Raw genomic sequence first — 57,671 nt, forward strand, 5'->3', positions numbered from 1 at the left:
TGCTGATCTCGTTCCTGTAGGGGAGGACCAGAAGCAGCATTTGGAGCTCACGCGTGATCTCGCTGGTCGCTTCAACCACCGTTATGGAGAGTATTTCACCATTCCAGACCCGTACATTCCGCAAGTGGGTGCGCGTGTGATGTCATTGGATGATGCTTCTTCAAAGATGAGTAAAAGTAATCCGAATGCAGGCAGCTATATCGCATTGCTGGACACACCGGCAGAGATTCGTAAGAAAATCAGCCGTGCCACAACAGATTCAGGCCGTGAAGTTGTGTATGATCCAGCGAACAAACCGGAAGTTAGTAACCTCATGAGCATCTATGCGGAATGTGCAGGTATGACTCTGCAACAGGTTGCAGATCAGTATGAAGGTCAGATGTATGGTCCATTCAAAAAAGGCTTGGCAGAAGCAGTCGTTTCCGTCATTGAGCCATTGCAACAACGGTATCATGAGATCCGCGAATCTGGTGAATTGGCTGATATTTTGGATACTTCGGCTCGTCGTGCGGAAGAAGTGGCTTCCAAAACACTTAATGATGTGAAGGAACGTATGGGCTTTGTACCAAGACGTACACGATAGTAAGTCGTATTTGAATTCAATTATATAGAGCAATGAGTTTTAGATATAGCAAGAAGAGGAGCCATAGGCTCCTCTTTTGTTGTTTGGCTAGTGTAGAAGCGTCGCTTCAGAACACAGAATTAAGAAGCTGAACCCGTAGATGTTTGAAGTTCGCGACGCTCTTTTTTGGCACGAATGACAAACCCCCAACCGATGTTACCAATCGACAAAATGAATCCTAATGCAGCTAGCCAGCCAGAGTATGACATTGTAATGGCTGTAACCGTTAACAAAACAATGGAAGAGAATGCAAACCATAAGGATAGACCTTTGCTCATTGGAAAAAACCTCCATCATAAATTTAATGAATCTCCGTATAACCTGAAGCGTGCGAGACATAATAATCTTGCAAGCTTGCATTACATTACAGACACAGATTGAAAGGAGATTTAAAATATGGCTCAAGGATCTCGTTCTTCTAACAACTTGGTGGTACCTCAAGCAACTGCAGCATTGCAACAATTGAAAATGGAAGCTGCACAGGAACTGGGTGTAACTATTCCACAAGACGGTTACTATGGTAACTACACTTCCCGTGAGACAGGATCTCTGGGTGGATATATTACCAAACGTCTGGTACAAATCGCTGAGCAGTCTCTGGCTGGGTCTGGCAAATAATTTATTATAACCAAACGGCAACAACACAGAAGGCCCGGAGCGGAATGCTCCGGGCTTTCGCGCGGTTTAGTTCCTATGTTGATTGTGCCCTTCTTGGCACACTTTCGTCAAGAGCGTGCCGTCAAAAGTTTTTTATCCATTTTTTCGTCACTTAACCAGCCCACATACGTGTCGATCGTTTCGAAATTTCGATCCATGACAACGACAGCAACAAATGGATATTGTTTGCGGTGTCGATAACGGACATCCGCCCAGCGGACTTTATATCCAACAGGCAATTCCTCGACCTCAGCTACAGCATATGACGTAAAGTATAGGAAAGCCTGCACCTCAGGTGACTGACGAGAAGCTGCTACCGCTGCATGAGTAGAGGAGGAAGCTTGCAAATTCCAAGTCAGGTCGGAACCATCTAATTTTCCAATCTCATACCGATCATCTGCATAACGCTTCACTACATGCCATCGATTCCAGGATATCGTGGGAATAACGACATAACGAATGGCATCTGTGCTGTAATCCATTCGTTTCACCTTAGCAACAGCCTGAGCATGAGCAATAATTCGCCAGATGTAATACAAGCCGATGATGATATACAGCGTGACGAACAATGGAGCAGGTGCTACAACATCAAAAGCCCAGAGTAGGATTGCCGCAGCATGGGAACTGAATAGAAACGGATCAAAAATATGAATGATATTCCACGCGATCCACTTATCCGTAAATGGTCTTGCCGCTTGAGTGCCATACGTATTGAATAGATCCGTAAATACGTGTACACACACCGCAACAGCCGTCCATATAGCAACATGTGCAATAGCGACACCAGGGAAGATCAATGCGATTACACCTGTAATGAGCAATGTCCATAACAGGAGAAATGGCAGGGAATGGGACATCCCTCGATGATTTCGAATATACAGGGAATTACTCTTGAGACGCAGCGCAGTATCGATATCAGGAGCTTGTGAGCCAGCGATCGTACCGACCATTACCGCTGCCGCAAGCATAGGGCTTGAGGCTACAACAGGATCAACATAAGCTAGCCCAGCCAAACCAATGCCCATGACAAAATGTGTAGAAGTATCCATAGAAGTCTCCTTTGTTGTGTAGATCGTTCTCATCATACTAAACCTCTAATCATTCTCTATCTAGGTGATACCCATCTATAGTGTATATTATCCGTCTGACTAGAAGCAAAACAGGTCACCAGCCCAACAAAGCTTAGATCAGTCCCATTTTTTGTTCGATATTTGTACAAGCATTGTTCCACTATTTTGGGATTTTCTGTGATAAACTTTATATCGGATATAAAGGGGACTGGCTTTACCGTTTCAAACGGCATGTTCAAAAAGTTTCGTAGGCATGATGCTGAAGAACAGGTACAATAGTAGAGTACTCTGCAATAGATGAATCTTCTCGTCATACATAATTTAGCAATAAGACCGTCATTTATGATCGTGATTATTTGTGGGGGTAGGCAAAAACTAAGCTTTTAGGTTTTTCATCGTATGTATGCGTATTCATTGTAATGACATGGGAGAAAGGAAGAGGATTAATGCTCAAAAAGTATATGTGGACATGGATATTGCTCGCACTAGCCCTTGCTATGGCTGTATATCTCATGTGGGGAAATGTATTTGCTAGCAAGGAGAAATTACCCGAAATCCGGGAGATCCAATCCTTTTCGATGGAAAATGTAGATGGGAATACCGTGTCGCTTGAGGATACTCAAGGCAAAGTCCGTTTATTCTACTTTTATTTCACCAGTTGTCCAGATGTATGCCCTATAACGACATTCACACTTTCTCAAGTGCAGGATCTGTTGAAAGAGGATGACACATTTGGCAATGATGCTTCGTTTGTATCGATTTCCTTTGATCCAGAGGTGGACACGAAGGAGAAGATTAAGGAATTTGCCGATCGTTTCCATGCTGATTATAATGGGTGGTATTTCCTTCGCGGGGATATGGAAGAGACGAAGAAATTTGCCAGAGAATCCTTCCAGATTCTGATTGAGGGTGAGACTAAAGATGATTTTGCCCATATGAACCTGATTGGTTTGGTGGATCGCAACAATCAACTGCGTAAGATATACAGTGCAGGCGCTACAAATGATGTTGATCCAGCAGTAATCGCAGAAGATATTCGCAACCTGATTAAGGAGTAAACAACGAAATGGTGGGGTACGGAGCGTATCTCGTGATCCGTATAACAGTAATGTATAACAATCAAAGGCACCGCCCAGATCGGACAAAGATCTGAGTCGGTGCCTCTTTGTATTGGGCATATTTAAAATGACGGCTGTTCCGGATATTGAATATATGCCTCTAATCCTGCTTTTTCTAACTGGGCAATGATGTATTCATCCGGTGTTCCTTCTACCCCCGCATAACCACGTCTCGTGTACATCTGCTCCGCATCCGGAAAAGCATCGCGCAGAACGCCTCTAATTTTCTTACCAGAGCTGTCATTATCCATAAATAGATAGACCTCATCATAACCAACCTGCTTTTTCAGCGTCTCAAGTTTCAAGGAATTCAGTGTTCCAAACGTACACAAAATGTTGATCTCAGGCCCAACCAGTCGTTTGAGTTTGCTACGATCATTTTTACCTTCCACGATGACATGAATAGGCATCATATTCACCTCTTGTTCGAGAGCTTGTGTCGACATTCCCCGGGAAATGTTGTCGCGGAAATCGACGGATCATATATAGTGTAGCTGTAAATAGGGGAATGATGCAAAGGACTAGCAAAAAAAACAAACTCTTGCAGGGATTGAGGCACAAGGAACGTCTATTATCATATTAACCCAGAATACTTTTGGGGTCAGAAGCTGACAATGAAGCTTCTTGTCTGGAATTAAAATATGGAAGCAGAAGAATACCAACCATCAGTAAGATGAATCCGATAAAATAAGGAGAGACTCCCACACGAATCTGTCCGGCTGCGATTGGGCCAATGAAGGAGCCGATGGATGTCGCGATGGATTGTAGGGAGAAAATCCGACCCAGCTTGTTGCCACCGCTTAGCCTGATAAATAAGGTTGCCATTGCAGGAAATGTGATGCCCTTGGACATCCCGAGTACAAACAGGACAGTAGGCAAAGGCAACTGAGGAATCGCTGCTAAGGCGAAGAAGCAAAGGGACATCAATAATACACCTGCGGTTAAACGTAGCTTAGGTGAATATCGATTAAGGAATAGCATACTCAATGTAAATAAGGCTCCAATACTAATGATGGAAAATAGAAGGCCCGTAGACATGATGGAGGAATGACCTCCACCTCGAAGAGGTAGTTCAAAGAAAAGAATGCCTTGGGCACAGGCTATGACAAGTGGCAGCGCGAAATAACGCCAGGATACGGGCAGGAACACCTTTTTGCTTTCAGGTAGAGGGCTTGGCTGGGCAGGCTCAGTGACCTTTTCATGCTGTGGCTCGATTAATCCCTTAGGCATGGAGAAGAAGGCAATAACACCTGTCAGAATGAGCAAGTAACCAAGGCTCGCAAAGGTTGCCGAAAATCCTAAACTACCTACGATGAGTGCTCCTGCCGCAGGAGATACAACGGATGCGAGTGTATGAACTACACCATGACCAGACATATACTTGCCCTGGGTAACGGGATCACGGGACAACTGAGCTAGCAGGGCTAGACAGGCAGGAGATAGAAAGGCGAGCACAAACCCGCTAATGGAGCGAAGTGCGAGCAGCTGCCATGGGGTGTGGATCTGGGCTTGGATGAGCAGGATGATGCCCGCACCTAACAGGCTGAACACAATGTAGCGGCGGCTACCGTGTCTGTCGATTTGCGTACCAGCAATGAGATTACCAGGTAAATGAGTCAAGGAGTAGATACCCATCATCCAACCAATGAATGTTGGAGCCGCCCCAAGCGAAATAGCGAATGGCGTCAGTATTGGATACTGGGCATGCAGATCAAAAACAGCAAGAAACAAAAATAAATAGAGCCATATGGCCGTTTTCACAAAAGCCCCTCCTTGTTAAACGATGCATGTTCATCGGTGGTGTATCGGGTATACGTGTTTATCACGCAGAACCTCATGGTACTACTTGTACGCCCGGAGGGACGAACTTAGACCCTTTATTTTTGCACTTATAGGCTTAGCTGACAGCAGGTTCGGAAATCATGTATAATATTCGGGAAGTGTGTACTCAACTCTAATTCGGAAGGTGTAGTCATGGACATAGAAGTAATTAAAGAGTTTGTGATGCAGAACTGGCTTGTGATCGTTGTTGCCTTGATCATTTTGTTCTTCGTTCTGAATGTCGTCAAAACGGTATTGAAATGGGCGATTGCCATCATCATTATTGCGGCTCTACTGATATACAGTGGTATCTCCATTGACCAGATCAAACAGACGGTAACGGATGTTCAAAGCAGTACAATGGACACATTGAAAAAGGAAGCAACGAATCTTATGGTGAACGAAGCGTCTAAGGCGACCTATGCCAAAGGACAAAATGGAGAGTTCACTATTACAAGCCCCAATGTAGAGATTAAAGGCACGGCAGGCGCGGACAAAGTCAATGTCACGCTTCGTGGGATCTCGCTAGGTGAATGGAATTTGGATAACGAAACGATACGTGCCTTTGTTGATACGGCAAAAGGAAACGTAACAGCACCAGCTTCTTAGAGGTTGTTCAAAAAGTCCGATGTTGATTACGAGGGATGCCTTGCGGCATCTCAGCGTCGAATATGGAATTCAGCCGAAATGTCCGTTGCTCACGTAGCTTGATCTACGCTCCGCTACTCCATTTCTAGCTTTATTCCATCTTCTTGGTACTGAACACCGTCCTTTTTGAATACCAGCTTCTTAGTAAAGGGGGAATGAATTCGTGCTGCAAAGTTGGCTGGACAGCCTGAAGGAATTCAACGGTATCACCATTGTGCTGTTGTTAATTGTGGCAGCTTCATTGCTGCAAGGGTGGTCTAGAGGAGCATCGCGTTCTGCAGGCAGACTGTTTGGCTTCCTAATGGATGGTATTATGGTGGTCATTAGTATTCTGCTGTCTGTCGGCCTGACGTTATGGCTGGCGCCATATGTTCAACAATGGCTGTCTACGTATGCCGGGACGATCCCTAATCGAGATTTGAATCGCTGGGAGCAGATGTATTATACATTAGTTACAGCTATTGCTGATTTTCCGTTGATGCGGTTCGCTGTGTTATTTGTCATTAGCTATGGGTTCATCCGGTTGATTCTCGGATTCCTATCGTCCTTTTTCTATAAAAGGAATGATTCAGCGGATCAGGAGAGCTGGCCTAAAGGCTTCTTTAGCCGTTTAACCGGAGCAATCATAGGTGCAATTATCGGCTCTGCGCGTGGAATGATTGTGATTGCCATTTTATTCATGATCGTAAGTCTCTATCCAGGCAGCATGTTCAGTCGTTACGTGGAGGCTTCACCCATCTACATGCAAGGAGCCAAATCCGTGATTGAGCCATTGTCGGGTAATCTGATCAAGGACAAGCTCCCTGTGTTTACCCAGGCTGTGCAGAAAGAACTGGGCGGTATTCTACAGCGGAAGTATGATGTTATTGATCATAATATCCCGGCTGATATCGAGTCTGCGGCACAGGAAATTGTGCAGGGTAAGTCCACGGAGGAAGAAAAGGCGCGGGCGCTCTATGATTGGGTAGGTTCACGAATTGAGTATGATTACGGCAAAGTAGACGATTATGAACAAAAAGGCATTTGGCATGAGCAAACGCCGCAAAATACATTTGATACGCGTAAGGGTGTGTGTATCGACTATGCTCGCCTATATGCGGTGATGGCTCGATCACAAGGGCTTGAGGTTAAGGTTGTAACAGGTCTTGGCTACAATGGGCAGGGCGGTTATGGTCCGCATGCATGGAACGAGATTTATTTGAGTGATTCCCAGAGCTGGATTCCACTGGACCCGACATGGGCAGTGAGTGGCGACTGGTTCAATCCTCCGAATTTTGCCGATACCCATCTGAAAGATCAGACAACATAACAATACACCGGGCATGGGTCCGGATATGACGACGTTGCCATGTTATCATGCCGTGAATGAATAATATTTAAGCGGTATGCACCAAGTCATGAAAGAGGTAGGATGAATGAACAATCATTCAAAAGAGAAGGATGAATTTACGGATAAACGGCGCTTCAGTTACCGTATTAACGTATTTTTCTTCGTTTCCTTTGTTATTTTTAGTGTTATTATTGTACGTTTGGCGTTTTTGCAATTTGTTGAGGGGCCAGAGCTAAGTCAGGAAGAGGCCAGCAACATTACGAAGGATGTTCCGCTTGCTCCGGTGAGAGGTACGATCTACGATTCCACAGGTGAGGTGAAGCTGGCTTATTCCAAGCCCATTCAATCCCTTTACCTGACGCTTTATAAAAACTATGGCGATGTAGGTGGAAAACCGAGTCCGTATATGCCAGAAGCGGAAGATATCGCTACTCGGCTTCATGATGTGTTTGAGAAATACAAATTAAAAGACTCTGAATCACTTACCGTGGAAAATATCATCGAAGAGATGGATTTGAATTCGCGCAAAGCCAATGGTTTCATGCCACGTCTGATTAAGAGTGATCTGTCCGAAGAGGAAGTCGCTTATTTTCTCCAGCATAAGGATGAGTTCAAGGGTATCCAGATTGTGGAGGAAAGTGTACGGTACTATGACCCAGATACCGTAGCTGTTCAGACCATTGGTTATTTGAAGAAATTCAAAAGTTCCAAATCCCTCGACAAATATCAAGCGATTGACGAGGCGAATAAAACACAGAAGGATCCAGGTCTTGTATACACAGAGAATGAGTTTGTCGGCTTCGATGGATTGGAGTTTCAGTACCAGGACGCTCTGCGTGGTAAGAGTGGATATAACTCGGTGGACGTAGACTTGCGGAATTTGCCAGAAGGTGTAGCGGGGACGACCCCTCCTGAGAAGGGCTATGATCTGATTGCCAGCATTAACAAAAACGTGCAAGTGAAGACAGAGCAGGCGATCATGGATCAGCTCAATTGGCTTCATCGGAATCCAGTATCAGGTAAATTGCATCCTAATGCAAAAACAGGTTTTGCGGTTGCGATGGAAGTAGACACGGGGAAAGTTGTTGCTGCCGCCAGTATGCCGGATTACGATACCAACGTATGGAGAACCGGAAGTATTACAAACGAGCAGTACGATAGTATTAAGTATATCTATCTAAATGGTACGATTCGGGGATTCGCGCCTGATGACTCCAGAAAGCGTGCGGAATCCGTTGTATTGCTCGGTTCCACGATTAAACCACTCAGTGTGCTGATCGGTTTGAAAGAGGGATTTATTACAACAAACACAGTCTACCCGGACAGAGGTTCAACGACGTTTGGTGGAGATAATCGTAGAGTGCAGAACTCAGGCGGTCACGTGTATGGTCTGTTGCGTCCTCGTGATGCCATTCGTCATTCCTCTAACACATTTATGATTGATGAGATCGGTAAAAACTTATATAGCCGTTATGGCGCTAAAGGTATTGATGTGTGGAATGGGTACATGGAACAATTCGGACTAGGCGTAAAAACGGGCGTTGACTTACCGAGCGAATATGCCGGTCTTAAGGATTACAACAATGATGCCGAAAGTTCGCTTACTCGACTTGTATATGCTTCCTTTGGACAACAGGGTAAATATACAGCCATGCAGCTTGCTCAATATACAACGATGCTAGCTAACAAAGGAAAACGGATGGAGCCTCAATTAGTGAGCGAAATCCGGGATTCCGAAGGTAACATTGTAGAGAAGATCAAGCCGAAAGTGTTGAGTACTGTAGATTTCAATGATGCATATTGGAATGAAGTGCAGCGTGGTATGGCAACAGAGGTTTCGGCCTTTAGCAGCTTCCCATATGATTTTGCGAGAAAAACAGGGACATCTACACAGGTCGTCGGCGGTAAAAATGTCGATAATGGGGTATTTATTGCCTATGCTCCTCGCAACAATCCGAAGCTTGCGGTAGCCGTAGTCATTCCTGAAGGTGGCTTCGGTTCAAGCAGTGCGGCACCTGTTGCGCGTGCAATCTTCGATGCGTATGATGAGGAGTTTGGACTGGACGGAGTTCCGAAGAAAAATCAAAATGATGAAACGAATACGCAGCAATAACGTATCAGTTAGTATATAAGGGGTTCCCTCTGGGGAACCTCTTTTATTTTGACATGGTTCATGTTGTTAGTTATTTGGTGTATTACCATTTATAATGATCTATTTACCTATGACGAAAATGTAACCAATATTTGGGGGACATCGTGGATTACCTTTGATAAACTCATAGAAGAACAGCGAATATGAACTTAGGAACGGAGAGCTAAATACATGTTTAACCGATGGAAAAAGAGCAAAATTGTTACGGAAGATCCACCTGTTAATAAGCTATCGAGCGCAAGGCTTAATATGTTTTTTTTCGCAGCCTTTGTCATATTTAGCATACTGATTTTCCGGTTAGCCTTTGTGCAATTTGTTGAGGGACCTGAGCTCACCTACATGGAAACGAGCCGTAACACAAAGGATATTCCACTTGCACCCGTGCGTGGACCTATATACGATGCGACTGGAGAGGTGGCGCTGGCATATTCCGTGCCTGTACAGTCTCTGTATGTCATGTTATACGAGGACTACAGCCGAGGAGCTAGGCAAGAAGAAGCGCGAGAATTAGCTGAGGATCTGGCAGGAGTGTTCCAGCAGTTTAACCCAGGAGATCCGGAGCAACCGGATGCAGAAGAGATTATTAAACGCTTGGATCTTGAATCTCAGAAAGCGCATGGCTATACGCCAAGGCTTGTAAAGTCGGATCTGAATACGCAAGAAATTGCTTATTTCATGGAGAAAAAAGCAGAGTACCCAGGTGCGATGGTACTGGAGGAGAACGTACGGAGATATGATCCTGATGGTGTTGCCGTTCAAGCCATTGGATATACGAGAGAGTTCAAGGGACAACAGCAAAACTCAGAAAAGTATAAAAAAATTGGTGAGGCTGAATCGACGGAGCGTGACCCTGGGCTTCGCTATACCCAGCAGGAGAATGTTGGGGTAGACGGTCTGGAATTTCAATATCAGGAAGAGCTTCGCGGACGCAGTGGTTATCAGTCGATCGATATCAATGCCCGTAATCTGCCAGAGGGTGCGATGGAGCAGACACCGCCGCAGAAGGGATATAGCCTGGTCTCCACAATTAATAAAGAAGTTCAGCTGGCAGCACAAGAGGCTATCACCGATGAACTGCGTAGACTGCCTAAAGCGGTTACCGGTTATGCAGTAGCGATGGAAGTGGACACGGGGAATGTCGTAGCCATGGCGAGCATGCCAGACTATGATCCAAACGATTGGGATTATGACAAAATTAAGTTTGTGTATCGTAACGGAACGATGGCCTCTTTCCCACCGGACGATTCGAGAAAGAAAGCAGAATCCGTTGTGCTACTTGGATCGGTTATCAAACCGCTCAGTGTACTGATCGGCTTGAAGGAAGGGCTGTTTACAGCTGGACAGACCTATCATGATCAGGGTTATGCGATCTTAGGTAAAGACGGCAGACAAGTGAAAAACTCGCATTCCGCATATAACGGACACATTACGGCGAGGCGAGCAATTGAGAAATCATCGAATGCCTTCATGATTGATATGGTAGGTAAACGACTACTGAATAAGTATGGTTCGGTAGAAGGTATTAATAAGTGGGATGAATATATGAAGGATTTTGGCCTTGGCGTATCTACGGGTGTAGATCTTCCTGGTGAGTTCTTGGGACGATTGGAATACAAGGAGGAACATGAATCTGGACTGACGCGTTTGGCTTTTGCATCATTCGGCCAACAAGCGAAGTACACAACCCTTCAGCTTGCACAATATACAACGATGCTTGCCAACAAAGGTAAACGGATGGAGCCACATTTGGTGAAGGAGATCCGTGATGCTGATGGCAATGTGGTCAAGAAGATCCAACCCAAAGTATTAAACGAGGTCGAATTTGCGGATGCGTATTGGAATGAGGTACACCGCGGGATGGTGACAAAAGTAAGCTCATTTGATGGTTTCGCCTATGATTTTGCTCGAAAAACAGGAACCTCGGAGCAAGGTACAGGGCCTAATAAGAAGGAAAATGGTGTGTTTATCGCTTTTGCACCGCGGGATAATCCGAAACTAGCGGTAGCAGTCGTTGTACCCGAAGGGGGATTTGGTTCGGTTAGTGCCGCTCCAGTTGCCCGGAAAATCTTTGATGCTTACGACGAAGTATATGGTCTAAATGGTGTCCCGAAAGGTAAGAAAGATGCAGAGCAACAATAAGATTCTGGAATATTTAATTTTGTAAAATACATTCGAGATCATGAGCCTAAATCAACGGCTCACGATTGATTTAGGACAGGCAGGGGAAATTTTCCCTTGCCTTTTTATTTTTCATCGGATAAAATTTGCACAAGGGAAACATTATTAGCTTAGATTAAATTTTAATACCTTGTACAACAAAATTAGATATGGACAAATATTTTAGGAGAAGGAAAGGGGTTGCTTGAATTGTTGTTGGTGAAGATGAGGAGTATTCATCGAGGATTTATGACGCTTGCGGCTTTGGCAATTATTGTGGTGCTTACCGCTTGTTCGAGCGAGGCACAGACCGGAAGTAATGGGAAAGTGCAAGTAACAGCTACGACAGGAATGATTGCAGATGTCGCACGTGAGGTAGGCGGAGCATATGTTGACGTTACCGGATTAATGGGACCCGGCGTAGACCCCCATCTGTACAAAGCGTCTCAAGGAGACATACGCAAGCTGGAGCAAGCGAGTGTGATTTTGTATAACGGACTGCATCTGGAAGGCAAGATGACAGATATTTTGGAGAAGATGTCCAAGAGCAAAATCGTCACAGCTGTAACGGAAAATATTCCTGTTGAAGAATTACGTTCTGGTAAAGACACCGGTGGTACAGAATACGATCCTCACGTCTGGTTCGATGTTGGTCATTGGATTCATACGACAGAGTCGATTCGAGATACGCTGATTAAGGCAGATCCAGCGCATGAGGAACAATATAAAGCACAAGCTGAACAATACCTCGGCAAACTGCAAGCATTAGACGAAGAAGTTCGTCAGCAGATTCAAGAAATTCCAGAGGCAAGTCGAGTGCTCGTCACCGCCCATGATGCTTTTGGATACTTCGGGCAGGCTTACGGCATGAACGTCATGGGACTGCAAGGAATTAGTACAGCAGCGGAATATGGTGCGAAGGATGTCAGTGAGCTGCGTGATTATCTTGTAGAGAATCAGATCAAAGCTGTGTTTGTAGAGTCGAGTGTGCCTGCAAAAGCGATGGAAGCCATTATTGCTGGCGCGGCGGAAAAAGGACATACGGTCACCATTGGCGGCGAATTGTTCTCGGATGCCATGGGTGCTGAAGGTACGGAGGAAGGCACATATATCGGTATGATCCGGCATAACATTCAGACCATTGTCGGGGCATTGAAGTGATCGAAGTAATGGAAGAAACATCAAGAGAGGAGTGGAACGTGAATGAACAAGTTAACATCTTCTAAAAATTCTCTTCAAGGCATGACGAACAATCATGCTCAGCAGGAAAAGCAATCTGCAACATCTCCTCTCAGTGTGAGAGATTTGGCGGTGGCTTACCACAAGAAACCTGTTCTAAGTGGAGTATCCTTCGATATTCCAGAAGGGCAGCTTATCGGCATATTGGGTCCGAATGGAGCAGGCAAATCAACCTTAATCAAGGCAGTGCTCGGGCTGGTTCCCAAAATGCATGGGGATGTACGTATTTTCGGTCAATCCTATCGTGAACAACGGAGACGGATTGGGTATGTTCCGCAACGGGAGTCGGTGGATTGGGATTTTCCCACCCATGCGCTGGATGTGGTGACGATGGGACGTTATGGTCATCTGGGGTGGTTCCGTCGCCCAGGCAAAAAGGAACGTGAGCTGGCAGCACATTGTTTAGAGCAGGTCGGCATGGGCGACTACATGTACCGTCAGATCAGCCAGCTCTCCGGCGGTCAACAGCAGCGGGTATTTCTGGCACGCGCATTAGTTCAGGATGCGGATCTATATTTCATGGATGAACCGTTTGCCGGGGTTGATGCAACAACAGAAAAGGCGATTATATCCTTGCTGGAGCAGTTGAAGCAACAAGGCAAAACCGTGCTAGTTGTGCATCATGATCTGGCAACGGTGGAGGAATATTTTGACCATGTGCTGTTGTTAAACGGACGACTTGTGGCAGGTGGACCTACTCATGAGGTATTTGTACCTGACACACTACAAGAGACATACGGAGGCCGGATTGCGATGATTGGAAGACGGACGGAGAAAGGTCAGGTGTAATGCATGTGGAACTGGGTACTTTCCATTCTGTCTGACCCGAATACGCGCTGGATTCTTCTCGGATGTTTATTACTTGGATTCAGTAGTGGGATCATCGGCTCATTTACCTTTCTACGACGTCAGAGCCTTATGGGCGACACGCTTGCACATGCAGCGTTGCCTGGAATCTGTATTGCGTTTATGCTAACCGAGACCAAATCCGTGGGGTTTTTCTTGTTTGGTGCGCTCGTTGCTGGCATTGTAGCCACCTTCGGGATTTCGTGGATTACACGACATTCACGTATTAAGCAGGATGCTGCAATGGGAATTGTGTTGACTGTGTTCTTCGGTATTGGCGTAGTGATGTTGACACGCATTCAGCATAGTGCAAGTGGAAGTCAGAGCGGTCTTGACAAGTATTTGTTTGGTCAGGCGGCTTCCATGGTTATGACCGATGTGTATGTCATGGGTGGCGTCTGTCTGGTGTTGCTCATTGCTTGCCTGTTGTGGTTTAAGGAATTCAAGCTGGTGAGCTTCGATCCAGGATTCGCAAGAGGCATGGGATTGCCTGTTGCTGTGCTGGAGCAGCTCATTCTGCTATTAACTGTTATTGCGGTTGTAGCAGGCATTCAGGCGGTAGGTGTAGTCCTCGTTGCCGCCCTGTTGGTCACGCCGGCAGCTGCAGCACGTTGCTGGACAGATTCACTTGCACTTATGGTGCTGCTCTCAGGTATTTTTGGTGCCATGAGTGGTGCAACAGGTACATTGTTCAGCACGATGGTTCCGAATTTACCAACAGGTCCTGTCACTGTGCTGGCAGCAACTGTCCTGTTCGCAGGTTCAGCGCTGCTTGCTCCGCGCAGGGGTTTACTGGCTAGGCGCTTACGAAGCATTCAAGCCAAGTCGGCTTACTTGAGAGAAGAACATGCCCCCGTTCAGACACTCTCTGCGCAGCGAAATGGGCAGCAAGAACGGGGTGAGATGTAATGGCAACCTTTTGGATTATTTTAACGGCAGTACTTGTCTCGTCAGCTTGTGCAATTCTGGGCTGTTTTCTAATTTTGCGCCGGATGGCATTAGTGGGTGACGCCATTAGCCACGCTGTACTACCCGGGATTGCCATTGCTTTCTTATGGAGTGGTTCCCGAGATTCGTTGTGGATGCTGCTTGGTGCAACGATCTTTGGTCTATTGACGGTGTTTTTGATCCAAAGCTTGCAGGCTGGGGGGCTATCCTCGGATGCATCCATTGGGATTGTATTTACGGCGCTATTCGCGGTAGGGGTCATCTTGATCAGTCTGAATGCACAGCATATTGACTTGGATCTGGACTGCGTCCTGTTTGGTGAGATTGCCTATGTGCAATGGGATACCCTGATGATTGGTGGTACGGATGTTGGGCCAAGGGCAGTATGGATGCTGGGAATTACGTTGTTGGTTATCTTGGTGGTTATTGGGCTGTTCTATAAACAGTTCAAGCTATGCGCCTTCGATCCAGCACTAGCTGCAGCTTGCGGTATTCCAGTAGTGTTGTTCCATTACTTGCTCATGGGACTTGTATCGATGACGTCAGTGGCTTCGTTTGAAAGTGTAGGCTCCATTCTTGTTGTAGGTATGTTGATTGTACCCGCGGCAACAGCGTATCTGTTAACCGATCGACTTGGCAAAATGATTCTGTACAGCGTGCTGGTTGGAGCTGCTTCCTCAGTTGGAGGCTATATCATGGCTTACATGTTGGATGCTTCCATTGCAGGGTGCATGGTGGCGGTTGCTGGTATTTTATTTGTACTCGCGCTGCTGTTGTCTCCGAAGCACGGGATTATCCTCCGCTATGCTCGCCGTAAATTTGCTACACGTTAATAAGGAAGATGATATCGGATGAAAAGAGTTCAAACGTCTGCTAAATGCAGGCGTTTTTTCGTTGCTAAGGCAACGAGATCTAACTGATCATCTGACTTAACACAAACACGATGATGTTTACGGTGATTCATATTGGTTATTTTGTTGCATATGGATGATCTGTGGTAAAATGTCGTTAGCTGTGACGTCCGGGGCGTCCGCTTGTGCGGATACCGGGCGATCTTTGTGTGAAAGTATGTTGGATGGGACTAAAGAGAGACAACTGAGGAGGAATACGACATGAGCGAACTGAAATACAAACTGCTAGCACTCGATATGGATGGAACATTGCTTAACGATAATCACGAGATTACACAGGAAACGACCAAATGGATCAAGATTGCGATGCGCCGCGGTGTACATGTATGTCTATCTACAGGAAGAGCGGTATTTCATGCGATGCCTTACGCGGTGCAGCTTGGTCTAGAGACGCCGATGATTACCGTGAACGGTAGTGAAGTGTGGAAAGCTCCGAATGATCTACATTTTCGCCATCTGATGGATCCGGCATTAATCCGCAAACTGCAACAGATTGGGGAGAAATATAACAGCTGGTACTGGGCATACTCCGTGGAAGAGCTGTTCAACCGTGACCGCTGGACAGACAATATCGAAGGCTTGGAATGGCTGAAGTTCGGATATACCACCGAGATTGATGAAGTGCGTCACCAGATCATGCTGGAACTACAGGAACTTGGCGGTCTGCAAATGACGAATTCTTCACCTGTTAATATTGAGATTAACCCTGCGGGCATATCCAAAGCGAGCGGTGTAGCGGAAGTGTGTAAGTTGCTTGGCATTGAGATGTCCGAGGTAGTCGCTGTTGGCGATAGCTTGAACGATCTAGCAGTTATTGAAGCTGTAGGTCTAGGTGTTGCTATGGGTAATGCCCAGGAGCAAGTGAAAGAAGCGGCAGATCTCATTGTAGCGAGCAATAACGAAGATGGCATCGTTGAAGTCATTCGTGAACATATTCTGAAGGGGGAGTAACCTTTGCTCGCAACCGTTGGTTGGATTTTAATTGTACTTCTGTTTGCAGTAGGCATGGCGGGAACCGTCTATCCAATCTTACCGGGTGCTGTAGCGATATTTTTCGCATTTCTGGTCTATGGTTGGTTCTTTAGTTTTGACCCGTTTGGTGTATGGTTCTGGATTACTCAGATTTTGATTGTTGTTGTACTGTTTGTGGCGGATTATGTCGTTAGTGCCTGGGGCGTTAAGAAATTCGGCGGTTCCAAGCTATCCACCACGTTAAGTACAATCGGTGTAATCATTGGTCCATTTGTCATCCCGGCGTTCGGGCTTGTACTGGGTCCATTCCTCGGTGCTTTTATTGGGGAGCTTATCGGAGGATCATCACCTTCCAAAGCGACCAAAGTTGGTTTTGGTTCCGTGGTGGGACTGTTTACTAGTACGGTGATGAAAATCATTTTGCAAATCGTCATGATTGTGCTCTTTATTATCTGGGTGGTTCGTTTCGCATAGACGTTAGTGAGTGCGAGCGTCATCTAGGTGCACGTCCGTGTGGAGGAAAGAAGGGGAATTGGTTTGTCTAAGAAGGAAACATTTATTAAGGGGACGCTCATTCTGGCGGCAGCAGCTCTCATTGCAAGGGTGCTTGGTCTTGTGCAACGTGTGCCGCTTGAGCATATCCTCGGCGATATCGGTAATGCATCGTTTACCATTTCCAATACGGTATATTTAATGCTGTTAACGGTTGCTACGGCAGGTATACCAAGTACGCTGAGTAAAATGGTATCCGAACGCTACGCACTAGGACGAGCAGGCGAAGCACAGCAGATCTACCGAGCAGCCCTGATCTTCGCTGCTGTTGCTGGTGTTGTTATGTCGACACTGCTGTGGTTTGCTGCACCGTTCTATGCGACCCATATCTCGAAGGTACCGGAATCTGCTAGCGCCATTCGGGCTCTGGCTCCAGCCTTGCTGCTCTTCCCTGCGATCGCCATGATGCGTGGGTATTTCCAAGGTCGAGGTAATATGACGGCCGGTGGTATTTCACAGATTGTTGAGCAATTTGCTCGTGTAGGCACTGCAATTATTGTGGCCTACATTATGCTTCAATGGAATTATGATGATCAGACGATCGCAGCGGGTGCTTCCTTCGGTGGTGTATTCGGAAGTATTGGCGCATTTTCTGTTATGTTGTACTTCACCTTGAAACTACGTCGCAAAGACCGTGAAGCTCAGTTTGAGATGGAACGAGCTCAGCAATTGCCGATGCGCGGTATATATGCAGATATTTTCAAGCTGTCCATTCCGATTGTGCTATCATCGCTCGCGGTTCCTGCAATTAACTTCATTGACTCATCACTTGTCGTGCCATTGCTGAGTGGTCGTATTGGACTGGAAGAGGCGACAGCCGTTCTTGCGATCTTGGGAGCGAAGGCGCAAAGTATTGCCGGTATTCCACCGATCCTAGCCATTGCTCTGAGTCAATCACTCGTGCCTATTATTTCGGCAGCATTCGCTCGTAAGGATGAGACTCATCTGAAGAATCAGATTACGCTGGCGTTGCGCATTTCGATTCTGACAGGTATGCCTATTGTTATTGCGCTCTGTACTGCTGCGTATTCCGTGAACGGACTATTATTTACTTCATTGGATGGAACACCGATCATTGCGTTGTTAACCTTCGGTACCATTTTCCAGATTACGATGATGACAACAAACTCCATCTTGCTGGGTGTAGGTAAACCGCGGATTACGATGGTCAGTGTGGCTATAGGTGTAGTCGTCAAATTGGTGGCGAGTCTGATCCTTGCTCCGTTCTTTGGTATTTATGGCATCATTATCGCCACAGCGCTTTGCTTCTTAGTGATTACGTATCTGAATCTCCGAGTATTGAGAAAAATCGTTACCTTCTCGATCATGGGTGATCGTTGGAAAGGGTTCCTGTTGACCGTACTGCTTGCTGCAGGTGCTGGCTTCGGCACAAACTGGTTAGGAAATGTGGTCTTTGGCTCATTCCTGCCATCCCGCGTATCGTTCCTGATGACCTGTCTCGTTGTTGGTGCACTGGTCGTTGTTATCTATCTCGTGCTCCTGATTGTGCTGCGTGTGCTGCGTAAGGATGAACTCGGAAGTTATCCACGTATATTGCAAAAGGTTTTACGTCCACTGATGCGTCTGCAACGTGGAGTAGAGAAACAAGGGTAATCTGCATATACCCCTAAACTTAGGGTTGTGCTTATAACCATAACCAGTATCCAAGCATTGCATATAAGCCTGTTCGCTGTATTTATTCAGTGGACAGGCTTTTTATGTGATGATACTTAATGTAATAAAGCTTTGGCGTCATGCGCGACTGATGTTTTCAGCAGTCCATATCGGTGTTCATGACTCATTTCGAATAACCAGGGTCTACGGGGTGTGGTTAGATGGCCGAGACAATCTCTGCTCTGAAGCCAGTCCTGTCTTGTAATTGGCTCATAGGGTGTGTCCTGCCACACAGCCAGCAATTCAGGACTATACAGTCGCTCACCCTCTGGCAGCCATTCCTGCTCCATTAATTCTTTGCTATAAAACTCATTTTTTCCAGCATGCTCCTCATGGGTAGTGAACAAGCCTGGCCAATATTCGGCACGCGATCCGCGGTGGGGTACGGAGCGGGCGAATTCCAGCACTTGCGTGAACACTTGCTGGGTACCGAACAGCATGGCATACAGACTTTTTCCAAACATAATACGTTCATCCAGCTTGCCAAAATGTTCAATGACTCGGCCCGCAAGTCCTTTTCCACGTCCCAGAGGAAATACAATATGATTGAGCCCGGCCAGGTTATGCAGATGAAAGGCAGGCTTGGATAGCACTTCTTTTTTGAAATAAGGATGCTGTACAACCCGACTCTCAATATAGTTCTGCTCATTAATAATTAATGCCACACTAAGCAACGAGCTGCATCGTTCGAGCCAAAATCGTTCCCAAAAGGGCGTCATAAAGGCGGAGATATGGAAGTGGGGGAGCAGGTGGAAACAACTCCGTCCCAGTTTACGGCTATTCATGTACAACAACAATTGGGGGTAGGCATCTTGGAAGATAAGCGCATTACAACGCTCCAACATGCGATACATGTGTTCTCGATCGGTTTGATTTTGTAGGTTGTGCATCAGACCACTCTGTAGATCTGTCATATGATATCCACCGTTGCGTGATACCATATGAGCCAGCAGTGCCCAATGTAGCTCTGGATACTGTTCATAACATTCCAAATAAGCTGCTGTGCGGGTGATATTACTTCGATTATGCTCTGACGTCAGTCTATGGATTTCTTCTAAAATAATGCAGTCCTCTTCACATACAATCGCGCTCCGGGCATGTCTAGTGGCGGCCGACTCCGTTCCAGGCAATAAACGTTCAACTTCTTCTTGCAAGGAGTGCGCGACATCGGATTGCCAAGCGAGATCACGTAAAGGATGACGTAGTTGATTGGAGGCTTGCCACGCTGCCTGTTTGCCACGCCAGACTTCCCTCGCCGCACCAGGAATGGAGCGCACAATCTGAAAAAAGGACTCCAGTGGAGGCGAATCTGTTTGGTGAGTATGCATTGCTCGTCATCCTTTCTCATAATTGCTCTACCCTCAGTATGTACTGAATATTTGACTTCCACTCGGCAATTTGCTTCACTTAGGTTAAGACAAGGTAAAGAAAGGAAGATGTGATCATGGAACAAATAACTTCCAAACCCGAATTTGATGTAGCCATTCAATCTCCCAGACTGACCGTAGCCGTATTTAAGGCTGATTGGTGTGGAGACTGCAAGTACATCGATCCATTTATGCCTGAAGTAGAGGACAAGTATGCTCGTGAGCTGACGCTGATTGAGGTTGATGTCGATCAAGTGGGCACAGTGAGCGAAGAACAAAACATCCTCGGCATACCGAGTTTTGTAGCGTATACGGATGGACGTGAATTGGTTCGTTATGTGAACAAGCTTCGTAAATCTAGAGAAGAGATTGAGCAGTTCCTTGATCGTGCTGTCGAAGTGTACAAAACGATCCACAAATAAACACAATCAATTTTAAAGGTTACATATGTTAACAGCCATTTTTCCATCATCGGAGAAGTGGCTGTTGGTATGTTCGTTAAAGTTCAGGAGACACTATCAAGATGTGGGTATGAGCCTATACATACCGTTTGAGCTCTTGAAAATCGATGCAATGGGATTTCATCAATAGGAAAAGGTCAGTTGAGTGGGGCAATCTTATCGTATTCATTTAAATTGCGGAAGCATAGAATGAACACCTTGTGTCTAAAATTTGAATTGAAATGACCTTTCGGTCATTTTTTCAATAGACGTTAACATTTTGTCACAAAGCGCGGCGTCAATGACACTTTTATCCGGTATAATGAGTTTAGTTGTGAATTACGTGTCAAAGTACTGAATCAAGCGAGAAACGATGTTTTTCGCCATCTTAAACCAACAGCAGGTGAGAAAAAATTGAAGCATTTAACCTTGTTTAAATGGTTAACCGTATTAACTTGTCTTGTAATGTTCCTGGCGACATTCGGTGGGGGCATTGTTACCAAGACAGAATCCGGATTAGGTTGTGGCACAGAGTGGCCTTTGTGTAACGGAAAGCTTGTTCCAGCACATACGGTAGCATCCCTAATTGAATATTCACATCGTGCCGTAAGCGCATTGGCAGGTCTGCTGTCGATTGCCTCTTTTGTAGCATTTTTGCGGTTCGGTAAGTCTCGTCGAGATCTACAATTGTTCTCATTACTAACGCTCATATTTGTTATTGTCCAGGGAATCATGGGAGCCTTTGCCGTGGTATTCTCCCAATCTTCCGCCGTTATGGCGCTGCACTTTGGATTCTCGATCATAGCCTTCGCGAGTTCTCTAATGATGGCGCTGGGAATAAGGCAGGAGGCGCGTCACGGAGGACTGGAAAGATTGAATAATTACCCTCGGGTAACCAAAGGCTTCCGTAATCTGGTCTGGTTTTCCACGGTTTACACGTATCTCGTTGTGTACACAGGTGCGTTTGTAAGCCATACCGACTCAGCGGGAGGCTGCTCAGGTTTCCCATTATGTAATGGACAGATTGTTCCAGAGTTGTCCGGAGGGGTAGCTGTAGCATTTGCTCACCGTTTAGCTGCATTATCCTTGGTTATTGTCATCGCGATTTTGGGCCATTATGCATACCGCAAACATCCTGATAATACCGAACTTCGGAGATTAGGTGTGATCGCTGTAGTGCTCATTCTGCTCCAAGTCTTCATTGGTTTCGTGATGATGCTTACGATTGGTCGTCCAGAAGTGTACATGTTCGTTGCGCTTGCTCATATGTTGGATATTGCCATATTGTTCGGAGTTCTAACGTACATGAGTTTCCTTGTATACAAGCTGCATCGTCCAGTTAATCGTTTCTAGATCAAGTATACAGATTTAAGTTATAGGAAGTTATATTGCGACAACTTACGGAGTCTGCCTTTCAATGATGTAGATCATTGGAGAGGTGGACTTTGTTTGATGTTAGGCATGGCAGGGCAACCTAAGCGAAGCAGCATTCATGCATTTACTCTGATCCCGATTTTGTTTAACATAATGAAGCATCCCATGATCAGCAGAGTGCAAAGAGGAGGCTGTATATGCTGCGAACGTTGCTAGGCGAACCGCCACGCCAAAATGAGGGTATGTTGGAGGAAGCTATTGATTCAATGGTGGAGACTTTGGAGTTACTGCAACGCCAACTGGAGAAGAACCAAGACCCAACGCATGATTATCGTAAGCTGTATGTTTGGACGCAGGGGTTAATCTCCTCGTTAGATGAACTGGAGCAGAGCTGCTTTGCTGCATCTCATTTTCGCCAGAAAGTTAAAGCAGGCTCTACAGAAGACATGACGAGCGAAGAAAAGGCGGAATACGCCCGGTACGTTTATTTTTACAAGGATGGATTCATTCGTTGCTTTGCCATTTTGGACAAGACAGGTACTGTATTGAATGAACTGTTTCAGCTCAATACAACCAAAGTAAAAACGCATTTCTCTTATTTTACCGTGTTGCGACAGTTTGGATACGCCAAGATGCATGGGGAACTAGCGGCTAAGCTGATCGAAATCAAGGATGCATACCGAGAGCCCATGAGCAGATTACGTAAACGCAGGAACATGGAGATTCATTACATGAATTCTGAAATGCAGGACGATCTGTGGCAACTACACCAGACATTGCAGGGGAAAGTGAAGCTGGAGGACTTGGATCAACATCTGAACGAATTGCGTCAAGGATTAGATATGGTGTGTGCAACGTTGAAGGCATCGTATGGTTACATGAATAAAATGTGGCATCAACAAGGCTTTAGAGAGCGTAGTAAAGGGATAAAATCATAATATTTACCTTTGACAAATCGGAATACTTGGATTATACTGAGTTCCTAATAGGACATTAAATGTAATATGTTACAACATGAATTATCTGAACAGTATAACTGTTGAATTACACGAACTTATACAAACTTACAATATCATATTTCTTATCGAGAGCGGCGGAGGGACAGGCCCGATGAAGCCCGGCAACCGATTTATAACGACAATGGCAAACGTGTCATTCTTTATAGATGTTAGGTGCTAATTCCTACAAAATGGCGTTAAGCGCGATTTTGGCAGATGAGAAGGTATATTCTTTCAAGCGAAGAACCCTTTCAGTTTCTGCAAAGGGTTCTTTTTTATTGCATGAATGGGAGTTTTCCTCTCTTTCGGGTAAAGATAGGTGTAGGCAGTGGGAAGGAGAGTATTATTTGATTGAATTAAAAGGAATAACCAAAACATATGGTAGAGGCGCAAAGGCAACAACTGCGCTTGCGGATCTGAATCTGAATGTTAGCAAAGGCGAGATTTTTGGAGTCATTGGGCATTCAGGCGCCGGTAAAAGTACATTGATTCGATGTATAAATCTACTGGAGCGACCTACAGAAGGTGAAGTTTGGGTGAATGGAGTGGACTTAACCAGTCTGAGCAAGTCGGAATTGCAGAAGCAAAGAGGCAAGATCGGTATGATCTTTCAGCATTTCAATCTGCTCTCATCCGCTACGGTCTACGACAATGTTGCATTTCCACTGAAGTTGGTCAATACGCCCAAAGCGGAGATCGATCGTAAGGTAAAGGAAATGCTCACCTTGGTCGGACTTGAACAGCATAGCAACAAGTATCCTGCACAATTGTCAGGAGGACAGAAGCAACGGGTGGGTATTGCTCGTGCACTCGCCAGTGATCCGGATGTGCTGCTCTGTGATGAAGCCACTTCTGCTCTTGATCCACAGACAACAAGTTCTATTCTGAAGCTTCTGCTGGATATTAACGAGAAGTATGAGTTAACGATTGTGCTGATTACTCATGAGATGCATGTGATCCAGAGTATCTGTGATCAGGTTGCAGTCATTCATCAGGGAGGCATCGTTGAACAGGGGCCAGTCACAGAAGTGTTCCTCAAGCCAAAGCATGCTATCACACGTGATTTCATGCAGCAAGGTCAGGCGACCGAGTTGTTGTTACTTCAAGAGGAAGGTCTATCAAGCTCAGGGAACAACCGTGAGAACGGCGAACAATCTCAGTTGGTGAAAATTTCGTTCTTGGGACAGAAGACATATGAAGCCATTCTGTCAAGAACCGTTCGCCGTACCGGCGTTGATTTCGCGATTCTGCAAGGAACAATCTCTACGATCAAACAAGTCCCTTATGGACAACTTATTGTTCGTTTCGAGGGATCTTCTGCGGCGATTAACTCAACTACCCGTGAATTAATCGAGCAGGGACTTGATGTGGAGGTGCTTAGTTAACATGGATTTTTCAACTGTACGCTGGGAAGAGGTTGGCAAGGCGTCTATTGAGACGTTGCAGATTCTTCTTGTATCCGGCCTGTTTACTGTAATTATTGGCTTACCATTGGGTGTGCTGCTATTCATGACGGCAAGATCCTCATCGGCAAAATCAGTTCTCGTTTATTCGATTCTGTCGGTGATTGTGAATATATTGCGATCTGTTCCATTCATCATCTTAATTGTTGCTCTACTTCCAGTTACCCGTGCGCTTGTTGGAACGGCTACAGGTGTGTTGGGTACAATTCCACCACTTGTCATTGCAGCAGCGCCGTACTTCGCTAGGATTGTGGAGACGACATTGCGTGAGGTGGATCGTGGAGTCATAGAAGCTGCACAAGCGATGGGAGCCTCGACAGGGCAGATTGTAAGACGTGTTCTGTTACCAGAGGCATTACCTGGTTTGCTGGCAGGTATAACGATCACCATTGTTACGTTGGTTTCCTATACGGCAATGGCGGGGATGGTTGGCGGCGGTGGACTTGGGACGCTGGCGATCAACTATGGTTATTATCGTTACCAGACCGAGGTCATGCTTGTAGCGGTAGTATTAATCGTCATTTTGGTACAAGTCCTTCAGATGTCTGGAGATCGCTTGGTTAAATGGTTCACCAGGAAATAACACATAGACAGCATGTCTGACGCATGATCAAATTGATCAGGCTCAGCTAATGCAACAAAAATTGATTGGAGAAGGGGTTTTACACATGAAAAAATGGTCATTTGCTCTACTAAGTATTTTGCTGATTGCAGTACTAGCTGCTTGCGGTAACAACAAGGATGCGGATAGCGGAGCAGACAATTCTGCTGGTGCACCACGTACCGTTGAACTGAAAGTGGGAGCATCTCCTACACCTCATGCTGAAATTCTGGAAAGTATCAAGCCTGAACTTGAAGCAGAAGGTATTCGTTTGCAAGTTGTAACATTTAATGATTATGTTCAACCGAATCAGCAATTGGCTGACAAACAATTGGACGCTAACTTCTTCCAACACCAACCTTATCTAGATGCAGAAAATGCAGCACGTGGTTTTAACCTTGTAACTGTAACTCCTGTACACGTAGAGCCTTTTGGTGGCTATTCCAAAAAGATCAAATCATTGGATGAATTGAAAGACGGCGCAAAAGTTGCGATCCCGAATGACCCATCCAATGGTGGCCGTGCATTGTTGTTGCTTGCAAAAGAAGGTCTGATTACGCTCAAAGACAACACAAACATCTCGTCAACACTGCAAGACATTACTGAAAATCCGAAAAACCTGGAAATTATTGAGTTGGATGCAGCGATGATGCCGCGTCAGTTGGATGAAGCAGACCTGGTATTCATTAATGCAAACTTTGCACTGGAAGCGAATCTGAATCCAGAAAAAGATGCTCTTCTAATCGAAGATCTGCAAGGTAACCCGTATGCTAACATTCTTGTAGCTCGTGAAGATAACAAAGATTCAGATGCAATCAAGAAACTGGCAGCAGCCCTGAATTCCGAAGCAGTAAAAACATTCATTAAAGATCGTTACCAAGGTGCAGTTGAACCTGCATTTTAAGTAATAGCTTAACGAACATAAAAAGTTGATCCCGCTTATCATTGATATTTGATGATAGTACCAAGTGCTGTATCGATGCAAAAAAAAGCCCTACACCTTTTTAACAAGGATGTAGGGCTTTTGTGTGTTGATTATTTGTGAGTGAAGCTGTTAGCGCTTATTCGGGTCATTCTCTGAATGATCACCAGTGGATGAATGGGTGTGCTCGATGGATTCCTGCCCAGCTGCATGCTGTTGATATGCCTGTTCAGCAGGAGAAAGAGAGTTCTCATCCGTAGGATGATCAGCATCATTTTTCTTGCGTCCAGTCAGCTTATTACGGAGCCATCCGAATGCTCCAACGACTAGAGCTACAATGACAAACCATCCTTTTTTGAGCAATAACAACAATCCTACTTTTTTGGCAACAGCGACTCCTGCACCACCAAGGATGAGACTGGTTAAGCCGAGTTCTGATTTTCTATCGATCGAAGCGTCAAACTCCTCATACTTGTTACCCGCAGTGACAGTCAGATTGGAGAGAACATTGTCCTCAAACTGTCTTCGGTTCTCCTCAAAATTAGCACTGTCGGTAACTAGAATAACGCCGATATAGCCCTGACGTGTCAGAACGTTCACATTGTAATTAACAAGGGCTTCCTGCTGAGCATCTTTGAGACCAATGGAATAAAGCAAATGGTGTTTGGCGCTATCATAGTTCGGTTCAATGTCCCAGCCAGTAATAAACAGTTGGTTATCAGGAGTCGTTTTCTCATTCTGTTCCTCTGTACCTCGTTTGTAGCTGTCCAGGAGCTCTTCAGCATCGAGGTCATCCTTGTCACTGTCGTCAATATGTCCAGTGTCATTGTACTCGAAGATCACGTACCAGTTGGAGTTCTCACCCGCTCCATAGATACTACCGATCTCTGTTCCGTTCGGGAAGGATTCGGTGTCTTCCATGAAACGTTTTGTGTTGGCTTCATCTAAAAAGGTAAGTCCTTCAACTACTTTCAAGGAGGCTTTGCTGTCGAGCATGACATCTTGTGGTCCGTCTATCCATTGATAATCCTCAGTGGTGCTACTGTCACTTTCTGCAGAAGCTGTGATGGAGAAGGGGGCTTGTAATGTAAGTACAAGCAGTATGGCGATCAGAGATGCTACACATTTTTTCATCATTTGCTATAAATCCTTTCAGAGTCGCCATGTAATGATTATATTTACATGACCATATGTATTGTGTCATTAGTTTCACAGGAAGTAACGACTTATCGACATTACCATAGACACCCCTACCAGACAAGGCATATATGGTTATTTAGGTGGTATTTTCCTTCTTAAGACCTAATTGATAACAAAGTAAAGGATGGGAATATAAGTATTTAGTCCGAGGCTTACACTTTTTTGCAAATGAGGCGGTTGAGCTAAAGTACAACACAAAGACCGTGTACCCCCATAGGAGAGATGTACGGCCTTTATGCTGCTATTAACTGCAATTATTGATGAGGCGGCTGCCCAGAATGGCGATAATATGATAATTCATTTTGATCGGCATTCTGCTGTTCATCTGCCTCCTGCAGAACCATTCGCTCCGTAGGAGAGAGCTGTTCTTCATCACCTTTTGATCGTTTGAATCTAATCCAAGCAATCAGCCCAACGACTACAATTAAAATTATAAACCATGACTTCTTGAGAAAAAGCAATAAGTTGTTCGTGGGACTGCCTGTATAACCGATACCGCCCCAAATTAAACTTTTGAGTCCGATCGTTGAAGTTTTGTCTGTCGACGCATCGTATTCTTCATAGGTATATCCTGCACAGATACTCAATTGGTTAAGAACAGCTTCCTCAAATGTTTTATTGTTCTGTTGAAAATTAGCCAGATCTGTAACCAAAATCGCAGATACATACCCTTCACGTGTTAGTATATGTACATTGTAATTGACCATGGCCTGTTCAAAAGCATCCTTGAAACCCAGAGAATAAATTAATTGATGTTTGCTGCTATCATATGTAGGTTCAATTTCCCAACCTGTTACGTAAGTTCGATCTTCAAACTCAGCTTCTCGGTTCCCCGCTTCTGTACCACGAATATAACTGCTTAAAAGTTCGTTCGCATCCAGCTTCTGATCATCATCTCGGATATGACCGGTTCTCACGTATTCAAACACGACATACCATGAACCTGAATCGCTATTATTGTACAAGCTACCTATTTCATTACCGTTAGGTTTTCCACCTGCATTGAGCATTGAACGTTGCGTGTTGGCTTTATTCAGGAAAAAATAGCTTTCGGGGATTTCTAAAGTGGCTTTGCTATCTAAATCTACAGTAGCCGGCCCAGCAATCCAGTTATACGCATCAGGAGATTGCTCTTCATCGGTTGTTGCGGTTACTTGAGAAGCATCTGAGAAAACTAAGAAACTCATGAATAGTAACAGCATAAATGTTTTCCATCTTCTTTTAAAAATGTTCATCACACAGTCCTCATAATAAGTTTCTTTCGCACGATATCACCGACACTAACATAGCTAGTTATCACTGGCAAGATATATCTGGAATTAAAGAGATATAATACCTATAAAATATGCAAGTTGTGAGGGGATGATAAATCTTTTATACTAATGAATGACTGCTCATTGAAGAGGGGGATGGACGTGAAGGGGAAGATTGCCCTCATAACGGGAAGTGCCAAAGGCCTTGGAAAAATGACAGCCCTCAGTCTGGCGGATCAGGGATGCCATATTGCCCTGAATTACGTGCATAGCCGACTCGAAGCAGAGGAGCTTCAGGTGCAGATTATAGCCAAAGGCGTAAATTGTATTGCAATCCAGGCGGACATTTCTAAGACCGAGGAGATTGCATTTTTGGTTAAACAGGTGGAAGAACAGCTCGGCAGCATCGATATTCTTGTGAATAATGCAGGTCCGTTTGTCCGCGAGCGCCGTTTGTTTGCTGAATATGCAGAAGCGGAAATACAAATGTTAGTACAGGGTAATTTGCTTGGACCTATGCTGCTTGATCAATATGTGCTGCCAGAGATGCGGCGTAAGCAGTGGGGGCGTATAATCCATTTTGGATTCAGTCATGCTGGAGAAGCTAGATCATGGCCTCATCGAGCTGTATATGCAGCTGCGAAGGTGGGCTTAGTTTCTTTTACCAAAACATTAGCTGTAGAAGAAGCACCTAACGGGATAACGGTGAATATGGTATGTCCTGGAGATATTCGCGGCGCTAATAAAGAGAAAACGATAGATGAGATTGCTGGGATTACGGACGAGGAAACACCAAGAGGACGTCCTGGCAGCGGTGAAGATATTGCACGTGTCATTACGTATCTCTGTCTAGACCATTCCGATTTTATTACAGGCAACATTATGGATGTGTCTGGGGGACTTGATCCGATTCGTCCAACAATTTAGAACGTAGCATAATGTGAAGCGGTAGGGCGAAGGATATGTGAACTATGTTAGAATGAAATAGGCACAAAAAAAGAGCCCTCCGCTTCAGTGAAGCGAAAGGCTCTTGAGGTTTATTTCGTGAAGGATTGATTAGAATACTTGTACGACTTCTTCGACACCGTCAACTTCTTCAAGAAGGGCGCGTTCAATCCCGGCTTTTAAGGTAATGGTGGAGCTTGGGCAACTGCCGCAGGCACCGACCAGTTTCAGCTTAACGATGCCATCTTCTACGTCAACCAATTCCACGTCACCGCCATCGCGTTGCAGGAACGGACGAAGTTTGTCAAGCACATCGGATACCTCATCATACATCATGGTGCTTTGTGCGTTTTCGCTCATTTTTTTCAACTCCTTTCCTCTATATATTATATTACAAATGACCATAAATTAAAATGGTCAAACAAAGCAGGTGAACCTACATGAGACCAATTATTGAATTTTGTGCGAATAACATGCACTTTGGCACAGATGAAATCATGGATCAGCTGGAGGAAAATCCAGATTATGATGTGATTGAATACGGGTGCCTCAGCAATTGTGGACAATGTTACATGACTCCTTTTGCACTAGTGAATGGCGAATTAGTCATTACCGACAAAGTGGAAGATCTATACAACGCCATCTTAGCCAAAATTGCTGAAGCCGATGCTTGGAGTGAGTTGGATCTCGATTAACCGAGATGACGCTTGGACATCCAGAGCACACCGCTTTTCAAAATACGAGGCACACGTCCCATCATGGACGTTTTGCCCATTAGCCCAAAACCAGCCTTCTTACCTAGCGCACCTAACGTGCCGCGCAGCTTAAGAGGGTGTGGATTGGGCTTTTCCCCTTTCCAAAGGGCATGCTGAATATGAGCGATCTGTTCACCCTGTACTTCTGCTGCTTGACCACTCGGGGCGTAAGGCACGCTAGCGCAGTCCCCAACAACATAGACATCTGTATATTCAGGAATTTGATAATATTCGTTAAGGACAACACGGCCTTGGGGGTCTTTGGTAACATCCAAGTCCTGTACGACTTTGACCGGCTGGATTCCAGCAGTCCATACTACGGCGTCCGTCAAAATTTCCTCATCCCGATTATAAATTCCATCTGCTTCAAGACGGGAAATGGCAATATGTCCACGTGTCTCGACCTGATGTTCGCCAAACCATTCATGAACATATGCGGATAGACGTTGTGGGAAGGCGGACAATACACGTTCACCACGATCCAGGATGCTGATATTCAGATCGGGTCTGCTCTCACGGAGCTCTGCGGCCATCTCTACACCACTTAGACCTCCACCAACGATGTGTACATGTCCATAAGCTTTTACTTCACTAAGACGGAGATACGTTTCTCGTGTTTTGCTGAAGCTCTGAATGGTGCAGCTAAATTCCTCTGCTCCTGGTGTGTTATGGAAACGGTCGGTACAACCCAATCCAATCACCAGTTTGTCATATTCCAAAGGGTCTTGGCCTTCAAATTCAATCTGACGCTGTTCCAGATCAATCGCCGTCACTTCTCCATACCGATACGTAACTTTTTCATGAACTGGAAATTGGATGCGCAGGTCGTAATCAGATACGGTGCCTGCTGCGAGTGCGTAATATTCAGTCTTTAATCCTTGAAAAGGGCTGCGATCCACCAGTACGATTTGTGTGTCTGCTGGAATTTTACCTTCAAGAAGTTCTTTGATAATCGTGAGGCCACCGTAACCGCCTCCGAGAACGACGAAATTTTTCATGACTCGGCTTCCTTTCTGCATCAGTCCCGTTAAGCGGGGCTGCAACCTTTGGAGCAGCTATGCTTCCATAGCTGCTCCAATTTGTTTTTATTTTGATATTCAGAAAATATGCATTTCAAATTACAGATATCGTGCAGCACGGTTGTACCATAGTACAACCCTGGAGGTGACTTCAGGGGTGAGGATATAGCGAAAGTGCTAACCCAGACAACGGATTGTTGAGAAGAAGCAGCCGAGCTATACCTTGCCTGAATCCGATTCAATACTTGGATGTGGCTGGGAAATATAAAAGCAGATGTTACTCGTATACTTGAATTTCGTTATAGAACGTATCACGCTCTACAGGAATGCGCCCAGCACCCTTAACTAACCAGATCAATTCTTTACGAGTTAATCCTTCTGGTGTAAGTGCACCTGCAGCATGACTGATTTTTTCACGTACAATGGTGCCATGAACATCGGAAGCGCCGAAGCTCAGAGCAACTTGTGTTAATTGTGGACCAATATTAATGAAGTACGCTTTAACATGGTCGATGTTATCGAGCATCAGGCGGCTGATCGCAATGGTTTTGAGATCCTCGTAAGCAGAGTTACGACGCATAATGCTTGCACTTTTGCTCTTAGGCTGCATGGAGAGCGGGATAAACACCATAAAACCATTTGTCTCATCTTGAAGCTCACGAATTTGAACCATGTGATTCACACGATCCTCGTAGGATTCAATGGATCCGTACAGCATGGTCGTATGCGTACGCATGCCCAGGTTGTGAGCAGTGCGGTGTACTTCGAGATAGCGATCAACATTGGCTTTGTCTACGCGCATTTTTTTGCGATACTCATCAGACAGAATTTCCGCGCCGCCGCCAGTCAGAGATTTCAGACCTGCTTTTTGCAGCTCTTGCAGAACTTCCTTAATGCTCAAACCGCTAATACGAGTGAAGAAATCAATCTCAGCAGCTGTGTAAGCTTTGAGCGTGACATCAGGATATTTTTCGTTTAAAGCACGCAAAGAGTCGACATAATATTGAAAAGGAACATGATTATTATGCCCGCCTACGATATGAAACTCACGGACGCCTGGGTGAATATGTTCTTCCACATAATCAATCATTTCCTGACCAGACAACGTATAAGAGCCTTCTTCACCTTGGTCTTTGCGGAAATTACAAAACGCGCAGCGAGCTTCGCATACGTTGGTGAAATAAAGGCTCATGTTTTCGATGAAATATACTTTCTTACCGTTCTTCCGCAGGTTGGCTTCGTTAGCCAGTTGGCCCAGTGTGAGCAAGTCATCTGTCTCATACAGATAGACACCGTCTTCCACGCTCAATCTGACGCCATTTTGAACCTTCTCGACGATCTCAGCCATTCTTTTGTCTGTAAATGGTGTAACTAATGTAGACATTTGTTATTCCTCCTGTTCTTAACCGGATTAAGTAGTATAGGCCTGTTTGCAGAGCTACATCAGTATGGTGAAGCTTAAAAAACCGCTAACTGGATGGATGCAAAAGCTCACATAGAAAAAATGCGGTCAACAACCGCCTTCTATAGTTAAACTAACTCTTATTTACCCGGTGCAGCATATGCTGCATTGTGCTATGACTTATTTGTTCGAGAAAAAGGAGTCTAATGACTCTATATGCATTGGGGACTGCGTAACAGTCTCGAAATGTGAAAAAAATTACAACTCCAATTATGACCATCATCTGAATAAGTCATGACAAAATATCGACATTTCAGAGCGACCACCTATCCATTATAAACCTCGTGTCCCGGGGGTTCAATACACTGGGAAGAAAAAGGAGTTCAGGAGGAACGCGGAAACGGGCAAACTTCACTTGAGGCCCTTGACGGGGTGGAGTATAATTTAGGAAGAGTTAATGTAAAGTTGTTCAAAAAGTCCGCTTTTGATTACGAAGGATGCTTTTTTGAACATGATTATATATGAAAAAGGAGAGTGACCTGGCATGATTAACATCAGCGAAACGGCTGCTGACCGATTGAAAGAAATGCTCGCACAGCAAGAGACACCTGGCATGTTCCTGCGTCTTGGCGTAGCACCGGGGGGTTGTACCGGATTTTCGTACGCCATGGGCTTTGACGATAAAGAATCCGATGAGGATCTCTATATGGATATTCAGGATATGAAGGTTGTTGTGGAGAAGGAGAACCTGAAGTATCTGAATGGTCTCGAAATTGATTTTGAAGAGTCCGGCATGACCGGCGGATTCACCATTCATAACCCGAATGCCGTAGCAACATGCGGCTGCGGATCTTCTTTCCGTACAAAGGAAGAAGCAGGCGTACCGGATAAAGATTGCTAATCTGGCGCGGGTTTGAGCGTGTTATAAGACGCTCGACGGACGCAAGCCTGTTACGGTAGCCTAAACGGTGGGGATTGCGGATTGCGCAGGTATTTCGGTAGATTAACAACCCCGGACGATGAACGTTAACAATCCTTGAAAAGGCATTCCAGGGTTGTGAATCACGGCCTCTATAGCGTATTAGTCTCGTACTAACTACGTTATGGAGGTCTTTTTGTTATGGCGTTAAAGAAGCGAGAACGACGTGCTCCAGTTGGTGCGCGAGATGTACGGTTGTATCCGGAACTTACGTTAGAGCAGGCGCTTGATTTCGTAATCAGCGCGAAGAAAGTGGAGGGACTGCGTGAAAGGACGCTTCATGATTACGCGAAGCATTACGGTTACTTCGTGAACTGGCTTTGCGAGTTTCATCCGGATATCACGTTAATTGAACATATCGACATCAGCATTATCCGCGACCACATTTCGTATATGAAGTACGATCGCGTACGTTACGAAGGACATAAACATATACCGTCGGAGGGTCAGCGCGTGGGGCTATCGGACACGACCGTTAATATCCGAATTCGAACGTTGAAGGCGATCTTCAACCAACTGGAGCGCGATGAGTTAATCGAAGTGAATCCGGTGGGCAAGGTAAAGTTGCTGCGCCAGGACGTAGATTTAACGAATTGTCTAACGGATGCTGAGATTATTGCCATCTTAGCACAGCCGAACCGGAGGGACTTCGTAGGATTCCGTGATTATGTAGGCATTATGTTGATGCTGGATAGCGGTTGTCGTGTATCTGAAATGCTCGGACTCCGGATCGGAGATGTCGACTTTCAAACGCGGTTCATTACATTGTCCGGTGAGGCTAATAAAAATCGTAAGCCGCGCATGGTACCTTTTTCCGCAGCAGTGGCGAAATTACTCCTGCAGCTTATAGATGAGAACAGGCAGCACTTTACAACGGATCGGTTATTTCTTTCGTGCTTTGGTGATCCAATATCCGCTAATCAATTTAATAAGCGATTGAAGTTTCACGGAGAGAAGGCGGGCGTTGAAGGGAAGAAGATGACCGCGCACGTATATCGGCATACATGGGCTCGATCGATGGTCATTAACGGAGCAGATCCGTTTACCATACAGAAGATGGGCGGATGGTCAGATATCCGAACAATGCGACGCTATATTCAGATGGATACGGAAGATGTTCGGCGCAGTCACGATCAATTCTCTCCTACGAATAAGTTTATTAAGAATCGAGTAGACAGATGAGAAAACGATATGAGAATCGCCTCAAAATTCGGACTTGGGAAGAATGTCTTACAGAGTTTATTAATTGGAAGAAAGTACAGGGGTTAAGCAAACATACGATAGGAGATTATGAACGGAGCATGACGCTATTTATGTCGCGCTATCCCGAAGCATGGGATTCTCCCCATAATCTAAAATCTATGTTGTATGAGCACCTCGCGCAGCCTGATATTGCACCGGCAACATATAACGGACGTCTCGTGTATTTGCGTACATTCCTGAAATGGTGCGTTGAAAATAACTACATTAGAGACAACCCACTTACCAATCTTAAAAAGCGTCGTGAAGAAGGCCGTAGAGTCAGCGTTGATATCGAAGTTCTCCGCGAGCTACTAAAGGTTCCCGATCAGTCAACGTTTACTGGCCTACGTGATTACGCGTTGATCTTATTGACGCTAGATACCGGTATTCGGCCGTCGGAAGCTCTAGCGCTGGTTCCGAGCAACTTCCGCCCCCAAGCTCGCGAGATTCACGTTACGGCGTTAACAGCAAAGACACGGCGTTCCCGCGATCTCCCGATATCTGACGCTACGATCAAGGCAATGAATAAGTTAATTCGTTCGCGACCGCTTGGATGGGCGGACAAGGTTCCGATATTCTGTACCTACGAAGGCAACGCGCTGAACCGTCATGTGTGGGGGGACCGACTTGAGCGGCACAGCAAGAAGATTGGTGTCCACATTCGGCCTTATGATCTGCGGCATATCTACGCATTGGAGTCGATCCGTAACGGTTCATCCTCGTTTGCGGTACAAAAAACGCTCGGCCACTCTACGATGGAAATGACTAAGCGATATGTCGCGCTGATTAACGATGATTTGAAGGTTGAACACGCGAAGACTTCACCGCTCACTAAGATTGCGGACGAGAAACCGAAGAGGAAGAGGCTAACGAAGATTAGAGTGGAGGATGACGAAGATTAAAAAGAGGGCGCAGTTCTCGCGGTATAAGTTCCGTTGAGGGCTGCGCCTTTTTTGCGTTTATTTACCACCAAGCGCTTCATACGCATCGAGTACGTTCTGAAACGCCTTCTTTTCTTCACTCGAGATTGTGCGGTCATCGTAGTATTGTTGTCCGCTGTAACGGAGGATAGCTTTGTCTGACGCGATGATTGTACGGATCATATCGAGATCGTCGGCTGTTGGAGCCGCATCGTACCATTCCCATATGCCTCCGCCACTATTATCGCGGTTAACTCCAGAGAATCCCGGCGTGATTGTATACTTATCGTCTCCGGATCGGAAGATATATTGGTCGATGAACAACCAGCTATCCGATGCGTAACGAATGCGCAATCTTAGGTATGGATCGCCAGATTCTGGAACTCCTATGTATAAATGCGCGTTGTTCGTATCATCGTACTTCGACGTAGTCTTATCGTAATACCACGTGATACCTTCGACCTCATCTGCTTTCTTGCGTAGTTTAGATAGCGCCTTATTGATGTTTGCTTTGCGCGCTTCCTCGGCTTTCTTTTCTTCTGCCGCTACTTTTGCGTTCTCTTCGTTTGCCTTCGCGTCGATCTTAGCAATTAATGTGTTAGCTTCCTTCACTTCTGCCGCGTCCGGATAATCGAATATCATGCTCTCCAATAACTTCTTTGCGGACTGTTCGTAACCACCTTCAATATCTGCCTTTGCACGCGCGAGAACATCTGCGGCGGTTTCTTTTATCTCCTCGGTGATTACTTCTTTTGCGGCTTCCACTGGTTCCGTGATATTAACGACTGACTCAACATCTTTTTCTGCAATATCGGACGTAGTTGTACTTAAGCATCCCGACAGTAGTAACGCGGCGAGTAAAGGTGTCCAGAGTACCTTCATTGTACGCCTCCATTCTAGGTAATATTACCCAAATTATACCTAGTAAGGAGAAAGACTACAAGTGAAAAACTCAGTGATCTCAATATTTGAGGTATGCCGTCATATGATTTCTACCGCTTGTATAATCCGCAGCTCCTCCGCTATATTAAGAACAAATGTTCCTGTATTGCGGATTTAAACGCCCTTAAACGGAGGTTCCCGCCTTATGATCGATATCACCGACGAAGATCGCGCGCTAGTCAAATCGCACATCATCCTCCCGCGCGTACTAACCGCTTTCGAACGTGACGCCGCGCTGATCAACACAACGCTGAAAACTCCGGCACCGTACACGGACTTAATAACGGAAGCCCAGCGCAAGATCACCGCAGACATTTATGAGATCCGTAAGGCCTTCCGGACGCGCGGCATCAAAGTCTACGAGGAGTTGTCGGATATCGACGGCGTAACGGCGCGCTATAAATGTCGCGGATACGAGTCGGAGATGCGGCTGCGTTGGTCGATGATGGGGGCGGACGCAAGCCTGGTTATGCGGAAGTATCTCGGATTAAATACGGATATGTAAGTGGACCCGTCGGTTCCGGATCGGTTAAAAGGATTAAAGTTGGAACTTAAATCATAGGGAGGTTTTTAAACTAAAAAACCCTCCAATTAAGGAAGGTTTGTTTCGCCGAGTTGCTTAAGGTTAGTGTTGTTAGATTCAACAGTCATCTCAATCTTAATAGGACCGATAGAGCCGCTGACGCTAGGATTCTTATCCATATGTACTGCGTACATGAAACAACCACAAATACCAATGATGGCAAACAAGGCTACGAGCATCCGGGGCGAATTCTTAAGTCGCACGTCTTCATCCTCCTCTTCTCGCACACGCTACCCCACCCATGTAAAAGCTACCCACGATATGGAGAGAGAGAAGACCTTACACCCTAATGCCGGGGCAGTAGGACGGTGCGGGGTAAATGGAAACCCGTCAACTACGTGTTACTCCGAAGAGCCTAAAAATCGAACGTAGAATCCTATTCGCACGCCGGATACTCGTAAGGAAGATTATACCATGTAGCATTAGTTCTTGTATACTAGTAGCTACTTAGTTTCAACTATTCGTGTGCTGTAGTGCTTATTCTTACGAATTTATGCAGGAAATTTGCGCCAATTTGTCGAAGCATATACACAACCCACAACGAAAGGACTACGTCTATATGTGTCCGCTAACCTCCGATATCCAACGTTATACCGCGCAAATGGAACGGACTCCTATCGTTGTATTTATCGGCGCGGAGCTCATCGGCAGCGGTGTGATCTAGGATATTACGGAGATGAGTGTTGCGGTGAAGGGCGAGAGGTACGTGCGCGGAGTCTGTACGTTTAAATATGCGGGATAAAGGAGAGGGATTTTGTGAGATTTTCACTTAATGCGAATAAGATGTTGTTGGGCATTGGAGACACGTATAGATTGAAAAAAAATAGTGCATGGGTGAAACAAAGAGACTTCAAACATTTTGATGAGACTGATTTGCTTTTTAATTCCTATAGTTCAGCACAACTTTGGTTACAGCAGAATTCTCAAGTCAATATAGATGGTAAAACTGTTCTTACAATGGAGGATTCAGATGGAGTCCATAACCTGCTTGACTTTGATAAAATAAATTTCGAAATAATACTCCATCGCACCGATGTCCCAGCTAATCCAATCTTCTCTAAAGAGGAGTTAAGAAATGTACTTTTACACGGGAATGAAGAACATGATAACGCCTTGATCATTGATTTTGATGGGTACCTGAAATTAGTACCTCTAATCGACAGATCAGCACGTACATTGACCGAATATGCCGTCAGATTTAATACTTTTGATGCAGGGAATGGGTATGTGGGAGCAAATAGTAATTTGTTTCATTTAGATAACACCTACACTATACTGCTCGAGGCGTGGTTACTCCACTTAATTAGCGGTAGAGAACTTTATTCTGATGGACGTATGGGTGAAGAATCTGTGGAGGAAATTATTTCTGAAATAAACGGACAGTTGGATATTCTTAGAGAGAGAGGGCAGGCACTCCAATAATAAAATCCCAGTTAACTCTTCATATGCAAACCGTACACTCGCTCGCAGCGGATACTATTTCCGTTCGCGAGCTTGTTGTAGGTTATAGAGAGATGTTCAACTTTGGGTATACCACTACAAAATTCTGTGCACTCCTTAATTTTCAGGAGTCAGCTTGAGTTTATCTTGAACCTGAGCTTTAAATGGTACATAAGTGTATCGCGGATAACATCGTAGTCGTCCTCCGCTTTCTGTGCGCGGGCCTCCGCTTCCTCCCTCTCGCTTCCCTCTCCACCTTGAGTGTGGCTTTTACTTCGCGCAGCTCACGTACGTTCATTTCATCCGGTGTCTTCGTTGCGCCTGAACTGAGCATGTGACCTCGCGTCCGATCTTTGGGTGGGAGCGTTGCGATTTCGTACAAAACTCGCTGACTCAAATTGTGCCACGTGGCATATTTTGCGTCGCCTAACTCATCAACAATACGCATCATTCGTGTAGCAAGAGTTCGATCTATCTCGATACTTTCAAGCCAATCGCCAAACTCACCGTGCGCCAATCCGTGTTCCTTAACATGTTTAAGGCGTCTCCCAATTTCGAATATCGCCTCGCCAGCCACGCGTTTGTAAGCGTTGATTTCGGCTGTGAGCGTGGGGAGATTTAGAAAAACTGAAAATATTTGAAATATATATTCCTAAAAAATTCACAAAATGTTATCTTTGAGATAGTAATTTTTACTTACATATTTGTAGAGGTGTTATTGAGATATGATCGAGAGCCATATTAAGGAAGGGCTTAGTAGAGCTTATGCTACGGCAGTAGCGCACAGAGCAGGAATGAATTTTTCTAGGCCTGATTTTGACTACGGGATTGATGGTATATTTAGGGACATTCAGAATATAAATGGAAGATACTGTGATAGTGGACATAATATTGATATCCAGCTTAAAGCAACTGTAAATGTTATCAGGGAAGAAAATTACATAAAATATGATTTGGAAGCTAAGAATTATAATGACCTTGTTTCAGAATCGGGTTCTCCTAGGATGTTGGTACTGTTTGTGTTACCAAAAGATCAGAATGAGTGGCTAAGGATATCAGAAAAAGGTACAATCTTAAAAAACTGTGCATGGTGGTGCTCATTAAAAGGTATGAAGCCCACGGACAACTCCAATACTGTGAGGGTAAGTATTCATAAGGATCAAGTACTGACCGAAGTTTCTTTAAGGCAGCTTATGAATAAAGTAAAAATGGGTGAGAACTTATGACTTATAATAATTTAAGTTTAAGTAATTTCGTTGAATATCTCAGAGATAGCGGATGGGACTATATGGATAAATTCGCTAATCCAAATCTTCTTGTTTTCTCTCGTCGACTTATTGATGAAAGCTCTATATCTGTATTATTGCCAGCAAAGGAAGATTTCTCGGACTACGATCAGCGAGTACATTCGGCTTTGGGAATTTTAAGTAGCTTTGAAGATAGAAGTGTTGACGCGATAGTCAAAGATATAACTAACTTTAGTTCTCTTACTGACAAACTTGAAATCAGGATAATTTCATCGTTTTCAGAAGATGGAGCCATACCTCTAAGTTACGCAGCAAGTCTAATAAAAGGTCTCAAAAATCTAATTGTATCTGCTGCTTATACAGAGGAATTACCCCAAAGAGTATTCAAAAGAGCTTCTCAAAAAGCGCAAAGCTACAGTGACTCTTTTAAGCTTGGACAGACCGCTCACGGTAGTTACATTGTTACAGTGGAATCTGGTTCTCTTGAAAATGATGATTTAGCAATAGCCATCGAAGGTAACACATTAGTAACAGAGCCATTCTCAAGAAGAGTTATGAAACGTATCCACAGATCAATGTATCAGATAGAGAGTTTTAATGAAGAAAATAATAAGCTGAGTGACTTGGTAGAAACCGGTTATAATGAAGGAATAAATGCTAATATTTGCGACGCACTACTCTCTCTATACTACGACAATGAGTTGATGAAACTTGAGTCAAAAATCAAGTATTCAAAATCTCTTAAAAATACTGAAGAATTACCAGAAAAAATTACACTTAATTCTGCGGACTATTATATTATAAAGGTTTTGGCAGAGGCTTTAAGGGAGAACAAACCAGAAGATATCGAATTAGAGGGTTATATATCTAAGCTGTCCTCGAACTCTGAGTTAACGCATGGTAGTATTAACATTATTTCAATACATGAGAATAAAAAACATAGTATAAAGTTAGAATTGAATGAAGATGACTATAAGCGTGCCTGTGATGCTCATAAAGAAAAGAAACAGGTTAGAATAACAGGTATAATCGACACATCAGGTAAAACTTGGGAAGTAACTAACCTGACAAAATTTCAAGTTTTATGAACCTGAGTTAAACCGCAGCCCACACGTAGGGTTAGCGGTTTTTCTCGTTCTCTCCGTCACATCCACGTACAAACGCTGCGTTCCAGCCCGTCCGGGTACGTCCCCTGTCGAAGCCTAAACACACTAATTCCACGTAAAAAGAGCCGTATGATTAACGGCTCTCTTCGTTGTTTTCTGGTATGTATTCGATTATATCACCAGGATATACGCCGAGCCCTTTACAAAGCGCGCCTAGAGTATCGTAGTCAATTCGTTTCGTTGCATTCGCAGCAAGAGACGTTATTGTATTGCGGCTTACGCCCGTTAGTGCTACTACGTCTTTATTCATTAACTTACGCTCAGCCATGATCTCACCAAGCCGACAACGGATGCTCATTAAAATTCCTCCAAAATAACTATGCACAACATGTTGACATGGTGGAGACAAGGATGTATTATAGCTTTATGCACAACAAGTCGACATGGTGAAAAGTCCTAATAATTAATACGTTTATCGTATCAAACCGTTTCCAAATTCGCAATGCTTTACTCGAATTATTAGCCACTCACGTAACCCAATCGCCAAGGAGGCGCATTATATGAAAACAATCGTTCCAACGGTAACACTTCCGTACACTCGCGATCGCATCGCCGCAAGTTTCATAGTGACTCTCAACGGTATCGAACGCAATATCCCGCGTGTCCTTTTCCTCTCATTGTTTCCACGCATCAACCGCCGTAACCACACAGCCAACGTAGAAGTATCGGCGGCGGAGCTCGAAGCGCTTAGCATCATCGCAGACATATCCGATCCGTTATCTTCGCGGATTACATACGAATTAAGTCCGAAGCACTGCGACAATTTCGTCGTAACGCACCTTACAACCGGACAGCAGCTCGTTATTCTACCGGCCGCACTGCGCAGGATTCTCGGACTGAGTCGGAGAACAACCGAAGGAGTAGCCGCGCTGTCAGCCGCTAAGCTTGCCGAAGTAGGATTCATTATCGAAGGAGGAAACAACAATGATAGCAACTACCAATATGCCAACTACGCGTAACAACGAACAAAAAAATACATTGTTCCAACGTAACTTTATCCGTATGCTCAAGTTCATTTATGCCTTAACGATGATAATTAAGGAAGTGGTCACATAATGAACGCGAAGGTTGAGCTTGAACTAGCTTCGGTAATTCTCGGCCCATTTGATGAGGACTTCGAGTATGCACTGTATACAGGTTATGTATTGAATGAGCGCCACATCTTCATTATGGATGCGGGAGACTTATGGCTGCGTCAGGTACACAAAGCACCTCACAAGGATCACCTTTATATTGACGGAGATTCCGGCGGGCTCATTATTGCCAACGAAGTAGAAGGCATGGATACCCGCGTTTTAATAGAAACAATTATCACTGAGCTGACGCGGATGAACGGTCTGCAGTTCTTGCTCGACATCATGCTATGGACTAAAGATCGCGGTGATATCAACATGAAGCTCGAAATCCTTCGATGAACCTAATGGCGCGGGAACGCATAACGGGGAGAAGATGTTCGACGATGTGCAACGTGCTGTACTGAGTCGGTAGCGCCAACTATCGGTTTCGGATCGCTATGCAGTGCGGTAACTTATCCCGGCCTTTCAGCGCCAACTGTCTGGCCGGAGTTCATATAACGCAATGGAGAGACGGCAATCTCTCAACTGGCGCGTTGCTTAACATAGATCCAGGAGTGTAGCGGGTAACTACATTTCTTAAGCTGAGAAGAGAGTGGCGATTAGCTATCGCATTCAGGCACGCTCTCTTTCGTTTGTTATATACTATAATACGAACATTTGTTCTAATAGGTTCCAGAGAAATTTAAAGTTCACAAATCAGACACATTTTTCCGAAAAAGTATTACCAGCTTTTTAAAATGATGTCCTTATATATTATGAGGATTATATCTGAGACTCCCAGCGACCGAAAACGGCGTATTATAAGAACTTTTTCTGTGGTATGCCTGAGATTTGGGTCGAGAGAAATTAATATGGTATAGGGCAAATTACCATTAAGTGTGCTAAAGACGAGTAGGAACTGTTAAAACGAGTAGGGACAAAAACCGTGCGAAATGCCCTCAGAGGGCAACATAAAAAGTAGAGGGTTCGCGGATTATTCCGTTTCCCATACAAGAACATAGTGAAAAGGAGATGTAAACAATGACAATCGACGTATCAAGACCGCTCGCCCACGATGACGGATTTGCGCGCATGCCGAATATCCTATTCCGGATGTACCCGTTACTTGACGGGTTCTCTCTGGAAACGGTCGGCTTATACGGGTATCTACTGTCCTGGCGCCAGAATAAGTCTGGCCACGCGATGTACGGTAAGGTGTGGCTCAACCAGTTGGATATAACCGCTCAAACCGGTCTGTCTGCGTACAAAATACGCACCAATATCGATATCCTTGTTAGGTACGGATTACTAAACGTATCTAAGTCGAGAATGGTGGCGAATAAACGAATCTACGAGCCGCTTGAGCCGTTAACTGAGGCAGAGTTCCACGCAATTTATGCTGAGGAGGTGCGTGCATTTCAAGAGAGGGTGGACGCTGCGGCTCATGAAATTGAAGAGGATAAGGAGCGATTACTATTAAAGCAGGCCGAATTTGAGCCGGAAGCCAAGGCATCATAAGCGGACATCAAACAGTTTAAACTCGGATAGTAAATCGTTTCTCCTCCGTAATTAAGTCATTTAACCAGAGAAAGAATAACGAGAAAGAATAACGAGAAAGAAAAATAAAATATTACCGAGCAGAGTTTCGGGATAGAAGAACACTATCCCTCACGCGTCGTCACTTCGTTCCTAGCGGATAAATATTACCGCGTATAAAGGTATGGTGAGATATAAGAGCGCGGAGGAACTTTAAAGAAAGAGTATACGATACGCGGAAGTTAAACCACTCAACATCCACAAGGAGGTATTCATATGGAAGCAGCCCAACAGTTAATTGAATATACCGTCGGCCCCAAGCTCGAACTTATCATCACGCCCAACGTCGATCGTTACGATTACTCAGGTAATGACTGCGAACTCTTCCCAAATTGGACGCACGCCAACTATAGGACGTACGCCAAACAGCCACTCGATCAACGCCTGCAGATATCGGAGACTATGGCCGAGCTTTATGACGCGCATTACTACGATAACCACGTAGGTGGTGACGGCCGTTTCCGGACAGAGATTGATAAACAACGTTTGGAGCGACTGGCCGATTATATTTTAGCCGAAGACCACGTTAACGGCCTATCTATCATGCGCGATCCGTACGACATGCCACGTGACCGTGACCTAGACAACCCAATCGGTGAAGGTGCGCGGGATTTCATGCGGAAGTATAACGTCTCGATCTTCTGCGAGGCTGACGCGGAGGATGTTGCGGATAAGATGGGCGTTAAGCTCTGTCGTATATGCTGCCATCCCTTTGAGGGCCGCGCGACACAACTCGATTGTGGACCGACCTGCCGACGCAGATATAAAACGATGTGGGAGCGCGTGAAGCGTTTCGGAACGATTGACCTAGAAGGCGAGCGCAATCGTACGAAGCTCGAATACGGGTTCTATAATCCGCAGGAAATGGAGAACCTGCAGGAGCGTTCGGAACAATCATACGGCACTGCTAAGAAGCTTGCGGATATGCTTGACGCTAAGAGACGGAAGGAAGGGCACGGCCGGAAGAATACGGTTCAACTCATAGATAAGAAGGGTACAGAGGGCGCGGGATACCTTGACGGGGAATATGGCTGGACGAGTGATCGCAATAAGTACAAGGGCAATAATCATTCGATCTGGTGGGGTGAGGTCGTCACCTACAACATGTATGAGCAGCCTTTGACGGAGAAATTTGTTGACTGTCGGAGGCATCGTACTGTCCACATTTCCGCTTAAGTAGGGAAGGGAACGAAGGTTCCCGATTAATTATTTCGGACTTATGCGTTAATCCAAATGAGCGAAGGAGGTATGTGATATGGACGGATCAGGAGTACGCGGCATCCGGGTTATGGCCGGTTTAACCCAGGCGCAATTTGCCGAAGCACTTAACGTCAGCCAATCGTGTGTGAGCGATGTGGAGAACGGACGACGTAGTGTTTCGAGAGACATGCGGATTAAGCTAGCTCAGGTGTTTGGTACGGGTGACGATGTATTAGAGGCAATTAGAAGAGCAAAAGATTCCGACAAATTGGCACTATAATAGTGCCTTTATTTTTTGTGTTTATACTTCAATCATTTAAAACGTTAATTTGAGGAAGTGAATTGGGATGTCCAACGCAATATGGCGGCTAAACGCCGATGATCTTGCAGCCTATACGGAAGATCCGGAAGTCATCGCAAAGATTCGCCGTAGCTATTCGGACTTTACCATGATGGCAACGTATGAGCGCGAAGGCCAGGTAACCGCTATGCAATATCGTGTACCAGCCGGACGGAAACGCGTAGCTAAGCGGCTATTCAACGTGGTTCAGATTACGTAGGAAATACGTCAATACAGAGCTTTGAGCAGGCGGAGGAGCGCTAACACTTCGGCTTATTTTGCGTGCCTAAAATCAAGCGAAATCACGGTAAAGGGTGCGATATATGCACGTATTTCACAGGAGGGTGCGAATGAATAATCGACACGTAAAGGTAACATACGCAGACGGCATCGAAATCACGTTCGGCGAGTCCGCAAGCCGCGCATGGATCAGATTCATAGCTCCGATTCTCGCGGAGGAAGAGCGTAAGCGTCGGCGGAAGGGGCGTAAGAAATGATTACGGAAGCTTTCGAGATAGATTACGGTGCTAAGGTGCCGCTCAAGTTCGAACCTTACGTAATCGACAGTTATGTGCGCGAGGATTTCTTATCGGTGATTTACGGTCACGTCGAGCGGAATGTCGTCATGAGTACCGCCGTTAAGATGGAGGATGCGCGGCTATACCGTTTGATCGAGAAGACCGCGATATCCATATGCAAAGCGTACAGTCCTACGAAAAATTACGGAATTACGAAAGCGGAGATAAGAGCGGTTATATTAACGCTCATCAATCACTATAAAGGGGAGATTACGAATTTAGTACAACGGAGCTAACTTATGGCGGAAGGTCTTCGGGTTTCTTTTTTTTTCATATTAAAGGAGGAATATTAATGACCAACCAAAAGAGCTATTCGGAAGTCATGTCAGATGTGCAACGCGATTTCATGCATCTGTTAATGTTACCAGACGCGGAGGGTACTGCCGAAGAAAAGTCGGAGACGTTACGTTTCGGAGCGGAGTGTATCGCGACCAAATACGAACACCTCGGATTAACTACGCCTGAATCTCGCGATGTGGTAGTAGATGGAATTGCCGCGGTAATTAAACTACTTGGCGAGGTGGGCGCTAATGGCTGATATGGTCGATATCGGAGGTATACGGGCGAAGTTAGAACTCGATACCACAAGATACAAGCAAGGAATGGAACACGCAAAGGCACAAACAAGAGATCTGCAGGCATCCGCTAAGGGTGCCTCTTCTTCTTTTTCGGAGTTAAATACTACATTATCCGGTGTCGGAGCATCAGCCGCGCAGATAGAGAAGATTAACGCAAGCTTACGGAAGTCTAATCCGGAGCTTCTTCGTCGTCAGCTCGAATCGGTACGTACGGAAATGAAGCGGCTCGGAGCTAGTAGCACGGAGATAGACCGGGTCACTGCCGGACTTGAGAAGAGCGCGAACGCTGCCGGAAGGAATGCCGCAGATATTACCGCGCTTGGCGGAGCTTATATCGGCTTGTCTATCGCTATGGCCGCCGTCATTACGAAGACCGTTCAAATCTCCGCGTCATTCGAGCAGTCCATGGCTAAGGTCAAGGCGCTGTCTCAAGCGACGGGAGAAGAGTTCGAAAGGCTCCGCGCGCAGGCGATTGAACTCGGCGCTACGACCGTTTACTCCTCGGTGCAAGCAGCATCTGGAATGTCATTTTTGGCTCAAGCTGGATTTAAGACGAATCAGATTATCGAAGCTATGCCTGGTGTACTAAATCTCGCCGCAGCCGGTCAGATGGAGATTGCGCGGACGGCCGATATTGCCTCAAATATTCTTACGGGATTCGGAATGAGCGCGGAAGAGACAGGGCGCGCCGTTGACGTTATCGCTAAGGCCATGTCGTCAGCGAATACGGATATCGAGCAGATGGGAACGGCAATGAAATACCTCGCTCCTGTAGCGGCATCCGCAGGCATCTCGATCGAAGAAGCAGCCGCAGCAGTTGCAATGCTTTCCAATTCCGGTATCCAAGGTGAAATGGCCGGTACACAACTCCGCGCTATTCTCTTACGTTTGATCTCACCTACGGATGACGCCGCGGAAATGATGAAGCAGCTAGGCGTCAGTATTACGGATACGGCGGGCAACGTTCGTCCATTGGGCGTAATCATCGGCCAACTAGAGCAGGCGTTCAGCGGACTAACGCAAGAGCAACAGGCACAGGTATCTGCTACACTCGCGGGACAAGAGGCGACCGCTGGGTTCCTAACACTCATTAACAACGGTCAATCTTCGTTTGATGCGTTTACTCAATCACTCATTGACTCCGGGGGCACCGCGCAACAGATCGCCGAAACGCAAATGGATACGCTCAACGGTGCAATTAACGAGCTGACGTCCGCGCTTGAAGCGGTGGGTATTACAGTCGGCGACAAGTTTGCTCCTGCTATTCGTAAAGGCGCGGAGGAGCTTACCGGCTTACTACTTGGATTTAACAATCTCGACCCGGCGATGCAGTCCGCTATCCTTGCGTTTACTACCGCTACGCCTCTGATTATGGGGATGGTTGTCGCGGTGCGTTATCTATCCGCAGCCCTCAAAATGCTTGTAGCGTCTAACCCGATTCTATTGGGGATCTCGATTACACTCGGACTTGTAGCGGCAGGAGTATCCGCGCTTATCTCTAGTAATAACGAGGCTGCGGAAGCGGTGAGGAAGCATGACGACGCGCAGAAATCGCTCAATGCGACACTAGCACAGTCGCCACTTGACCGTTCGGTCGCGGAAGTAGAGGCGCTACAGACACAGACCGCGGAGCTTAACACGGTACTAGAAGAGCGGGCGAAACTACAGGAGCGCCTTAACGAGATCGAGATGTTGCAAAGTGACGGGCTTGGAACTCCTGCTCTCTTAACTGAGATGCTGGAAATTAACAATCAGCTTGAGGATATGGACGACAATCTTCGGACAATGGGGTATGACGGTGTTGAGGACGCGACAAGTAAACTCGAAATACTCAACCGAACGATCGAAGAGTCCTACCCGGCACTTCTGAAAATGAAGGAAGCTGAAATCGCAGACGTTGCGGCTAAGCTACGTCAGGTTGAGGCGTCAGAGGCCTTACTGGCACGGTACCGTGAGTTATCTTCCGCGCAGCAATTGGACGAAGCGGAGAAACAGGAACTCGCAAGCACCGTCGATCAGTTGCGGAAGAAATATCCGGACTTGAATCGCGCTATGGACGAATCCGGTCGAGTTCGTATCCAGAACGTTGATATTATCGACGATCATATCGCAGCGGAACGCGCCTTTATCGAACAGTCGGGGCAGATGGTTACCAATTACGTAAGTGATATGGAAGCGATGGCGCGGGCGAACTTGGCGTCAGTTAAGGCGCAAATCAGTAACCTCGAAAGTCTCGCGAAAGCTATGAGCGCGGTAGCTGGCGTCCCGTCTGCTCCATTTGCGAAGAACACCGTTACTGCGGTTGGTGGGATTAGTGTAAATCCGACCTTTGAGCGTATGGCAAACGGTGAGAGCGAAATGGTAGATCACCTTTACGAGAGGGAGACGCAGCTACAACAGGCGGTGTTGGATATCTCGCGTCAAAAAGACTCGTTAACCAGCGGTGAAGCATTCTCTCCATCTCGCGGAGGTTCGGGCATTGACCTATCGGGCGCAGATAAGAAAACGGGATCAGGCAAGAAAACCGCAGCTAAGAAGCCGAAGAAGGAAAAGTCAGCCGCAGAGATTGCCAAGGAAATGCGCGGCAAGGCATACGACGCGGATCTCGCAACGGTTCGCTATCAAGCGGATATGTATGACTGGTCGGCAGAACAGCAGATCAAAGCCTATGAAAAGCTCAAGAAAGCCCACGCGCAGCATCTCAAAGAGACAGTCGAGGATGCGCGGACACTGAATCTACAGCTAAAACGGCTGCAGGAGGATAGTGTTAAGGCTCGATATGACTTCTCGTCTACTTGGATCGAGAAAGACCAACGGCGCATGGAAGAGGCGGGTAAGTCAGAGGTGGCGATGGCTAATTCGAAGCTCGCAGCCTGGACGCGTGTACGGGATCGGTACAAGAAAGATTCCGAGGAGTACAAGAAGGCTGACGAACAGGTTTACCAAGCGCGGAAAGACTTAGCGCGAGCCGAAGAGAAGGCCGTAGCCGATGCGTTCGCTAACTCGGAGAAGTGGATTAAGAAAGAGGAGCGGCGAATGGAGGAGTCTGGCGCATCCGAGGCGGAGATTACGCAAATGAAGATTGCCGCATGGACTCGCGTTAGAGATCGTCATGAGAAGGATTCGGAGTATTACGAACGGGCTGAGGATCAGCTTTACAGCCTCCGTAAGAAGCTCGCGCAAGATACCGAAAAACTGGCGACGGATCTCGTTAAAGTTCAGAAAACAGCGGTAGACAGCGCGAAGAAAGCCGAGTTGGAAGCGATCGAGCAGCGTAAGAAGGCGTATGTCAGCGCTCAGGACGAGAAGATCGCAGCCATTGACGCACTTATAGCGAAGGAAGCGGAGTACAATTCCGACGCCGACTACGCAACGCAGCTCGCCGAAAAGAATGCGCGTATCGATTTGTTAGCCTCCGCGGTTAGTCCGGAAGGCATTCAAGAGCGCGAGGATCTGATTAAAGAACGTGACCGGATGATCCTTGAGCATGAGCGTGATTTGCGCAAACGTGAGCTCGAATCTCAAAAGTCCGCGCTACAGGACGAGAAGGACGAACGTACTGCCGCGTTCGACGCTGAGAAGTCGCAGACCGAGGCTAAGTATGACGAGCTCAAGGCTGCATTCGACGCGTACTCCGACGATATTAAGGTTATCGAATCAGCTATCGGAGAGTTCCGGAAGAACGCAAACGCAGCAGCTAACACGGATATACTTGCGCAGTTGGATTCGTTTGTGTCCGAGTACAATGCGAAAATGGCTTCGCTTGCGGCTCCGGTCGGCGGTACCAACACGGATCTTGCGGAGTACAACGCAAATAAGGACGCCTGGACAGCCGCGAAAGCGAAAGGCGACACCGCCGAAATGGCACGCCTCAGCGCACGTAACGATGAGCTGCGCAAGTTGTACAGCATTGAGAGGGATACCGGCAAGTTACAGGCGTTCGCTACAGGCGGAGTAGTTAAAGGCGCGCCAGGTTCCGCAGTTCCGGTTATTGCCCACGCAGGAGAAATGATCCTTAACGAGGGTCAGATCGGTAACTTGTTAAGGATGATCGATACCGGTGCTGTAGCAGGTGCGCAGGCTCCACAGATTACAAATCATTTCGACATGTCCGTCGCGGAACTTACTCTCACAGATAGAGCGGACGTCGATTTATTCATCACAGAGCGGGAACGGATGGCAATGAGAAACCAAACAAGGGGGAGTAAGGCAGTATGACAAAACCAAATTACCTTCAATCCTACGACAAGAATCGGAAGAGAATCGGCGTTCTAGTTGACGCGTATGACGTGCAGAGGTTGCGCCGGATCAATTCAGACGATGAGCTGACATTCCTAGTACCGATGACCTCGGAGGACTTCGAAAGCAAAATCCATTTAAAGGGACATGTCGAGGATGAACGCGGACAGCTATACGTAGTGAATAGTATTCAACGTGTACGTGACGGGCGTAAGCTCACCGCGCAAATCAAGTGTCGTCACGTAAAGTTTAAGCTCGTTGATTATAAAGTTTCATACGCGTCATATATCTCGGAAGCTTACGGCGTTCCTATTACGAGATTGACGGATATCGTTACGGCGGCCACTAACGGCCGCTTTACTTTTTCCATCGACGATACATTTCCGCTGTTCGACGTGAAGGACTGGGGTCGCACCAACGCACTCGAAGCTCTCAACGGAATACTCACGATGTACGGCGCGGAGATGGAGGCGGATAATTTCGTCATTCACTTGCGTAAGAAGATCGGCGAGAACAAGGGTATGCAGTACCGTATCCGCAAGAATATCATTACGTCTACGTACTCTAGCAGCGGGGAGTCGTTATGCACGCGGATGTTTGCTCAAATGAAAGACGGGCGGACGTGGATCGGACAACCGGCTTCGATCCTGACCGCGGATGAACGTGCTAGACTTGCCGCAATCCCAGGCGCGATCGTCAACGGTACTCTGCAATCGAACTACCTTGTATCGCAATATGCCGGTGCTTGGGGCTCTACGGACACGCCGTACTATGATTCCGAACTGATTGAGCAGAATCTTACGAACGTTACCGACCTGCTCCGCGAAGCCCGTAAGAAACTCGCTGAAAACGAAGTTCCCGCGCTAGAAGTAACGGTCAGTGCGGCGGATGTCCATAAACTTGAAGGGTACGAAGCGGCTCCGGATCTTGGCGATACGGTATACTGCGTCGACCCCGAAATGGGGCTAGATAATATTACCGCGAGGATTATCGAGATTACGGAGTATCCATTCGCTCGCGATCGCCATACGCAAGTAACGATTGCTAACGTCATGCGCAAGGACTACGCGGAGATTATGGCGGATCTCGATAAGACGAAACAAGTCGTCGGCAATCTCGTAAGTGGCGGCCTTGTTCGTACGGAAGTGTTCGAAACGTTTGCCAAGCAGGCGATTAAAGACGTTGACGCGTCCAAAACGGAAGTTAAATACGATAGCCGCGGAATTGTCTTGCAGGATAGAACCGATCCGCGCAACCAAGTTATCATGACGGCAAATGGCGTTGTGTTATCTACGGATGGAGGCTCAACAGCCAGAACGGCTATTACAGCGCGCGGCGTACTTGCGGAAACCGTCGTCGGTCAGTTCGGTAGCTTCGTATCTATGCTCATCGGCTCCGGCAACAACGTCACGCAGATTAACACGAACGGCATCGCGGCCGGTCATGCGGTGTTTAGCTCCGCACCATTTCGCGTAGATATGCAGGGCAACGTAACGGCGAATCGGCTGACCGCCAATGCCGCGCAGATCCTATCTTCTAATCTCAACGCATCAACGTGGAGAGACGGAGTGTTTACCGGAAATATTACGGCGCAAGGCGAGATATCAGGCGGAATTGTAACGGGCGCATTAACTCGTACAGCCGCGAATGGTAGACGTATTGAGCTGGATACACGCGGATTCCGTGCGATTGATAACGCAGGGCGGTCGCGTATTACGATTGCTACGGATTCTGACGAAGGGATTTCGGGACTCGCGTTCTTTGACTCTGCGGGAAGCTGGCACGGTCAAGTGATAGGGACTCCTTCAAACCTCACTATAAGCGCGAGGGATGGTTTATACGTATCTGGAGGAACCGGCCCGATTACGCTAGGCTCGCGCGTTAACTTTACCTACGGGATTGATATTGGGGTGATCAATGGTCTGCAGTCTCAGCTCGAAGCTATGTGGCAGGCAATTAATAACCACACGCATAGTGTTACGCTTCCTACACATAACCACGGTAATACCGCGAACCAGAACTGGGGCGGAACATTCACGACTTCCAGACCTGCATAATTTCGTAGTGCTACGTTCCTTATATTGGTATACTTGTCGCAAGAAATAATTTAGGAGGAGCAGCGTATGAAAAAGAAGATTACAGCGAGTGTCCTTGCGGCGGTATTACTAATTGGAGGAACAACAGCATTAGCGGCCGTGCCTACTCTCGTGGGCAAGAAGGTGGCGAAAGAGGTAACGGTTAGAATTGACGGAGAGCCTACGAAGAATAAAGCGATAATAGTAAACGGAGTGACATACGCGCCTGTTCGTGAGATTGGCGAGTCCTCCGGATACGATGTTTCATATAGCGGGTCAGTCGTTGACCTAGAAAGCACCGCGAAAGGAGTGCCCGGATTGGAAGTACCAGGATTCGATGATACTGTAAGAGCGGAACAGATTGCACAGCGTGAGAAGGCTATTGAAATTCATGAGGCAGAGATAGCACGCCTGCAACAAGGAATCGATTACAACGTTAATATGTACGCGGAAATTCCGATGTATCGTGATACCGGACTTAAATATGAGGATACGGATTCCTACAAGGAAACTGTCGAACGTATTAAAGGGTTAGACGCCAAGATCGAAGAGATACGTAAGGAGATCGAACAGTTCCGCGCAAATAAGTAACGTATTAATTTCAATGTAGGTCATACTTCGGGGGTGTCTTTTTATTTGTATAGAATAGGAGGGAAGACTATGGGAGCGAACAAGAAACGTAAACGTCGTCGCGCTGATTTGGACGATCGTCATTATCTCGCGATTGAATTGTTAACGACAGTTCCGACGCCGAACCTCGATGATATCGCGCGAACGTGTGGAGTTGACCGCCGAACGTTATACCGCTGGCGACTACGTAAGGACTTCGATAAGGCATGGCGCGAGTTAAGTAGACACAAGGCTGCGTTTCGTTTTCGGAGAGTGAAACGTAAAGCATACGAAATTAGTCGGGTCGAAGACATCGAACTCATTCTCCGCGCTAATAAGCTCGTAGGATGATGTAAACCGGCATGAATCGGAGGAAAACGGAGCTCATCGCATGGCTGGCGCGGGATTCAGGCATTATTAAAGTGTCCCAAAATTATACATTCGGTGCTTTTTTCCTACAACGCGCGGCTGGCGGACATCCCTTCAGAAAATTTTAGAGGGCAGTGAATAACTGGTGTATAAAACGCGGAATACGCTATGTATAAATTTCCAGCGAATAATAGCGAAGAGGATCGATCATCCGCGCAAATATGCGGTTTGTTAACGTAGACAACTGGAAATGCATATGCAATGAATAATGCTGGATTATAAATACATAAGCGAAACGCAGTAGTGGTGCGGAATTACAGATGGTATGAGGGATTGATAATCACATATCCACAATCCTCTTCGCGTGTATATTTATGCGGAGGGTATCCGGTCGACTGCGTCCCCCCCAAGGCCCCTCGAATTTCGCCCGCAATCAGGTACCAAAACAATCCGCACACCAAAATAAACTCTGGGAGTTTGACTTCGCATTGACTTGTTCGCGCTCATTAGGGTAGAATGCGGTTAACGAGATTATGCGCTATAGTGGCGCGTGATTAACAAGTAGTCGTGCGGATTCTCAATCGCGGTTGTAACCGAGAAACTGCGTAGTGACGGGCGTTAAGCCTTCCGAATAGCCAAGCGTAGATTCACCATTCATAACCCGAATGCCGTAGCAACATGCGGCTGCGGATCTTCTTTCCGTACAAAGGAAGAAGCGGGCGTACCGGATAAGGATTGCTAAGATTTAGTTTAATCAGACCTCTACGACGTAGTTCAACTGCGTTGTGGAGGTTTTTTTGTTAGAAAGGTGCATATGAGAAAAAGCGTTGAGAGCATGAAGCTCTGAACGCTATTTTTTCATCAAGAAGGAAGGTAACTTCCAACGATTATAGTAGATAGAAGCGTCTTTTTCTTCATCTCTTACCTCTACAGCTTGATCATGGACGACATGAAAATAGAAATGATATAGGTGATTTTGGTCAATGGATTTATTATTTACAAAGGATAGAAGCTCTGTTCTTGAAAAGAGAAATGTATAAAATTGTTTTTCAAATTCGATGTTAAATATAAATAGATGAAGATCCTCATTTGTAAGCTCGTCCTCATTAACTGTATGCCATCCAGAAGGAAAGTCGTTAAAGCTCTTGCTGTGATAGAACTTCGCCTTCAAAATGTAGGTTACTTCGTTTTCTGTTGTTTTTAATAAAATATCTGCTTTAGCTGCCCGGTTCCCTTTCGTAATGAGGAAAGCAGGGTTCTCACCCGATAATTTATCCATTACATATTTTCTTGAAATGTTTCGAGTAATTTTCTCTGAGGAATTAATGGAGTTGTCTTCGAGATTACGGGTCTGATCGAGGTTAGTTAGTGACAACCTATTTTCTAGGTTGGTGACCTTTTCTTCTAATGACACAACTCTTTCGTATAGATCTAAAATTATTTTTTCATAATTCATAAAATCATCTCCTTTTATCTCTATTCAAATATATCCTGATATTTAGATTTAATCAAGATAAAATATGATATTTTAGATAAAATGTTGACGGAGTGAAGTATAGAGGTTATATTTACCTTATCCCAAAGGAGGTTATAACATGACTCAGACCAAATTAACTATCTCGCCGGCAGATATTGGACAGCAGGAGGCAAATGTTTTTTTAGGAGAGGCGAGAGGATACTATGACCGCACAGCAAAGAAATCAAACATGATTACACTTCTGCCTGGCTCATACTTAACTAAAAACGTGTTCGACGATAGATGGATTCATGAGAGTTTTACATATCTGATCCGAGAAGAGTATATCGAAGAAAAGGCAAATGTTTATGAGGTTATAAAACCTATATGGGGTTCACCAAGTGGAACTGCAGCATTTGCACTAGGAAGAGACGGGGATGCGAAACCAAGTGGATATACCTCTTGGAAATTTGCTAATGGACAAACAATTGATGAGGCAGGAGAAAGACCAGAAAAAAAACCAGTCCTCTAGATCGGTGATAAGGGTGACATGGACTTTAGACGAATACGCAAAGCATTATCTACGATAGCTCTTAGTCTTCAAAGCCTTCAATTAGAAGGCTTTTTACTTTAGTTAAATGCGAAAACTGATGATAAAAAGGTTGGAATCAGCAAATGTTTTATATCAATGATTTTCTAATTTGACTACTCCCCAGAAACGGCATGCTCAAGCTCTTGGATAAAAAGCTCCTCCACAACCGCCTCAATATAATCTTCATTCTCTTCAGCGGTCTCCAAAATATCTGTAGAAAATAATACGAACGAGAAGCCTTCGACTGTGATCTCCCAGGTGTGAGGCGAAGTTTCTTCTCTGCGGTCAACCGTTGCTTGAGTACCCGTCTGAATTAACCGCTCAATCAAATGATGGAGGGCTGAGTCTATTTTTTGAAAAAGTGCTTCAGTGGAAATAGCGGAACGATTCGCTTGTCTTAATATCATGGCGACTTGATCTTCAAAGCTCATATCACTCAGCTCCTTCTCAATGGGCTATTGCTGGACGTAAGTTCAATTAAATAGTAATCACAGACACGTATATTCGACATACTAAACATAATCCCTGCCATGATGCACGGAAAGCAACACTTCAAGGGTGTGAGGAAAGAAATAACTTTTATCAGAACATGAGATTAAAGGTATTGACAAGTTTAGTTGTAACAATTATAGTTACATTATAGATTTTAGGAAAACAACACATAGCCGAAGGAGAGATTATCATGAAAATTGGAATTATTGGTGCAACGGGTAAAGCAGGAAGTGTAATTTTGAAAGAAGCGGTAGACAGAGGGCATGAAGTAACAGCAATCGTTCGTAATGCAGCGAAAGTGGAAGACAAGTCCCTTAACGTTTTGGAAAAAGAGGTTTTTGATCTTACAGCTGAGAATATCAAAGCATTTGACGTTATCGTTAACGCATTTGGCGCAGCGCCAGGACAAGAACATCGCCATGTTGAAGCAGGACAAGCGTTGATCAATATTTTGAAGGATGCGCCTAATACGCGTCTAATCGTTGTAGGTGGTGCAGGAAGTCTGTTCACAGACGAATCCAAAACATTGCGCGTATTCGAATCACCAGGTTTCCCTGATGCATACAAAGCAACTGCTACGAACCAAGGCCAAAACTTGCAAGATCTGCAAGCATCTTCTGGTATTCAATGGACATTCCTGAGCCCAGCTGGATTCTTCAACCCAGAAGGCGTTCGCACAGGTAAGTATCAAGCAGGTAATGATGTTATTCTTGTTAATAGCGAAGGCAATAGCTACATTAGCTATGCAGACTATGCAATCGCATTGGTAGATGAGATCGAGAAACCGCAACACAAAAACGAACGCTTTACTGTAGTTGGCGAAGCGAAGTAATTTTGATGCACCCATAGATTAAGCATAAACGGACGCTGATCTCCACAGATCGACGTCCGTTTCTTTATAGTTTAGTTAAATATTTCAGGCGTGACAAAGCATTAGCTCCCACAAAACGTTATAACAAATCCTTTTGTAGGATAGACAGAACCATGGTAAAATTACCCCCATGAGTCGACATCGTTCGAGTTTACTGGGGAGTTGTTTATGAGATCCGAATCCACTGCATTTTTAGTGAAAGTAATGACCATTTTTATAACTATATCACTTTGCACTGCTTTTGTTTTCGTCATTTACTTTCAGGATTTGAACCAATCCAAAGATACGATCAGTATGGAAATATTACGAGACCAATCAGGAAACATGACCTTGTCCGATGTTAAAGTTAGTGAGCAATTCAAAGCTTTACCGAGCAACTATTCTAAGGTTGGCTACTCCCCGGTTCAATTATGGTTCAAAATAAAATTAAACCGGTATAATGGGGATGAAGTTAATTACCTCACGATAAACAACCCTCTTTTTGAAGATGTAACGATATATCTCCCGACAAGTAATGACTACATAACAAAGCATTTTGGATACGCATATAAGGGCAATTCCGATGAGATCAACTATGTTTACCCTGCAATCAAAATTCCATCTAATTTTGATCATAATCAGTACATATATATGACAAGCAAATCGC

At 45.6% G+C, this 57,671-nt stretch carries 60 protein-coding genes, 1 pseudogene and 1 riboswitch (2 of these 62 cut by a window edge); of the genes and pseudogenes, 46 read left to right on the forward strand and 15 right to left on the reverse strand.

Annotated elements, in window-relative coordinates:
- Positions 1-583, forward strand: the 3' portion of a protein-coding gene (gene trpS / locus M3636_RS27140) for a tryptophan--tRNA ligase (protein ID WP_251384585.1). Its footprint begins 410 nt before the window's first position; 583 of the gene's 993 nt are visible here — the last part of the coding sequence; its start codon lies beyond the left edge, outside the window; it ends in the stop codon at positions 581-583.
- Between the two features lie 119 nt (positions 584-702).
- On the opposite strand, the gene M3636_RS27145 is transcribed toward trpS, so the two are convergent.
- Positions 703-900 (reverse strand): hypothetical protein, encoded by a 198-nt coding sequence (locus M3636_RS27145; protein WP_145408723.1) that lies wholly within the window; start codon positions 898-900, stop codon positions 703-705.
- A 118-nt stretch (positions 901-1,018) separates the two neighbouring features.
- On the opposite strand from M3636_RS27145, the gene M3636_RS27150 reads away from it, so the two are divergent.
- Entirely contained in the window at positions 1,019-1,240 is a 222-nt protein-coding gene (locus M3636_RS27150; RefSeq protein WP_056702318.1) for an alpha/beta-type small acid-soluble spore protein, read from the forward strand.
- Between the two features lie 107 nt (positions 1,241-1,347).
- Here M3636_RS27150 and M3636_RS27155 read toward each other — a convergent pair whose 3' ends face one another.
- Positions 1,348-2,328, reverse strand: coding sequence for a metal-dependent hydrolase (locus M3636_RS27155; RefSeq protein ID WP_128103463.1), 981 nt, complete (start codon positions 2,326-2,328; stop codon positions 1,348-1,350).
- A gap of 467 nt (positions 2,329-2,795) precedes the next feature.
- Between M3636_RS27155 and M3636_RS27160 the strand changes: the two genes are divergently transcribed.
- A complete protein-coding gene (locus M3636_RS27160; protein WP_128103462.1) occupies positions 2,796-3,407 on the forward strand; it encodes an SCO family protein in 612 nt (203 codons plus the stop codon).
- 122 nt (positions 3,408-3,529) lie between these two features.
- Here the strand turns inward: M3636_RS27160 and M3636_RS27165 are convergent, their stop codons facing one another.
- Positions 3,530-3,877, reverse strand: coding sequence for a toprim domain-containing protein (locus tag M3636_RS27165; RefSeq protein WP_056702325.1), 348 nt, complete (start codon positions 3,875-3,877; stop codon positions 3,530-3,532).
- A gap of 169 nt (positions 3,878-4,046) precedes the next feature.
- Entirely contained in the window at positions 4,047-5,228 is a 1,182-nt protein-coding gene (locus M3636_RS27170; protein WP_251384586.1) for an MFS transporter, read from the reverse strand.
- Positions 5,229-5,441: 213 nt separating this feature from the next.
- Here M3636_RS27170 and M3636_RS27175 point away from each other — a divergent pair, with 213 nt between their 5' ends.
- From M3636_RS27175 to M3636_RS27225, 11 genes are all read left to right on the forward strand, one after another.
- Positions 5,442-5,897, forward strand: coding sequence for an ATPase (locus M3636_RS27175; protein ID WP_251384587.1), 456 nt, complete (start codon positions 5,442-5,444; stop codon positions 5,895-5,897).
- Between the two features lie 202 nt (positions 5,898-6,099).
- Positions 6,100-7,245, forward strand: coding sequence for a transglutaminase domain-containing protein (locus M3636_RS27180; protein ID WP_251384588.1), 1,146 nt, complete (start codon positions 6,100-6,102; stop codon positions 7,243-7,245).
- 106 nt (positions 7,246-7,351) lie between these two features.
- Positions 7,352-9,379 carry a peptidoglycan D,D-transpeptidase FtsI family protein gene (locus M3636_RS27185; RefSeq protein WP_128103458.1) on the forward strand — a complete coding sequence of 676 codons (2,028 nt, stop codon included), beginning with the start codon at positions 7,352-7,354 and terminating at the stop codon, positions 9,377-9,379.
- A 210-nt stretch (positions 9,380-9,589) separates the two neighbouring features.
- On the forward strand, positions 9,590-11,557 hold the full coding sequence (locus M3636_RS27190; RefSeq protein ID WP_251384589.1) for a peptidoglycan D,D-transpeptidase FtsI family protein: 1,968 nt from the start codon (positions 9,590-9,592) through the stop codon (positions 11,555-11,557).
- Between the two features lie 243 nt (positions 11,558-11,800).
- Positions 11,801-12,736, forward strand: a complete 936-nt coding sequence (locus tag M3636_RS27195) for a metal ABC transporter solute-binding protein, Zn/Mn family (RefSeq protein ID WP_483311549.1) — start codon at positions 11,801-11,803, stop codon at positions 12,734-12,736.
- Positions 12,737-12,817: 81 nt separating this feature from the next.
- Positions 12,818-13,603, forward strand: coding sequence for a metal ABC transporter ATP-binding protein (locus tag M3636_RS27200; protein WP_251384628.1), 786 nt, complete (start codon positions 12,818-12,820; stop codon positions 13,601-13,603).
- Between the two features lie 3 nt (positions 13,604-13,606).
- The gene (locus tag M3636_RS27205) at positions 13,607-14,569 is read left to right on the forward strand and encodes a metal ABC transporter permease (protein WP_251384590.1); all 963 of its coding nucleotides are present in this window, start codon (positions 13,607-13,609) and stop codon (positions 14,567-14,569) included.
- Entirely contained in the window at positions 14,569-15,441 is an 873-nt protein-coding gene (locus tag M3636_RS27210) for a metal ABC transporter permease (protein ID WP_251384591.1), read from the forward strand. Before M3636_RS27205 ends, M3636_RS27210 begins: the two co-directional genes overlap by 1 nt.
- Positions 15,442-15,720: 279 nt before the next feature.
- A complete protein-coding gene (locus tag M3636_RS27215; RefSeq protein WP_145408714.1) occupies positions 15,721-16,470 on the forward strand; it encodes a Cof-type HAD-IIB family hydrolase in 750 nt (249 codons plus the stop codon).
- A 54-nt stretch (positions 16,471-16,524) separates the two neighbouring features.
- Positions 16,525-16,965: a DUF456 domain-containing protein gene (locus M3636_RS27220; RefSeq protein WP_056702865.1), complete on the forward strand. Its 441-nt coding sequence runs from the start codon at positions 16,525-16,527 to the stop codon at positions 16,963-16,965.
- 63 nt (positions 16,966-17,028) lie between these two features.
- The gene (locus tag M3636_RS27225; protein ID WP_251384592.1) at positions 17,029-18,657 is read left to right on the forward strand and encodes a putative polysaccharide biosynthesis protein; all 1,629 of its coding nucleotides are present in this window, start codon (positions 17,029-17,031) and stop codon (positions 18,655-18,657) included.
- Positions 18,658-18,773: 116 nt separating this feature from the next.
- Here the strand turns inward: M3636_RS27225 and M3636_RS27230 are convergent, their stop codons facing one another.
- A complete protein-coding gene (locus M3636_RS27230; protein ID WP_251384593.1) occupies positions 18,774-20,045 on the reverse strand; it encodes a DUF2515 family protein in 1,272 nt (423 codons plus the stop codon).
- A gap of 116 nt (positions 20,046-20,161) precedes the next feature.
- Between M3636_RS27230 and M3636_RS27235 the strand changes: the two genes are divergently transcribed.
- The 6 genes from M3636_RS27235 (at position 20,162) to M3636_RS27260 (ending at position 25,864) form a co-directional block, all read left to right on the forward strand.
- On the forward strand, positions 20,162-20,506 hold the full coding sequence (locus M3636_RS27235; RefSeq protein ID WP_128103453.1) for a thioredoxin family protein: 345 nt from the start codon (positions 20,162-20,164) through the stop codon (positions 20,504-20,506).
- Between the two features lie 432 nt (positions 20,507-20,938).
- Positions 20,939-21,877 carry a COX15/CtaA family protein gene (locus M3636_RS27240; protein ID WP_128103452.1) on the forward strand — a complete coding sequence of 313 codons (939 nt, stop codon included), beginning with the start codon at positions 20,939-20,941 and terminating at the stop codon, positions 21,875-21,877.
- Positions 21,878-22,095: 218 nt separating this feature from the next.
- Positions 22,096-22,836, forward strand: a complete 741-nt coding sequence (locus tag M3636_RS27245; protein WP_251384594.1) for a Cthe_2314 family HEPN domain-containing protein — start codon at positions 22,096-22,098, stop codon at positions 22,834-22,836.
- A 140-nt stretch (positions 22,837-22,976) separates the two neighbouring features.
- Positions 22,977-23,119: riboswitch (SAM riboswitch) on the forward strand.
- Between the two features lie 124 nt (positions 23,120-23,243).
- Positions 23,244-24,281, forward strand: coding sequence for a methionine ABC transporter ATP-binding protein (locus M3636_RS27250; RefSeq protein ID WP_251384595.1), 1,038 nt, complete (start codon positions 23,244-23,246; stop codon positions 24,279-24,281).
- Between the two features lies 1 nt (position 24,282).
- Positions 24,283-24,942: a methionine ABC transporter permease gene (locus M3636_RS27255; RefSeq protein ID WP_128103450.1), complete on the forward strand. Its 660-nt coding sequence runs from the start codon at positions 24,283-24,285 to the stop codon at positions 24,940-24,942.
- A gap of 85 nt (positions 24,943-25,027) precedes the next feature.
- Entirely contained in the window at positions 25,028-25,864 is an 837-nt protein-coding gene (locus M3636_RS27260; RefSeq protein WP_128103449.1) for a MetQ/NlpA family ABC transporter substrate-binding protein, read from the forward strand.
- A gap of 150 nt (positions 25,865-26,014) precedes the next feature.
- On the opposite strand, the gene M3636_RS27265 is transcribed toward M3636_RS27260, so the two are convergent.
- A complete protein-coding gene (locus M3636_RS27265) occupies positions 26,015-27,019 on the reverse strand; it encodes a DUF2167 domain-containing protein (protein ID WP_251384596.1) in 1,005 nt (334 codons plus the stop codon).
- A gap of 317 nt (positions 27,020-27,336) precedes the next feature.
- Positions 27,337-28,317: a DUF2167 domain-containing protein gene (locus M3636_RS27270; RefSeq protein WP_251384597.1), complete on the reverse strand. Its 981-nt coding sequence runs from the start codon at positions 28,315-28,317 to the stop codon at positions 27,337-27,339.
- A 180-nt stretch (positions 28,318-28,497) separates the two neighbouring features.
- Between M3636_RS27270 and M3636_RS27275 the strand changes: the two genes are divergently transcribed.
- Positions 28,498-29,262, forward strand: coding sequence for an SDR family oxidoreductase (locus M3636_RS27275; RefSeq protein ID WP_251384598.1), 765 nt, complete (start codon positions 28,498-28,500; stop codon positions 29,260-29,262).
- 129 nt (positions 29,263-29,391) lie between these two features.
- Here the strand turns inward: M3636_RS27275 and M3636_RS27280 are convergent, their stop codons facing one another.
- Positions 29,392-29,640: a NifU family protein gene (locus tag M3636_RS27280; protein WP_128103445.1), complete on the reverse strand. Its 249-nt coding sequence runs from the start codon at positions 29,638-29,640 to the stop codon at positions 29,392-29,394.
- An 80-nt stretch (positions 29,641-29,720) separates the two neighbouring features.
- Here M3636_RS27280 and M3636_RS27285 point away from each other — a divergent pair, with 80 nt between their 5' ends.
- Positions 29,721-29,975: a YuzB family protein gene (locus tag M3636_RS27285; protein WP_056702359.1), complete on the forward strand. Its 255-nt coding sequence runs from the start codon at positions 29,721-29,723 to the stop codon at positions 29,973-29,975.
- Here M3636_RS27285 and M3636_RS27290 read toward each other — a convergent pair.
- Both M3636_RS27290 and mqnE read right to left on the reverse strand, forming a co-directional pair.
- Entirely contained in the window at positions 29,972-31,033 is a 1,062-nt protein-coding gene (locus tag M3636_RS27290) for an NAD(P)/FAD-dependent oxidoreductase (protein ID WP_145408706.1), read from the reverse strand. The two genes, M3636_RS27285 and M3636_RS27290, sit on opposite strands and share 4 nt — an antisense overlap.
- 298 nt (positions 31,034-31,331) lie before the next feature.
- Entirely contained in the window at positions 31,332-32,438 is a 1,107-nt protein-coding gene (mqnE, locus tag M3636_RS27295; RefSeq protein ID WP_056702363.1) for an aminofutalosine synthase MqnE, read from the reverse strand.
- Positions 32,439-33,000: 562 nt separating this feature from the next.
- Here mqnE and M3636_RS27300 point away from each other — a divergent pair.
- The 3 genes from M3636_RS27300 to M3636_RS27310 all read left to right on the forward strand — a co-directional run bounded on the left by M3636_RS27300 (position 33,001) and on the right by M3636_RS27310 (position 35,579).
- Positions 33,001-33,357: a HesB/IscA family protein gene (locus M3636_RS27300; protein ID WP_145408705.1), complete on the forward strand. Its 357-nt coding sequence runs from the start codon at positions 33,001-33,003 to the stop codon at positions 33,355-33,357.
- Positions 33,358-33,576: 219 nt separating this feature from the next.
- Positions 33,577-34,617: a tyrosine-type recombinase/integrase gene (locus M3636_RS27305; RefSeq protein WP_251384599.1), complete on the forward strand. Its 1,041-nt coding sequence runs from the start codon at positions 33,577-33,579 to the stop codon at positions 34,615-34,617.
- The gene (locus M3636_RS27310) at positions 34,614-35,579 is read left to right on the forward strand and encodes a tyrosine-type recombinase/integrase (RefSeq protein WP_251384600.1); all 966 of its coding nucleotides are present in this window, start codon (positions 34,614-34,616) and stop codon (positions 35,577-35,579) included. Before M3636_RS27305 ends, M3636_RS27310 begins: the two co-directional genes overlap by 4 nt.
- 57 nt (positions 35,580-35,636) lie before the next feature.
- On the opposite strand, the gene M3636_RS27315 is transcribed toward M3636_RS27310, so the two are convergent.
- Positions 35,637-36,479: a putative periplasmic lipoprotein gene (locus M3636_RS27315; protein WP_251384601.1), complete on the reverse strand. Its 843-nt coding sequence runs from the start codon at positions 36,477-36,479 to the stop codon at positions 35,637-35,639.
- A gap of 205 nt (positions 36,480-36,684) precedes the next feature.
- On the opposite strand from M3636_RS27315, the gene M3636_RS27320 reads away from it, so the two are divergent.
- Together M3636_RS27320 and M3636_RS27325 are read left to right on the forward strand one after the other, a co-directional pair.
- Positions 36,685-37,044, forward strand: coding sequence for a YhjD family protein (locus M3636_RS27320; RefSeq protein WP_251384602.1), 360 nt, complete (start codon positions 36,685-36,687; stop codon positions 37,042-37,044).
- Positions 37,045-37,878: 834 nt separating this feature from the next.
- On the forward strand, positions 37,879-38,544 hold the full coding sequence (locus M3636_RS27325) for a hypothetical protein (protein ID WP_251384603.1): 666 nt from the start codon (positions 37,879-37,881) through the stop codon (positions 38,542-38,544).
- 178 nt (positions 38,545-38,722) lie between these two features.
- Here the strand turns inward: M3636_RS27325 and M3636_RS27330 are convergent, their stop codons facing one another.
- Positions 38,723-39,139 carry a DUF3102 domain-containing protein gene (locus tag M3636_RS27330; RefSeq protein WP_251384604.1) on the reverse strand — a complete coding sequence of 139 codons (417 nt, stop codon included), beginning with the start codon at positions 39,137-39,139 and terminating at the stop codon, positions 38,723-38,725.
- A gap of 148 nt (positions 39,140-39,287) precedes the next feature.
- Between M3636_RS27330 and M3636_RS27335 the strand changes: the two genes are divergently transcribed.
- On the forward strand, positions 39,288-39,788 hold the full coding sequence (locus tag M3636_RS27335; RefSeq protein ID WP_251384605.1) for a DUF4365 domain-containing protein: 501 nt from the start codon (positions 39,288-39,290) through the stop codon (positions 39,786-39,788).
- Positions 39,785-40,897, forward strand: coding sequence for a hypothetical protein (locus tag M3636_RS27340; RefSeq protein WP_251384606.1), 1,113 nt, complete (start codon positions 39,785-39,787; stop codon positions 40,895-40,897). Before M3636_RS27335 ends, M3636_RS27340 begins: the two co-directional genes overlap by 4 nt.
- 151 nt (positions 40,898-41,048) lie before the next feature.
- Here the strand turns inward: M3636_RS27340 and M3636_RS27345 are convergent, their stop codons facing one another.
- Positions 41,049-41,273 (reverse strand): helix-turn-helix domain-containing protein, encoded by a 225-nt coding sequence (locus tag M3636_RS27345; protein WP_251384607.1) that lies wholly within the window; start codon positions 41,271-41,273, stop codon positions 41,049-41,051.
- Between the two features lie 268 nt (positions 41,274-41,541).
- On the opposite strand from M3636_RS27345, the gene M3636_RS27350 reads away from it, so the two are divergent.
- The 14 genes and pseudogenes from M3636_RS27350 to M3636_RS27415 form a co-directional block, all read left to right on the forward strand.
- The gene (locus tag M3636_RS27350) at positions 41,542-41,934 is read left to right on the forward strand and encodes a hypothetical protein (protein WP_251384608.1); all 393 of its coding nucleotides are present in this window, start codon (positions 41,542-41,544) and stop codon (positions 41,932-41,934) included.
- A gap of 96 nt (positions 41,935-42,030) precedes the next feature.
- Positions 42,031-42,390, forward strand: coding sequence for a hypothetical protein (locus tag M3636_RS27355; protein WP_251384609.1), 360 nt, complete (start codon positions 42,031-42,033; stop codon positions 42,388-42,390).
- A gap of 681 nt (positions 42,391-43,071) precedes the next feature.
- Positions 43,072-43,548 (forward strand): hypothetical protein, encoded by a 477-nt coding sequence (locus M3636_RS27360; protein ID WP_251384610.1) that lies wholly within the window; start codon positions 43,072-43,074, stop codon positions 43,546-43,548.
- 294 nt (positions 43,549-43,842) lie between these two features.
- The gene (locus tag M3636_RS27365) at positions 43,843-44,802 is read left to right on the forward strand and encodes a hypothetical protein (protein ID WP_251384611.1); all 960 of its coding nucleotides are present in this window, start codon (positions 43,843-43,845) and stop codon (positions 44,800-44,802) included.
- 79 nt (positions 44,803-44,881) lie between these two features.
- Positions 44,882-45,106: a helix-turn-helix transcriptional regulator gene (locus M3636_RS27370; protein WP_251384612.1), complete on the forward strand. Its 225-nt coding sequence runs from the start codon at positions 44,882-44,884 to the stop codon at positions 45,104-45,106.
- A gap of 67 nt (positions 45,107-45,173) precedes the next feature.
- The gene (locus M3636_RS27375; protein ID WP_251384613.1) at positions 45,174-45,386 is read left to right on the forward strand and encodes a hypothetical protein; all 213 of its coding nucleotides are present in this window, start codon (positions 45,174-45,176) and stop codon (positions 45,384-45,386) included.
- A 130-nt stretch (positions 45,387-45,516) separates the two neighbouring features.
- On the forward strand, positions 45,517-45,663 hold the full coding sequence (locus M3636_RS27380) for a hypothetical protein (RefSeq protein ID WP_251384614.1): 147 nt from the start codon (positions 45,517-45,519) through the stop codon (positions 45,661-45,663).
- Positions 45,660-45,980: a hypothetical protein gene (locus tag M3636_RS27385; protein ID WP_251384615.1), complete on the forward strand. Its 321-nt coding sequence runs from the start codon at positions 45,660-45,662 to the stop codon at positions 45,978-45,980. The genes M3636_RS27380 and M3636_RS27385 overlap by 4 nt, the downstream gene beginning before the upstream one ends.
- Before the next feature lie 56 nt (positions 45,981-46,036).
- Positions 46,037-46,282, forward strand: coding sequence for a hypothetical protein (locus M3636_RS27390; protein ID WP_251384616.1), 246 nt, complete (start codon positions 46,037-46,039; stop codon positions 46,280-46,282).
- On the forward strand, positions 46,275-50,540 hold the full coding sequence (locus tag M3636_RS27395) for a phage tail tape measure protein (RefSeq protein WP_251384617.1): 4,266 nt from the start codon (positions 46,275-46,277) through the stop codon (positions 50,538-50,540). The genes M3636_RS27390 and M3636_RS27395 overlap by 8 nt, the downstream gene beginning before the upstream one ends.
- Positions 50,537-52,618, forward strand: a complete 2,082-nt coding sequence (locus tag M3636_RS27400; RefSeq protein WP_285859239.1) for a phage tail spike protein — start codon at positions 50,537-50,539, stop codon at positions 52,616-52,618. Before M3636_RS27395 ends, M3636_RS27400 begins: the two co-directional genes overlap by 4 nt.
- Before the next feature lie 66 nt (positions 52,619-52,684).
- Positions 52,685-53,227 (forward strand): hypothetical protein, encoded by a 543-nt coding sequence (locus M3636_RS27405; RefSeq protein ID WP_251384619.1) that lies wholly within the window; start codon positions 52,685-52,687, stop codon positions 53,225-53,227.
- A gap of 69 nt (positions 53,228-53,296) precedes the next feature.
- Positions 53,297-53,596, forward strand: coding sequence for a phBC6A51 family helix-turn-helix protein (locus tag M3636_RS27410; protein ID WP_251384620.1), 300 nt, complete (start codon positions 53,297-53,299; stop codon positions 53,594-53,596).
- A 664-nt stretch (positions 53,597-54,260) separates the two neighbouring features.
- Positions 54,261-54,356, forward strand: a pseudogene (locus M3636_RS27415) (iron-sulfur cluster assembly accessory protein); the annotation flags it as partial.
- Between the two features lie 108 nt (positions 54,357-54,464).
- On the opposite strand, the gene M3636_RS27420 reads toward M3636_RS27415, so the two are convergent.
- Positions 54,465-55,070 (reverse strand): hypothetical protein, encoded by a 606-nt coding sequence (locus M3636_RS27420; protein ID WP_251384621.1) that lies wholly within the window; start codon positions 55,068-55,070, stop codon positions 54,465-54,467.
- A 139-nt stretch (positions 55,071-55,209) separates the two neighbouring features.
- Between M3636_RS27420 and M3636_RS27425 the strand changes: the two genes are divergently transcribed.
- Positions 55,210-55,602 carry a DUF4357 domain-containing protein gene (locus M3636_RS27425; RefSeq protein WP_251384622.1) on the forward strand — a complete coding sequence of 131 codons (393 nt, stop codon included), beginning with the start codon at positions 55,210-55,212 and terminating at the stop codon, positions 55,600-55,602.
- 173 nt (positions 55,603-55,775) lie between these two features.
- Here M3636_RS27425 and M3636_RS27430 read toward each other — a convergent pair whose 3' ends face one another.
- Positions 55,776-56,093, reverse strand: coding sequence for a hypothetical protein (locus M3636_RS27430; RefSeq protein ID WP_128103442.1), 318 nt, complete (start codon positions 56,091-56,093; stop codon positions 55,776-55,778).
- Positions 56,094-56,344: 251 nt separating this feature from the next.
- On the opposite strand from M3636_RS27430, the gene M3636_RS27435 reads away from it, so the two are divergent.
- Both M3636_RS27435 and M3636_RS27440 read left to right on the forward strand, forming a co-directional pair.
- Positions 56,345-56,986, forward strand: a complete 642-nt coding sequence (locus M3636_RS27435; protein ID WP_251384623.1) for an NAD(P)-dependent oxidoreductase — start codon at positions 56,345-56,347, stop codon at positions 56,984-56,986.
- A 207-nt stretch (positions 56,987-57,193) separates the two neighbouring features.
- Positions 57,194-57,671 carry the beginning of a histidine kinase gene (locus M3636_RS27440; RefSeq protein WP_251384624.1) on the forward strand. Its footprint extends 1,346 nt past the window's final position, so 478 of the gene's 1,824 nt are visible here — the first part of the coding sequence; its start codon is at positions 57,194-57,196; its stop codon lies off the right edge, out of view.

Source organism: Paenibacillus sp. MER 99-2, from assembly GCF_023714095.1.
GTDB lineage: Bacteria > Bacillota > Bacilli > Paenibacillales > Paenibacillaceae > Paenibacillus.

Excerpts from the sequence above, each read along its gene's own strand:
- M3636_RS27390 (WP_251384616.1), top strand. The coding sequence starts at position 46,037 with ATGACCAACCAAAAGAGCTATTCGGAAGTCATGTCAGATGTGCAACGC.
- M3636_RS27145 (WP_145408723.1), bottom strand. The coding sequence starts at position 900 with ATGAGCAAAGGTCTATCCTTATGGTTTGCATTCTCTTCCATTGTTTTG.
- M3636_RS27285 (WP_056702359.1), top strand. The coding sequence starts at position 29,721 with ATGAGACCAATTATTGAATTTTGTGCGAATAACATGCACTTTGGCACA.
- M3636_RS27185 (WP_128103458.1), top strand. The coding sequence starts at position 7,352 with ATGAACAATCATTCAAAAGAGAAGGATGAATTTACGGATAAACGGCGC.
- M3636_RS27150 (WP_056702318.1), top strand. The coding sequence starts at position 1,019 with ATGGCTCAAGGATCTCGTTCTTCTAACAACTTGGTGGTACCTCAAGCA.
- M3636_RS27200 (WP_251384628.1), top strand. The coding sequence starts at position 12,818 with ATGACGAACAATCATGCTCAGCAGGAAAAGCAATCTGCAACATCTCCT.
- M3636_RS27320 (WP_251384602.1), top strand. The coding sequence starts at position 36,685 with ATGATCGATATCACCGACGAAGATCGCGCGCTAGTCAAATCGCACATC.
- M3636_RS27220 (WP_056702865.1), top strand. The coding sequence starts at position 16,525 with ATGGCGGGAACCGTCTATCCAATCTTACCGGGTGCTGTAGCGATATTT.
- M3636_RS27255 (WP_128103450.1), top strand. The coding sequence starts at position 24,283 with ATGGATTTTTCAACTGTACGCTGGGAAGAGGTTGGCAAGGCGTCTATT.
- M3636_RS27155 (WP_128103463.1), bottom strand. The coding sequence starts at position 2,328 with ATGGATACTTCTACACATTTTGTCATGGGCATTGGTTTGGCTGGGCTA.
- M3636_RS27160 (WP_128103462.1), top strand. The coding sequence starts at position 2,796 with ATGCTCAAAAAGTATATGTGGACATGGATATTGCTCGCACTAGCCCTT.
- M3636_RS27340 (WP_251384606.1), top strand. The coding sequence starts at position 39,785 with ATGACTTATAATAATTTAAGTTTAAGTAATTTCGTTGAATATCTCAGA.
- M3636_RS27210 (WP_251384591.1), top strand. The coding sequence starts at position 14,569 with ATGGCAACCTTTTGGATTATTTTAACGGCAGTACTTGTCTCGTCAGCT.
- M3636_RS27205 (WP_251384590.1), top strand. The coding sequence starts at position 13,607 with ATGTGGAACTGGGTACTTTCCATTCTGTCTGACCCGAATACGCGCTGG.
- M3636_RS27410 (WP_251384620.1), top strand. The coding sequence starts at position 53,297 with ATGGGAGCGAACAAGAAACGTAAACGTCGTCGCGCTGATTTGGACGAT.
- M3636_RS27420 (WP_251384621.1), bottom strand. The coding sequence starts at position 55,070 with ATGAATTATGAAAAAATAATTTTAGATCTATACGAAAGAGTTGTGTCA.
- M3636_RS27365 (WP_251384611.1), top strand. The coding sequence starts at position 43,843 with ATGGAAGCAGCCCAACAGTTAATTGAATATACCGTCGGCCCCAAGCTC.
- M3636_RS27245 (WP_251384594.1), top strand. The coding sequence starts at position 22,096 with ATGCTGCGAACGTTGCTAGGCGAACCGCCACGCCAAAATGAGGGTATG.
- M3636_RS27195 (WP_483311549.1), top strand. The coding sequence starts at position 11,801 with ATGAGGAGTATTCATCGAGGATTTATGACGCTTGCGGCTTTGGCAATT.
- M3636_RS27380 (WP_251384614.1), top strand. The coding sequence starts at position 45,517 with ATGAATAATCGACACGTAAAGGTAACATACGCAGACGGCATCGAAATC.
- M3636_RS27360 (WP_251384610.1), top strand. The coding sequence starts at position 43,072 with ATGACAATCGACGTATCAAGACCGCTCGCCCACGATGACGGATTTGCG.
- M3636_RS27335 (WP_251384605.1), top strand. The coding sequence starts at position 39,288 with ATGATCGAGAGCCATATTAAGGAAGGGCTTAGTAGAGCTTATGCTACG.
- M3636_RS27405 (WP_251384619.1), top strand. The coding sequence starts at position 52,685 with ATGAAAAAGAAGATTACAGCGAGTGTCCTTGCGGCGGTATTACTAATT.
- M3636_RS27355 (WP_251384609.1), top strand. The coding sequence starts at position 42,031 with ATGAACGCGAAGGTTGAGCTTGAACTAGCTTCGGTAATTCTCGGCCCA.
- M3636_RS27265 (WP_251384596.1), bottom strand. The coding sequence starts at position 27,019 with ATGATGAAAAAATGTGTAGCATCTCTGATCGCCATACTGCTTGTACTT.
- M3636_RS27430 (WP_128103442.1), bottom strand. The coding sequence starts at position 56,093 with ATGAGCTTTGAAGATCAAGTCGCCATGATATTAAGACAAGCGAATCGT.
- M3636_RS27385 (WP_251384615.1), top strand. The coding sequence starts at position 45,660 with ATGATTACGGAAGCTTTCGAGATAGATTACGGTGCTAAGGTGCCGCTC.
- M3636_RS27305 (WP_251384599.1), top strand. The coding sequence starts at position 33,577 with ATGGCGTTAAAGAAGCGAGAACGACGTGCTCCAGTTGGTGCGCGAGAT.
- M3636_RS27165 (WP_056702325.1), bottom strand. The coding sequence starts at position 3,877 with ATGCCTATTCATGTCATCGTGGAAGGTAAAAATGATCGTAGCAAACTC.
- M3636_RS27190 (WP_251384589.1), top strand. The coding sequence starts at position 9,590 with ATGTTTAACCGATGGAAAAAGAGCAAAATTGTTACGGAAGATCCACCT.
- M3636_RS27400 (WP_285859239.1), top strand. The coding sequence starts at position 50,537 with ATGACAAAACCAAATTACCTTCAATCCTACGACAAGAATCGGAAGAGA.
- M3636_RS27175 (WP_251384587.1), top strand. The coding sequence starts at position 5,442 with ATGGACATAGAAGTAATTAAAGAGTTTGTGATGCAGAACTGGCTTGTG.
- M3636_RS27315 (WP_251384601.1), bottom strand. The coding sequence starts at position 36,479 with ATGAAGGTACTCTGGACACCTTTACTCGCCGCGTTACTACTGTCGGGA.
- M3636_RS27395 (WP_251384617.1), top strand. The coding sequence starts at position 46,275 with ATGGCTGATATGGTCGATATCGGAGGTATACGGGCGAAGTTAGAACTC.
- M3636_RS27290 (WP_145408706.1), bottom strand. The coding sequence starts at position 31,033 with ATGAAAAATTTCGTCGTTCTCGGAGGCGGTTACGGTGGCCTCACGATT.
- M3636_RS27270 (WP_251384597.1), bottom strand. The coding sequence starts at position 28,317 with ATGAACATTTTTAAAAGAAGATGGAAAACATTTATGCTGTTACTATTC.
- M3636_RS27310 (WP_251384600.1), top strand. The coding sequence starts at position 34,614 with ATGAGAAAACGATATGAGAATCGCCTCAAAATTCGGACTTGGGAAGAA.
- M3636_RS27230 (WP_251384593.1), bottom strand. The coding sequence starts at position 20,045 with ATGCATACTCACCAAACAGATTCGCCTCCACTGGAGTCCTTTTTTCAG.
- M3636_RS27260 (WP_128103449.1), top strand. The coding sequence starts at position 25,028 with ATGAAAAAATGGTCATTTGCTCTACTAAGTATTTTGCTGATTGCAGTA.
- M3636_RS27425 (WP_251384622.1), top strand. The coding sequence starts at position 55,210 with ATGACTCAGACCAAATTAACTATCTCGCCGGCAGATATTGGACAGCAG.
- M3636_RS27345 (WP_251384607.1), bottom strand. The coding sequence starts at position 41,273 with ATGAGCATCCGTTGTCGGCTTGGTGAGATCATGGCTGAGCGTAAGTTA.
- M3636_RS27235 (WP_128103453.1), top strand. The coding sequence starts at position 20,162 with ATGGAACAAATAACTTCCAAACCCGAATTTGATGTAGCCATTCAATCT.
- M3636_RS27370 (WP_251384612.1), top strand. The coding sequence starts at position 44,882 with ATGGACGGATCAGGAGTACGCGGCATCCGGGTTATGGCCGGTTTAACC.
- mqnE (WP_056702363.1), bottom strand. The coding sequence starts at position 32,438 with ATGTCTACATTAGTTACACCATTTACAGACAAAAGAATGGCTGAGATC.
- M3636_RS27280 (WP_128103445.1), bottom strand. The coding sequence starts at position 29,640 with ATGAGCGAAAACGCACAAAGCACCATGATGTATGATGAGGTATCCGAT.
- M3636_RS27300 (WP_145408705.1), top strand. The coding sequence starts at position 33,001 with ATGATTAACATCAGCGAAACGGCTGCTGACCGATTGAAAGAAATGCTC.
- M3636_RS27215 (WP_145408714.1), top strand. The coding sequence starts at position 15,721 with ATGAGCGAACTGAAATACAAACTGCTAGCACTCGATATGGATGGAACA.
- M3636_RS27375 (WP_251384613.1), top strand. The coding sequence starts at position 45,174 with ATGTCCAACGCAATATGGCGGCTAAACGCCGATGATCTTGCAGCCTAT.
- M3636_RS27435 (WP_251384623.1), top strand. The coding sequence starts at position 56,345 with ATGAAAATTGGAATTATTGGTGCAACGGGTAAAGCAGGAAGTGTAATT.